Genomic DNA, 54,380 nt, shown 5'->3' with positions numbered 1-54,380 from the left:
GTATCCGCCGTTAAAACGACCCACTTGCCCTTAACTGTACTGCGCCACTTTTTTTGAAGTACGTTCCAGCTCAACATTCCAGGGCAGCAGTCGCTCCAGCTTTTCCAGGGTGTCAGCATCGGCGATGCGCTCCAGCACATGCCGGATGTACGCCGAGGGTTCCAGGTCGTTGGCTTTGGCCGTTTCGATCAGGGAGTAACAGGTGGCACTGGCGTGAGCGCCCTGCGGAGTATCCGCGAACAACCAGGCCTTGCGCCCCACGGCGAACGGGCGGATGGCATTCTCGGCCAGTACGTTGCTGATATGCAGGTCACCCCGCTTACAGTAGCCGATCAGGGTGGGCCACTGGTTCAGGGTGTATTCCATCGCTTTGCGAGTTAGCCCGCCTTTCATCACACGCCCCACGTTCGCATCCAGCCAAGACTTGAACACTTCCAGTTTGGGGAGGCTCAGCTCCTGACGGATCCGGTAGCGTTCGTTAGGGTTCAGGTCCTTGATCTGACGCTCGATGGCATACAGCTTGTTGATGTGGCCAAGTGCCACATCCGCTTTGGACAGCTTGGTCTGTTTGCCTTTACCCGCCGGCTTGGCCCCTTTGGTCGCTTCGATAAACTTACGGCGGGCGTGATCCCAGCAGCCGATACGGGTCAGCTCATTGGCTGAACAGATCGGCGCATAACCGGAGTAACCATCCGCCTGCAGCACACCCTTGAAGTCATCAAGCAGGCGCACGGGCACCGCTCCACTTCGAGAGGGATCATAGGCGAACAGGACGGAAGGTTGGCCCGGTGGTCCGCCACGGGTCACCCACATCCATTTATCGGATTGGGCGGCTTTGCCATCCTCTTTGAGTACCTGGATCCGGGTTTCGTCAGCCTGCAGGTAGGCCGCACTGTTCTGCGCTTCCCGCATCAGGTTGATCAGGGGTTTGAACACCTCATCCAGACGGATGATCCAGTGCGCCATGCGGGTGCGGCACAGCTCATGGCCCAGACGCTTGAACATCTGCTCTTGCCGATACAACGGCAGACCATCGGCATATTTGGAGGTGATCAGGTAGGCCAGCAGGGCCGGGGTGGCGATGCATTTGCCCAGCGGGTGTGTCGGGCGAGCCGCGGCCAGGATACGCTCGTCGCCGTTCTCCTCGAACACCGCTTTTTCCTGCCAGTATTCCAGTACTTTGAGCTGGGCGGGGATATAGTCCAGCTCTTCCTTGACCTTGGTGAAGAAGGTTTTGACCGCCCCGGCCTTCTCTTCATCACTCAGCTGCAGCTCGATACGCTCACGCAGCAGGTGATCGGAGAAGCCGCGCTGACGGCGCTTGGGTGCAGGCGTGACAGCAGGGGTATCACCTTCAGCGGCTTCAATATCGTCCGGGAGCTGATCCCGCAGCTGATCGATCTCGGCTTCCAGTTCGGACTCATCGAAGAGGTGGATCTGGTGGGCCGTTTTCTCACTGCTGGCCGCGAACCGCTGGATGCGTTGCAAGCGCAGCATCTCTTCCAGCAACAGGATGTATTGCTCGCGCTGCTGGAGTTGCCGGTCACGCGCTTTGACGGCCTGATCCCGCTGCTCAAGCACTTGGTTTTGCCGTTCAAGCTCATCCTCTTTCGAGGCCAGTTGCTGCTGCAGCCCGGCCACCATCGACAGCAAGTCAGCGGTCGATAAACTGCTGATATCAGGCGTCTTTGAGGTGGTTTCGGGCTGTGTTTTCATGGGCAAAATTATATCAAAAACAGCCAGTTGAAGCACCCAAAACCGGCTATCCAACGGCCTCATACTGCAAGGTTTTATGGCCTTGCAGCAGGCTGATATCATAGCCATCGAGCAGCCAGTTGATCTGCTCGCCGGTCAACGGCATGAGCTCATCAGCCGGGCTCGGCCACTTGAATTTCTCTTCGGCCAGCGCCTTGTAATAGAGGATAAAGCCGTTGTCCTCCCACATCAGGCACTTGATCTTGTTACGCTGTCGGTTGGTGAAGGCATACAGCGCACCGGTGAAGGGGTTCTGTCCCAACTCCTGTTCAATCAGCACCGCCAGACCATTGGCCTGCTTGCGAAAATCAATGGGCTCACGGTACAGATAGATCTCGGGCATGGACCGAGAGGGACGAAGATACCGCGGTTTCATCAGAGCTGCCTCAGGATCGCGCCGAGCAGGTCGACATTACCGGCATGCAGCCCTGTAATGGCCATGCCGCCGGGAAGCTTCAGGGTCAGATCATCCGATAGCGGTGAAGCGGCCACCTGGGTGACGCGAGCAAAGCCGGATGTTGGTGTACGCTCGGTATCGGTCGCATCATCTGTACCTTCGAGCTTGCGGCGCCAATAGACAAACTGGTGATAGGACAGTGACTGCTGTTTGCAGAAAGCAGCACCGGATAGCCCGGTATCACGCCAGTGTTCAATGTGCTGTTGCCAGTAGTGTGTGCGCTCGGCTGAGTTCATGCTGGATTCCTCGCGTAGGTGACGATGGAATCAGTGTGCGGCGGTCAGTGGCTGGAAAAAAGGTGCTGATTTAAGGGCGCTTACCAGTTTACCAGTATGCATAACACCTGGCGCTGGATTGTGGTGATACCTGTCGCCTTCAGTGCAAGCCTCTAAACCCGATGCACAATGCCGGGTCCATCCAGGTAGTTGCAGATCAACCCGGGGTGCAGCTCAATCAGTTCTCGCGTCAACTCTGACTGAACCACAAACATCTGGCCACCCGGCGAGCGGTCGGTTTTGGCAAGGACTTCGTACAGGCGTCCACGCGACAAGATTTTATGGGTGCCTGCAAACAGGTCGGCCTCAAGCTGGACAAGACTTCCAACCGGAATCGCCATCCATAGCTGGCGGGATTCCAATACGCTTTCTGCCCCGATGTCGACAGCGTCATCAGGGTCAATGACAGACATGAAATATTCCTGTGCACAGACCTTATTGCAGTATAGCCGATGCAAGCTGTCAGGCTTGAATGATGCCGTTACGCAGGGCCAGGCGGATGATCTCGGAGCCGTTACTCAGATTGAGTTTGCGCAGAATATTGGCACGATGAGCATGCACGGTTTTGGGGCTCAAAAAGACGGTGTCGGCAATGGTATTAACGCTGTGCCCTTCGGCCAGCAGGGTGAAAATTTCCAGCTCGCGACGTGTCAATTGAGAAATGGGAGAGCACTCTTCCCCGCTTTCGGCATCCTGTACGATCTGCGCACTGACCGAAGGTGAAAAGTACTTGCGGCCGGCATAGACTTCACGCACGGCATGGACCAGTTCGTTTTGAGCACAGCGTTTGGTGACGTAGCCTTTTACGCCCGCCTCCGCGACCCGCAAGGGATAGGGGCTGGCCTCCCAAATGGTCAGGACCAATATGTGTGCTTCGGGGTCGTGCAGCATGATGCGCTTGATCGCATCCATACCCGTGGTCGACGAGGCTTCGGATGTATCCTGATCAATAGGCATGGCCAAGTCCATGACAACTACATCCGGTTTGATGTTGCGATAGAGATCAACCGCCTGACTACCGTTTTCGGCTTCTGCAACAATTTCCATATCCGCCTCCTTGAGCAGCATGTGCTGAAAGCCGGCCCTCACGATGGAGTGGTCGTCTACCAGCAGGATACGGATTTTATTGCTCATATTGAGGCCTCTTGTGCTAGACAATAGAGAGGTTACCAGATTGACATGAACTCCTCATTCAGGCCACCTTAATCTTTGGTCTAGTCGTGTTGATATTCGGCGCCGCGATAAACGCCCGATGTATTCAGATCGACGGCTTCGGCTGACAGTCCGCTGCCATCATCAAGATGAGCCGGGATGGCCACGAGGTCGTCGCTGAAACCAACCAGATGTATCCCTTCCTTCTCGCAATGCGCCAAGACCTTTTCCAGCGCTTTAAGCACTGCTTCCTGGCGGTCATTGAACTGATCCGACGGGGTCGTATCACTGCGCCTGCGACTGGTCACGGAGCGCAGGACGTAGTCCGAGGTGTCCAACAGCTGAATGGTCAACCCTGGCAGCTTTTCACGTATCAGAACCGCCTTGGCGGCATCAAACAGCTGAGCATCAGTACAACTGATGACATCGCCGTCGCTGCAAGCTTTGAGGCGTTCTGTCACGTCCTTTATATTGGTATCATGCTCTATATAAAACTCCATAAAAACATAACCTTATAGAATAAAAGAGAAGTTTTACATTAAAATAATGTTACATTAGCCCTTGGCTTTGAGGAGCGCATTTTCCTTGCTCAGCAGGTCGTTTTGTCGCCTCAGTCGCTGCAATTCTTCTTCCTGTATGCGTACACGCACGCGCAGCTCGATCATGGCTTCATCATGTCCTTCCTGATGATTGCCAAGCACCTGCAACTGCTTAACCTCGTGCGCAGCACGATCGCGCTCGATACCCAAACGGATATTTTGTTCTTCAAGCTCCAGAATGCGTTTTTCCAGAACATGCTTTTCATCGCCCAGGCGCTCACAGCGCTCCAGAAGCCGAGCGTTTTGCTTCTGGGCGTCCAGCATGGCTGCCTCACCCCCGCTGCGTTGAGCCTCTACAGCTTGTTGCAGCTGGGCCTGCTGCTGCTCGATTTCAGCACGCTGTTGATTGAAACGATGCTCGGCATACGCCAATGCTCGATTCCATGTCTGGTTAGCCAGCTGCACAACCGGTTCAGGCAGCTCGGGGTGCTCGTTGCGCCGCTGTACACGCTCCGCGAGAGTATGCCACCAATCATTCAAAGCGCGATTGATGGTCGTCAGGCTACCGGTACCTAGTTGCTCTCGAACATTCTGTTGCGTAGGTCGGATGCCTTTTTCCAGCAGACTATCGGCGATCTCGATGGCACGGCTGTGTGTATCGCTCTTTTTGACCATACGGTACTCAATATGTATTAATGATATGTATTAAACGCCGTTATTGCTGCATTAAACGCTTGATTTTACTTTCACGCAAGCCATCTTCCCAGAAAGGCTTCCCTGAGATCCGTTTTCATCTAATATGACGGTAAAGTGGCAAAGGAGAATGCAGATGCCGATTAAAATCGCAATTAACGGTTATGGCCGTATCGGCCGCAATATTTTGCGCGCCCTGTTTGAAAGCGGGCGTCAGGATGAATTTGAGATTGTCGCCATTAACGACCTGGGCGATGGTGCTATTAGCGCCCACCTGACCCAGTTCGACTCGGTCCATGGACGCTTCATGTGGCCCGTGAGCACGGACGATGGCCACCTTTCTGTCGGCGACTACCGAATTCCGCTGTTACAGGAACCCGACCCTCACGCCCTGCCCTGGCGTGATCTCAATGTTGATATAGTGCTTGAGTGCACCGGTCGATTTACCACTCGTGAACAGGCCGCAGTCCATTTGCAGCAAGGCGCGCGCAAGGTTCTGGTTTCAGCCCCGGCAAAAGAGGCAGATGCCACTATTGTCTATGGCGTCAACGAAACCACGCTGACGGCAGAAGACCGGATTGTTTCAAACGCTTCTTGCACCACGAACTGCCTGGCACCCATGGCCAAGGTGCTGAATGACAGCATCGGCATTACACAAGGGCTGATGACAACGATTCACGCTTATACCAATGACCAGCACCTGACAGACGTTTATCATACGGATCTGTACCGCGCGCGAGCCGCTGCGCTTTCGATGATCCCAACCAAAACCGGAGCCGCCAAGGCGGTTGGCCTGGTACTGCCTGAACTGGACGGCCGTCTTTCTGGCCTGGCGGTGCGAGTACCTACAGCCAACGTCTCACTGGTCGATCTGACCTTTACTGCCGGACGAGAAACATCGGTCAACGAAGTGAATGAACTTGCGAAAGGTGCCGCTGAAGACCGAATGCGTAATATTATCGAATATAATGAAACGCCTCTGGTCTCCGTGGATTTCAATCACCACAGCGCTTCTTGCATATTCGACGGTCTGCAAACCCATGTAAATGGATCGATGGTCAAGGTCTTTGCCTGGTATGACAATGAATGGGGGTTTTCGAACAGAATGCTGGATACCGCGGCCTGCATGGCACGGTTGTAACTGACAAAAGCGCGCATTTTCCATTGACTTTCCGTTACCGAAAAGTCAGAATGCGCGCTTAACACATTGATTAAAAAGCTTACCTGCTTTTTATGAGCCCCCTTCCGCCCGGATGGTGAAATTGGTAGACACAAGGGATTTAAAATCCCTCGGCCTTTGGCTGTACCGGTTCGAGTCCGGTTCCGGGCACCAATATATATTCAACACAGATAACGCTATTTAGCCGGTAATGCTATAAGTGTTTTTGTATCTATCTTTATTGCCAATAACCTGCCACCAGGTTCACACACATGACCGATAGTGCTGATATCCATGCTTTCTTGATGAGCCTAGAACTCGAGCAATTAGAAAGCATCAAGCTCAAACTCGAAGCCCTTCTCAAGCAACAGCAGGAAGAACGGGAAAAACAGACACAGCAGCAAAAGACCCGCTCCAAACACCCTCCTTCCTACCACGATCTGGACGCACTCGCTGCCAATACAGGCCTCGACCTCAGCGGACTCATGAAAGATATCAAGCGCCGCACCTAAACTTTTTATCTATTGGTCAAAATGGCCTTTGCGACTATAATCCCGCCCTCGCAGGAGAGAGGATCATGACGTACCGGTCCCGCCGAAGGCGCAAACTCCCATAATCGCTCAGGCACATGTACTGCGAACTCAATCCATAAGCGTCGACTGGAGAGAGGTTGGCTAATGACCAACCCACCGAAGGGGCAAAGCGGCCTTGGCCGCACAAACTCTCAGGTAACCGGGACAGAGGGAGAGACGAAACCGACCCCGAAAGGGAGGTATCTTCGTGCTCACTTATATCTATATTATCGCCATCATTGCTGAAGGCATGTCTGGCGCCCTGGCCGCAGGGCGGCGCAACATGGACATTTTCGGCGTAGGTGTCATCGCGTTTATTACCGCACTTGGCGGTGGGACCATACGCGACATCCTGCTGGGCAATTTCCCCGTCTCCTGGACCCAACACCCCTCCTACATCTACCTCACTGTATCGGCCGGCTTGCTGACCATTGTGATCGCCCGCTTCATGCACCACCTGCACAAGTTGTTTCTGCTGCTTGATGCAATGGGCCTGATTGCCTTCACAATCATCGGCTGCAATGTTGCACTCGCACTTGAATACAATATCGCCGTTGTTGTCATGGCAGGCATGATCACCGGAATATTCGGTGGCATTCTCCGTGACATTCTCTGCCAGCGCGTTCCAGTCGTATTCAGACATGAGCTGTATGCCAGCGTTTCTCTGCTCGTGGCCTTGTTCTACCTGCAACTCAACTCCATGGGAGTCGACCAGGATCTTAATTTAATCGCATCCTTTGCTCTGGGGCTGAGCGTACGATTGGCTGCCATATACTGGCACTGGTCACTCCCCACCTTTCACTACGAGCCTGATCGCTGGAAATAGATATAAAACGCAACATGTGGAAAGGGGTGCTCAAGGGCGCCCTTTTTTGATGCTTCACAAAGATTGCTGGCGAGCATTGACATGGAATATCTTTATTGAGTTTAAAGATAGCCTGACAAAGCGGAATGAGGTTAAGCAAATAAGGGATGGGCACTTATGGAGTGAATGGAGGCTGGAGTCGGAATCGAACCGGCGTACACGGAGTTGCAGTCCGCTGCATGACCACTCTGCCATCCAGCCTCACAAATGTTGAGAATTGGAGCGGGAAACGAGACTCGAACTCGCGACCCCAACCTTGGCAAGGTTGTGCTCTACCAACTGAGCTATTCCCGCATCCTCAACAGTGGCGAGAATTATAATGATTTCACCAAGGGTGTCAATAAAAATATTGTGTTATCAAGCAGATAACCGAACCCTGTCCGCACAAACGGCAACATCTGATCCAAATGGATACCCATTAGATACACGATACGCATGCTTGAAGAGTGTAGATAGAGTTGGAAAATAACAAGAATACTTCAAGGAGTGAATGGAGGCTGGAGTCGGAATCGAACCGGCGTACACGGAGTTGCAGTCCGCTGCATGACCACTCTGCCATCCAGCCTCACAATTGTTGAGAATTGGAGCGGGAAACGAGACTCGAACTCGCGACCCCAACCTTGGCAAGGTTGTGCTCTACCAACTGAGCTATTCCCGCGTCCTCAACAATGAAGCGTATTATATAGAAGCAGCTCTGAGTGTCAATACTTTTTCAAATAAATAACCCATAAACTGCTTAAAAATTAACCACTTAGGCTAAATATCTTCGCTCAGATAGGGCCATGCCGCACGCAAATATAACAACATCGACCAGAGCGTGAGTATTGCTGCACCATACAAGGCCACGACGCCCGCCCAGGATAAAGCCGAATACAAGGGGGCCGCAATCAGGATCAGGATCGACAGCATCTGCAAAGCCGTTTTGATTTTACCGATGGATGAAACGGCCACGCTTGCACGTTTGCCCAGTTCGGCCATCCACTCCCTCAAGGCAGAAATCACGATTTCTCGCCCAATGATGATCACGGCCGGGACCGTTATCAGCGGCGAAGCAAACGCCTCGACCAGGAGCACCAAGGCTGCAGCAACCATCAACTTATCGGCTACCGGGTCCAGAAAAGCACCAAACGGAGAACTCTGATCCAGGCGGCGCGCCAGATACCCATCAAACCAGTCGGTAACAGCGGCCAAACCAAAGATCCCGGACGCCAACCAGGGCGCCCATTCATAGGGCAAGTAATACACCAGCAGGAAAACCGGTATCAGGATGATACGCAGCAGCGTAAGCAGATTGGGTATTTTGATTGTGTGCAAAAGAGGATCCCGTTACATCTTGGTCAACTTTCAGGATGGAGCGCTGCATATATTTCCTGCGCTAACGTCCGGCTTATACTAGAGACTTTGGCAATTTCTTCAATACTGGCACGTTCCACTTCAGCGAATCCGCCAAAGTGACGAAGCAGCTCTCGCCGGCGCTTGGGACCTACGCCAGGGATCTCCTCCAATTTCGACTTGCGCCGCGCCTTGCCTCGCTGGGCTCGATGCCCCGCAATCGCAAACCTGTGCGACTCATCTCGAATATGCTGCAACAGGTGCAAGGCCGGCGAATCCGAGGCAAGAATACTCTCCTCACCGGTATTGCCCATCACCAGCATCTCGAAGCCCGCCTTTCGGGTAGGCCCCTTGGCTACACCGATAACGGTTACTTCCGTGATTTGTAACTCCTCAAGCACCGCCAGCGCTTGGGCGACCTGCCCCTTACCACCATCGATAACCAACAGATCGGGCAGAGCACCCTCCCCTTTCTTGACCCTAGTATAACGCCGCGTCAGAGCTTGATGCATGGCTGCATAATCATCTCCCGGCGTAATACCCTCAATATTGAAGCGACGATAGTCTGACTTTTTAGGTCCTTCTCGATCAAATACAACACAGGAAGCAACGGTTGCTTCCCCTGAGCTGTGACTGATATCAAAACACTCCAGCCGTGCAGGGACATAGTCCAGAGAAAGCGCCTCCTGCAAGCTCAGGAAACGGTTATACACATTCTGCTTGCTGGCCAGATAGCTGCTGAGCTGCTGTTCGGCGTTACTCTGAGCCAGCCGCTGCCACCCCGCACGCTCGGCACGCACGCTGTGCTGAATCGCCACCTTCCGGCCTCGCTTGTGCTCCAGCGCCTCCCTGACACATTCAGCATCAGGGATTGCCACGGCGGTAATCACTACAGGCGGAATTTCCCTTGGGCCTGACAGGTAATACTGCGCGACAAAGGCAGCCAGCACCTCTTCCGCCGAGTCTTCAATGGAAACCCTGGGATGGTAAGCCTTGCTGCCAATGACACGCCCGTCACGTACAAAAAGCGCGTGCACTGAAACTCCGCCCGGCTGTACAGCACAGCCAAAGACATCCGCATCCCCCGCCTGGCCGGAGACGTACTGCTGCTCCTGCACCTGCCGCAGGACGCTGATCTGATCTCGCAATCTGGCCGCTCGTTCAAACTCCAGACGCTGCGAGGCATCATCCATCTCTGTTGCCAATGACTCCAGAATATCCCGACTCCGCCCCTCCAGAAACAGCATGGCGTTATTCACATCCTGGCGATATTCATGCTCCGGGATAAGATCGACACAAGGGGCTGTACAACGCTTGATCTGATACTGCAGACAGGGGCGTGAGCGGTTCCGGAAAAAGCTGTCTTCGCACTGGCGGATGCGGAAGATTTTCTGCAACAGATTAAGACTTTCACGCACCGCTCCCGAACTGGGGTAGGGGCCAAAATAGCGCCCTTTTTTACGCCCGGAACCGCGCAAAAAACGGATAGCCGGATAGTTGTCCCGATCGGAAACAAATATATAGGGGTAGGATTTGTCATCCCGCAGCAGAATATTGTACGGCGGGCGCTGCTGCTTGATCAGGTTTTGCTCCAGCAGCAAGGCTTCGGTTTCGCTGCCGGTCACCGTGACTTCTATGCGCCGAATCCGCGCGACCAAAGCCTGGGTTTTGGCGCTTAAGCCACTGGAGCGGAAATAACTGCTGACACGATTGCGCAGATTTTTGGCCTTCCCGACATACAAAATATCGTCGGCCTCGCCGTACATCTGATAAATGCCCGGACGGCGAGTCAGCCCCTGCAGGAATGCTTTACTATCGAATTCAGTCACAAAAGCAGCTTGGTTGCGCGGTTCAACCCACGGCATTCAGGGTCTTGTTGGCATCCATATGCAGGTGCGTAGCTTCCGTATGAATGCGCTGCAACTGCTCACGCGTGGCATCCAGAATCCCGGCGCCGCGGGACAAGGATACTTCCAGGTACACACCGATTTCCGCGTAATAATACAGCCTCGCATCAAATGACTGTGCACGCTTGAGCTTGCTCAACGAGATTTGGGCACCATTGACGAGAATGGTATTGATATCGTTATCCGACAGCAGAGGGTGGCGCTCCTTTTCAGCATATTGAGCGGCAGACCCCAGTCTGGATCGGCTATTCACTGTCATAACTACTCCTGAGCGCGATAGTACAAAATACATGCCGGAGCAGGCTCCGGCACGGGACACACTTACTTCTGCTCCGCCTTGGCGGCATCCTTGGCAATCTCACGCTTCATGAAACGCAGGCCGAAGAAACTGATTACGAGCATGGCAGCAACAATCAGGACGCTGGGAGCAAAAGAGATCATGCTGTACTTGTCGATATCAAACATAGAACTACCTCTGTTGTAATCATTCTAATCAGGATACACAAAAGGCAGCATTATCGGAGCTTTACCCCTCTTTCTCAAGCCTTTTCAAAAGACTGGAAGTATCCAGACGACCACCGCCTTCCGCTTGAACATCCGCGTAAAACTGATCCACCAGCGCGGTCACGGGCAACCGGGCACCATTGTTGCGCGCCTCGTTCAATGCGATTTGGAGATCCTTGCGCATCCAGTCAACCGCAAAGCCAAAGTCATACTTGTTTTCCAACATGGTTTGATGTCGATTGACCATCTGCCAGGAGCCTGCAGCACCATGCTGAATCACATCAAACACTGCCTCCCCGTCCAGGCCCGAACGCTGTACAAAATGAACCGCTTCAGCCAGACCCTGAACCAGCCCGGCAATAGCGATCTGATTGACCATTTTTGCCAGCTGGCCACTACCTGCAGGCCCGAGCAGCTTCTGCGACCGCGCATAAGCCTCAAGCACGGGGGCCGCTCGCTGGTAATCGACATCCGCACCACCAATCATGATGCTCAAAACACCGCCTTCAGCACCCGCCTGCCCTCCGGATACTGGCGCATCCAGAAAACCGATTCCCCGGTCACGGGACAAGCTGTCAAGCGTGCGTGCCACATCGGCAGAAGCCGTCGTATGATCAATCAGCAAACTCCCGCTTTTCATGCCGGCAAGCACACCCTGCGGACTGTTGGTTACTTCCAGTAAATCACCATCATTGCCGACACAGGTAAAGACGAAGTCGGCACCCTGAGCTGCGTCTGCAGGTGTTGCCGCCAAGGCCCCGGCATGCTCTTGCACCCAACGCTGCGCTTTTTCATGTGTACGGTTGTAAACACATACCTCATGTCCGGCACGTGCCAGATGTCCGGCCATTGGGAATCCCATAACCCCCAAACCGATAAATGCAACCTTAGCCATACGCAACCTCCTGCAAACCGACTTCTTATTATGCTTTATTTGGCACCGGCATATACGGCGGCAGCCGCTACCGCAGCGCGACCACTGGCAACATCAGCCCCCTGTTCAATCAAAGTATTTTCCAGCGCATCCAGGCATAGCATGACATGACGCCGCGTACAGGACGTTCCCATCAGGCCGATACGCCATACCTTGCCTGCCAGCGCGCCCAGACCGGCACCGATCTCCAGACCATAAGCATCCAGCAGATGACCGCGGACCTCCGCCTCACGCACGCCTTCAGGAATGCTGACCGAGTTCAACTGAGGGAGACGAATATCGGCCGCTACGGACATCTTCAGCCCCATGGCCTCCAAGCCGTCCCGCAGCGCTTGATGATGCAGCGCATGTCGCTGCCAGGCATTTTCGATACCCTCTTCCTGTAGCATGACCAGAGCCTCATGCAGGCCATAAAGCGCATTAACCGGAGCCGTATGATGATAGGCCCGCTGCTGCCCCTCTCCCCAGTAACCCATCACCAGTGTCTTATCCAGGAACCAGCTGGGAATCCGGTTGGTACGCTTGCCGACCTTGCTCAAGGCGCGCTCACTGAATGTAACCGGCGATATCCCCGGCGGGGCCGACAGGCACTTCTGGGTCCCGGAGTACAGCGCATCAATACCCCACTGATCCACTTCCAGCTGAATGCCGCCCAGAGACGTCACGGCATCCACGACTGTCAAGCAACCATAATCACGCGCCAAACGACACAGCGCCTGTGCATCCGAGCACACCCCCGTAGAGGTTTCGGCATGCACAAAAGCCAGTATCTTGATGTCATCATGCTGCTCCATCAAGGCTCTAACCTTGTCAACACTGACGGCCGTTCCCCAGACATCCTCAACCATCAAGGCAACGCCGCCAAAGCGTTCTACATTTTCTTTCATGCGACCGCCAAAAACGCCATTCTGACAGACGATGACCTTGTCGCCGGGCTCGACAAGATTCACAAAGCAAGCCTCCATGCCTGCCGACCCCGGTGCGGACACCGGCATTGTGAGCGGATTATCCGTGCGCAAGGCATACTGCAGAAGCTGTTTGATTTCATCCATCATCCCGATAAACGCCGGATCCAGATGACCGATTGTCGGCCGCGCCATGGCAGCAAGTACGCGGGGGTGCACGTCAGAAGGACCGGGGCCCATAAGCGTTCTTAGCGGAGGATGAAAAGACTTGATCATGTATACTTCCTGGTAAAACAATGAGTTGTAGAGTCTACTTAATGTTCTGAAATACGTTGAACAATGGCCATAACCATTTGTGCCGAGTGCTTCGCAGCAGTTTCCAGAAACTGCTGAAAGGACTGATTGGATTCCTTGCCGGCAATATCCGACAGCGCGCGAATCACAATAAAAGGCGTATTAAAGCGGTAGCAGGTCTGAGCAATAGCGGCTGCCTCCATTTCCACGGCCTGCATGGTCGGAAACAGCTCACGGGTGCGCGCCACTCGATCAGGGCAGTCCATGAAGCTGTCACCCGTTGCAATAAGCCCCCTTACCGTATGCGTATGCGGCAGCTGCGCTATACATTCCTCTGCCATCTCGGCCAGCAAAGGGTCTGCGATAAATGCCGGAGGCAGACCTGGCACCTGCCCATGCTCATAGCCAAACGCCGTGACATCAACATCGTGATGACGCACCTCATCGGAGATAACGACATCACCCACATTCAAATGACAATCAAAGCCACCGGCAGAACCCGTATTGATCACGCAGTCCGGTGCAAAAGTCTGCAGCAGCAAGGTTGTACTGATTGCGGCATTCACTTTACCGATACCGGACTTGAGCAGGACAATCTCGACACCATTCAGAGTGCCTGTGTAAAAATCAAAGCCGGAAAGCGTTTGTGTCTGCAGATTTTCCAGGCCGTTTTTCAGCAGCTCCACTTCCTGCTCCATGGCCCCTATCAAGGCAACGCGAGGCTGGCGATCCAGGTGTTTCAGTTGTTCAGTTAAGGAGGATATTCTTGTCATTAGTTATCGGTACTTTTGGCGTAATTGTATGCAAAAACGCATGCTACCACGGTCTGGTCAATTGGCAATTCTTTCACTAGAGCAAAGCCCTGATAAAGATGAAATGTATTAATAATACTCAATACATACCGCATACACTGCCCGTGAAATTCCTCGCGATAATGTTTGACTCCTCCTACTAACTCTATAGAATAGTCCCAGCTTTAAAGTAAGAAGATATTTACCAGCGTCCATTTCGAAGTCCCGCATAGCCGTTGACTCGTCCTGAGCCTTACAGAGTAGATAGCGCATCACTTTTAGAGCATTTTTCGGGCATCGCCCGGCAATTATTCAGATTTTAGGAAAGATAGCATGTCTACCACTACCGGCACTGTAAAATGGTTCAACGAAACCAAAGGCTTCGGCTTCATCGAACAGGAAAACGGCCCGGACGTTTTTGCTCACTTTAGCGCCATCCAGGGCAGCGGTTTCAAAACCCTGCAGGAAGGCCAGAAAGTACAGTTTACTGTTACTCAGGGCCAGAAAGGTCCTCAGGCTGAGAACATCGTTGCTCTGTAATACATGAGACACGATTTAAAAAAAGCGATCATATGATCGCTTTTTTTTCGCCTCTATGCCGGTATCAGCTTGTCTGAGACCCGGCACTCTGAGAACGCGCGCGCTGCTGACGCGGACGTGCAGCAGTTGGTGCCCGCTGACCATCCTTATGCTCTACCCGACCCGCCTTACGATTTTTAGGGCGAGATTTGCGGCGAGTCTTCACAACATCCTTGATCGGGTGTACTGGCTCAAACCCTTCGACAATACGTCGCTCAATAGTTTGACGTGTCAGTCGTTCAATCCCCGCCAGCAATTCGCTTTCATCAGCGCAGACAAGTGATACAGCCTGCCCGCTGGCTCCAGCACGACCGGTACGCCCTATACGATGGACATAGTCTTCTGCCACATTAGGTAACTCAAAGTTGACCACCTGGGGCAGCTGATCAATATCCAGCCCCCGTGCAGCAATATCGGTTGCAACCAGGACCCTGATTTCACCGCTTTTGAAGCCGGCCAGCGCCTTGGTACGAGCTCCCTGGCTTTTGTTGCCATGAATAGCGGCAGCACTGACTCCCGACTCATCCAGGGTGCGAGTCAGTCGGTTGGCGCCATGCTTGGTCTTGGTGAACACCAGGACCTGCTGCCAAGCCTGCTCCTCTATCAGCTTCAGCAACAGCTTGGACTTCCTGTTTTTATCAACCGGATAAATCAGCTGGGCTACCGTGGTAGCCGTACTGTTACTCGGCGTTACCGACACTTCCACTGGATCATGAATCAGCCCCTTGGCGAGCTTGCGAATCGGGTCCGAGAACGTAGCCGAGAACATCAGATTCTGACGTTTGGCCGGCAGCAGCTGAATGATTTTGCGAATGTCATGGATAAAGCCCATATCCAACATGCGATCGGCTTCATCCAAAACAAAGGTTTCCACGCGATCAAACCGTACTGCATTCTGCTGATACAGATCCAACAAACGCCCCGGCGTGGCAACCAGAACGTCCACACCACCTCTCAGCTTCATCATCTGCGGATTGATTTTGACGCCGCCAAAGACCACGGCAGATTTCAACTTCAGGTGTTTCCCGTACACACTGACACTTTCTGCAACCTGAGCCGCAAGCTCGCGTGTTGGTGTCAGAACCAGCGCTCGCACCTGATTACCCTTGGCAGGTGCCCCCTGACTCAATCGCTCCAGTATGGGCAATGTAAAGCCTGCTGTTTTCCCGGTCCCTGTCTGCGCTGCAGCCATTACATCCTGGCCGGACAAGACGGCCGGAATAGCTTGCTGCTGAATCGGAGATGGAGTTGTGTACTGCTGTTCGGCAACAGCCTTGAGCAATGGAGCGGACAGCCCCAGTGAGGCAAAACTCATTCAATGATCTCTTAATTATGAAAGGAAGAGCCCGCGTTGTGCAGGTCTTGGTCCGGCATGGTTGTCGTAGCTACCACCAAGCTTACAGCAGCAAGGCCCGGTTCGCTATTACACCCGGTATTTTTCATGGGCCCCAACAGCGTGCCGATACAACCACTTTAGCCCGAGCATACTGAATGCAGACTAACAAATACCCTCATTCCGACAGCCGGATGAATTTTTAATTCATTCCCCACTTCCTGTCACTTCAGATTTTTAACGCATTCCTGCCCAAACAGGTCATCAATACGTCATTTTCGATACCTAGACTCCTTTCCCGCCGATGCTTCGATTGTCGCAATAAAACAGCGAATAATCTGATCACCGATGCGCTTTTTGCCACGCTTTACGTGACAGAACATTTTCATCCCACCTGCTCCGGAGCACTACATGTCGACCTCTGTCCCCCATCACAGCGGGAGTCCAATGGGCTTTTCCAAGACCAGTCTTTTTTTTGCGGCCTTACTGATCGCCTCGGGTGCCTATTTTTTAATTTGGGCCCTGGGCTACACCAACCATAACCACGTATTCCTTCTGATTCTGGCCACCCTCTTTGGCCTGTTCATGGCATTCAACATCGGCGGCAATGATGTCGCCAACTCCTTTGGCACCAGCGTGGGCGCCGGAACACTGACAATCAAGCAGGCCTTGATCGTAGCCGCCATATTTGAAGTCAGCGGTGCCGTAATCGCCGGCGGCGAGGTTACCAAGACAATCCGCAAAGGCATCGTCGACCTCTCCGGCATGGCCGTGGAACCCATGCAATTTGTATACATCATGATGTCTGCATTGCTGGCTGCGGCTACCTGGCTACTGGTTGCCACCAAGCAGGGCTGGCCCGTCTCGACAACTCACTCCATCATCGGCGGCATCGTCGGCTCTTCTGTAGCGCTCGGCGCCATGGTCGGAGGCAGCGACATGGCATTATCCCTGGTGCAGTGGAACAAAATCGGGCAGATCGCCTTTTCCTGGATCCTTTCTCCAGTATTGGGCGGTGCACTCGCCTACGGCCTGTTCTGGGCAATCAAAAAGTATGTCCTGAATTATAATGAGCAGGCCGAACAGGAGCTGCACAAGATTCGCGAGGAGAAAATCCTGCACAAAAAGCGCCAGAAAGAAGCCTTCGAACGCCTGTCCGAGATCCAGCAGCTGGCCTATACCCACGCCTTGGCCCGAGACGCCCAGATTGCCAACGACGGCGATTTTGTACCCAAGGAATATGAATCTGACTACTACCGCAAACTCAACGAAATAGAGTCGCGCAAACAGAATGTATACGCGACTCGTGCACTGGAGAACTGGGTGCCGCTGATCGCATCACTGGGCTCCATGATCATCTCTGCCATGCTGCTGTTCAAAGGATTGAAGCACATGGAACTCGGCCTGACCTCGCTGCATAATTTCCTGATCATGGGCATGATCGGAGCCTGCGTCTGGATGGCCACCTTCATTTTTGCCAAAACCCTCAAGGGCTCCCAGCTGAGCCGGTCTACATTCCTGATGTTCAGCTGGATGCAGGTATTTACCGCTGCCGGTTTCGCCTTCAGTCACGGCGCCAACGATATCGCCAACGCGATCGGCCCTTTTGCCGCCATTCTTGATGTATTGAAAACCGGTGAAATTGGCGCTTCCGCTGCAACGCCTACCGTTGCAATGATTACCTTTGGCATTGCGCTGGTTGCAGGTCTCTGGTTTATCGGTAAAGAGGTCATTCAAACCGTTGGTCATAACCTGACACAGATGCACCCCTCCTCCGGCTTTTCGGCCGAACTGGGTGCGGCCGCCGTTGTCATGATGGCTTCTCTGCTAGGGCTTCCGGTTTCAAGCACGCACATCCTGATCGGTGCCGTACTGGGCGTTGGCATGGTAAACCACAACACCAATTGGGCACTGATGAAGCCCATCGCACTGGCCTGGATCATCACACTTCCAGCCGCCGGTGTCATATCTGCGCTGACCTTCTATATTTTGAGCAGTGTATTTTAAGGTTTTACCTGAACACCGAACCACCTCAAATACACGGGCCTGAACCATTGGGCCCGTGTTTACACTGCCCCCTTCCGGGTACGCCACCGAACGGAGCTGTTCGGACAATCTGGTGAACTCTTGGCGCACTTCTGCTAATGTCAGCGCCCCATAGCTACCGCCGCCATACCCGGCAAACCTTCAATACAGAAATCCGGTTAATCCTGGGTCTTAAGGGGTTTAATGGGGTGATCAAGTACCCCCTGAAAATTGAACTCCATTTTGGTCACAGTTATGGTAGCGGTAATAGTAGCAGCCATGCATCCGCAGCTGGCACGGAAGGTAACTTTTCACAACACTTAGTACGCCAAAAAACACTCGCAAGCGATTGATTTAAAGCACTTTGGCACGTTTTAAGACAACACAGAGGAACAACATGAACGTCGAATCTTTTAATTTCAACCATACCAAGGTTGTGGCCCCCTATGTTCGCCTGGTCGGCGTAACGGAAGGCTTGAAGGACCGGGTACACAAATACGATGTACGTTTCTGCCAGCCGAACCAGGCTCACATGCCGATGCCGGCACTGCACTCACTGGAACACATGATTGCCGAAATGATCCGCAATCACCTGGACTGCGTGCTGGACTTCGGGCCGATGGGTTGTCAGACCGGTTTTTACCTCTCGGTTCTTAATCACGACAACTACACTGAAATTCTGGATGTATTTGCACGCACTCTGGAAGACGTACTGGCTGCCACCGCCGTACCGGCGTGCAACGAACTGCAGTGCGGGTGGGCCGCCAGCCACGATCTGGAAGGCGCCAAGGCGATTGCTCAGGATATGCTCAACCGCCGTGATGAGTGGCCACAGGTATTTGCCGACGAAAACGACCCGGATAACTGGTTGTCCTGATGAACACCGGTTACTGCTGATCTGCTCCGGCAGTAACCGGATATCCCTCATCCCAGCCAAGCCGGTGAAATAACTGCTCGACCTCAGCCCCAACCCCCGCCTGGAGATGCATTTTGCGCTCTGTGACCGGATGCACAAACTCGATGTGCGTGGCCATCAGGAGCATACGATGCAGGTCCAGATGCTCTCTGAACAAGCGATTATGACGCCCCTCACCATACTTGGTATCTCCCACAATCGGATGCAGGATATGCTTCATATGACGGCGAATCTGGTGTTTGCGCCCTGTCGTCGGCTTGACTTCGACCAATGAGTAACGGGCTTCGGGGTAGCGTCCAACGGGAATCGGCAGACTAACGGTCCCCACACGACGGTAGGCCGACACGGCATCCTTGGGTTCCTTATCCGGATTGGCCCGCGGGTCCTCGCGCTTGTCATGAATCGGTTTCAGTGGATAGTCAATCAACCCGGCTTCATCAGTCCAGCCGCGCACGACACACAAATAGGTCTTGTTGACCACCCGGTCAATAAACTGCTGCTGCAGATGCTGACCGACCTGTTTCTGACGTGCAAAGACAATCACACCGGATGTTGCCCGATCCAGACGATGCACCGTATGCACCGTTTCTCCGGGATAACGCTGTTTCAGCAACGAAACCAGATTCGGCGTACGGGCAGGTGCAATCCAGCTGGGGTGCACCAGAAGCCCCGCAGGCTTATTGAGGGCAACGAGGTATTCGTCCTCGTACACAATATCGAGATCGGGCAGTATGGATTCGGACACGGGGAACTCGTACAGAGGAGGATGGTCTCAAGAATAGATGGCGGAGGGGCAGGGATTCGAACCCTGGGAGCCTCTCGACTCGTCGGTTTTCAAGACCGGTGCTTTCGACCACTCAGCCACCCCTCCGTACAGCAGAAAGAGATTCTACCGAGAATCTTTTTGAAGTCAAACCATCAAATAATGTTGAAAAAACGGTATAAACCCTCATCATTGCGGATAGATGGAAATAATTGAAGAGGTTCATGATGGATAACGCGCGTTCTATAGAAGCCCGGTCGTCGCAATCGATACTGGAAACCAACAAAGTCATTCGCAACACCTACATGCTTTTGGCCATGACACTGGTATTCAGTGCGGCTACAGCGGGGATTTCAATGGCGATCAACCCCCCGTTCATGGTGTATCTGGGGAGTGTTCTGCTCAGTTTTGTCCTGCTGTTTGTGATCAACCGCAAGCAGAACAGCGCGGCGGCCCTGCCACTGACATTTGCCTTCACCGGCCTGATGGGCTTCGGACTTGGCCCCCTGTTGAACCATTACCTGGCGCTGCCGAATGGTGGTGAAATCGTGATGACCGCCATGGGCATGACCGCCATCACGTTCCTGGGCCTCTCTGCCTACGTGCTGACCTCCCGCAAGGACTTCAGCTTCATGGGTGGTTTCCTGGCGGCAGGCTCCATTATTCTGATCGTGGCCATGGTTGCGCTGTTCGTACTACCGCTGTTCGGAGTCGACATCTCCGGCATGCAGCTGGCGTTCTCCGGCGCGGTTGTGCTGCTCATGTCCGGTTTTATCCTGTATGACACCAGCAACATCGTTAACGGCCGTTACACCAACTATGTCATCGCCACTGTTGGCCTGTACCTGAGCATCTACAACCTGCTGGTTCATCTGCTGAGCCTGGTCGGCGCTTTCAGCGACGACTAACCAGCTACCGGCGTAATCACCCGAGCCCCGCAAATCTGGTAAGATTGCGGGGCTTTTTTATTCAGGGTTCAAGGCCGTATGATTTATACCCTTATCATTCATAACGCACCTTACCAGTCAGCAACGGCGGGTACGGCACTGCGTTTCGCCAAAGCCACGCTGGCTGCAGGCCACTCCATTCATCGTGTTTTCTTCTACCGCGACGGTGTCTACACCGCCAATACGCTGACCGCTCCACCACGTGACGAGCAGAATATTCCCGCTCTATGGCAACAACTGGCGCAGGAGCATCAGCTTGACATGGTGGTGTGCATCGCAGCTGCCGTGCGCCGAGGCGTACTGGATGAGCACGAAGCCAAACGCTATGAGAAAACGGCTCATAACCTGGCCGAGGGTTTCGAGCTATCCGGCCTTGGCCAGCTGGTTGAAGCCAGTATCGTATCCGATCGAGTCGTAACCTTTGGAGGCCCGCAATGAGCCAGAAGTCACTCCTGGTTATCTGTCGCAAGCCTCCCTACGGCTCTTCAGCGGCACGGGATGCCCTGGATATCGCGCTCAGTGGTGCCGTTTTTGACCTGTCGGTCTCACTGTTACTATTGGATGATGGCATCTTGCAGCTGCTACCTGACCAGAACAGCGGAAAAATAGGCGAAAAAAATCTGAACGCCATGCTGGGGGCTCTCCCCCTGTATGATATCGAACAGATTTATACCAGCCTGTACAGCCTGAGCCTGCATGGTCTGGAGGCCGAGCGCCTGGAGCCCGCCCCTACGGTTTTAAGCGCTACAGAGCTGCAGGCACTGATCAACCGACATGATGTGGTACTCACGGTATGACCCTGCATATACTCAACACGTCTCCCAGTGACCGCACAACCTTCCTGAGCTGCCGTCAGGCTCTGTCCGATGAAGATACATTATTGCTGATCGAAGACGGCACCTACTGGGCTCTTCCCCTGCACCGCAGAGAACTCTCGCACCTGTCCGCTCGCGTGGTTGTATTAGCACCGGATTGTCAGGCACGCGGGATTGGTACTGACAGCCTGAATGAGGTTGATGATGCCGGATTCGTCGCATTGACGGTACAGCACACACGCATTGTAAGCTGGTTTTGATATGGAACTGATCGTAAACGGACATGCCATCGCGCTGGATGAAGAGGGATATCTCTACGACCTCCATGCATGGACACCGGCTGTCGCCGAGCATCTTGCACACGAAGAGGGGCTGGAGCTGACCGACGCACACTGGGAGATCATCTACCTTCTGCGTGACTTTTATCAGGATTATCAGCTTTCCCCTGCCATGCGCCCCTTGACCAAGGCCGTGGCCACTAAGCTGGGACAGGATAAGGGACGCAGCATTTATCTGATGAAACTCTTTCCCGGCAGCCCTGCCAAGCGCATAGCGCGACTGGCCGGATTACCCAAACCGGACAACTGCCTTTAAGATGAGCACGTTAAAATTTGCAGCCAACCTGAGCCTCCTGTTTACGGAACGCCCTCTGATCGAACGCTTTGCGGCCGCCCGCACAGCGGGCTTTAATGCCGTTGAAATCCAGTTTCCTTATGATCTGACGCTAGAACAGATCAAACAGGCACTCGATACTCAGCAACAGACACTGGTGCTGATCAATATCCCCGCCGGTGACTGGGCCGCAGGTGAACGGGGCCTGGCCTGTATACCGGGGCGCGAAGACGACTTTTCGGCAGCCGTGGACCAGGCCATTGACTGGGCACGTGCCCTAAGCGTCCCGCGCCTGAACTGCCTGACCGGTATTCCCCCGGCCAGCGCTCCTGAAAAGCAGGTTGAACGCACCCTGATACATAACCTTAAGCTGGCGGCGACACGTTGCGCTCAAGCCGGTATTGAGTTAATGCTCGAAGCCATCAATACTCAGGACATGCCCGGCTTTTACCTTAACGGAAGCGCTCAGACCATCGAGCTTATCCAACGGCTCGAGCTACCTGCAACTCGGCTGCAGTATGATGTTTATCACATGCAGATCATGGAGGGGAATCTGATCTCGACTTTGCAGCAAAATGCAGACAAAATCGGGCATATACAGATCGCCGACGTACCCGGTCGCCACGAACCGGGCACCGGAGAAATCAATTTTACAAATCTGTTCAAGGCGCTTGAGCATTTGGGGTATTCGGGGCATGTCAGCCTGGAGTACATCCCGAAAGGGCAAACAGAAGATGGCCTGGGATGGTTGAAAACTTGGATGACACAGGACTAACGCAATGAGCTTGAATGCAGCGGCTGAATTACTGAAAACATTGCAGGATGGGCAACGTGCCGAATCGGAGCATGCCCGGCGCACACAGCAAGAAGAAATCGCCTATCATCAATGGGCAACCTTTCGGGTCGACAATGAGCTGTACGGCATTGATGTCATGCAAGTCAAAGAAGTACTGCGCTTCAGCGAAATAACGCCGGTTCCGGGAGCTGACAGCTCTATTCTCGGCATTATCAACCTGCGCGGCAATGTGGTGACCGTGATCGATACCCGGCAGACATTTGGTTTGCCACTGGCCCCTTACGATGATGATACTCGCGTCATTGTGGTCGAGTTCAATGAGCAGGAAGTTATCGGTCTGGTCGTAGACAGTGTCGACGAGGTGATTAACCTGCCGCAAAAAGATGTCGATCGTGCGCCCAGTATCTCCGGGGATGACTCAAGCAAGCGCTTTGTACAAGGCGTGTGTTACCACAACAATATTCTGATTATTTTGCTGGATTTGGGCAAAATGCTGCTCAGCATCACCCCTTTGAACGACGACGATGTGACTGCCGCTCCCTGAAGCGGCGCACCTTCATCCGGGCAGCGACCGCTCGGATGAAGGCAGCCAACTCCCTTCCATGATCAACTACCCCTGGTACAGGGCGATGTCATGCCGGGCGGCATAGTCGATGGCGGCATCGATTTCGGCCAGCATCTTCGTTTTATCCTTGCCTAGCACACCCTTCAAAATCAGCCGATTGGACACGTGATCACTGCGGAAAATTGTCTGGTCGAGTTCCGTGGCGCCAATCAAAGTCTGCATTTCTCGAAACAGCCCTTCAGGGCCCAGAGGCTGGAACAGACCTTTGTAACCGGCTCTGACTCGTGCCTCGGTATCTCGTCGAAAGAACAGTACCAGTGTTGCCAGATATTCCGGCTGAGTCAGATTCACCAACCGTGCGGACTCCAGCGCGTGCTGTTCGGAATAATATTGCCCGCCTGCCCCGTTGATCAGCATTACCGAACGCTTGATACCGGCTTCCCGGGCCTTCAATAAGGCTTCGGCGGTGGAGTCGAAGGTTTCATTTTTATCAAACGCCTGCAATACGTCGTTGCAGCCACTTTCGGCTCCCATATAGATCAGTGTCAGCCCCAACTGACGCAAGCGCACCAGGTCGTCCACGCTCTTGCGTTTCAGATTGGCGGGCAGGCAGTAAGCCGAGACTCGCCCGACCTGTGGCAGGTGGGTGCGGATTGCTTGCAGAATCGCCTCCAGACGCCGGATCGACAGCGCCATGGCGTCACCATCCGCCAGAAAAACTCGGCGCACCCAAGGCATCGCCCGGCCACAGCGTTCGATTTCTGCCAACACCTCCATCTCCGGTCGGGGACGGAATTTTTTCTGCGCATCCGTATACATGTCGCAAAACGTGCAGCGATTCCAGCTGCAACCATTACTCACTTGCAGAATAAGCGAATCCGCCTCGCTGGGCGGACGAAACACAGGTTCGATATAGTCAATCGGGGGCTGATAATACATGGTATTCACTAAACGCGGGTGCGCTTGAACAACTGGCGAAAGTTGGCGCTGGTGTGTTCCGCGACGGTGTCTAACGAAACTCCTTTCAGCTCTGCAACACAGGCAGCGACTTCGGCCACGTAGGCAGGCTGGTTCTGTTTACCACGATAAGGTACCGGTGCCAGGTAGGGAGAGTCGGTTTCCACCAGCATACGATCCAGCGGCACCGCCTTCACCACCTCACGCAGCTCGGCCGCGTTACGGAAGCTGATAATCCCGGAGAAAGAGATCATATAACCCAGATCCAACGCAGCCTTGGCCATGTCCAGACTTTCCGTAAAGCAGTGCAACACCCCGGCAGAATCCGGATTACCATGCTCTCGAATCAACCGAATAGTATCTTCTCTCGCGTCACGCGTATGAACAATCACGGGCAAATCCAGCTCACCTGCCAGCGCCAAATGACCGGCAAAGCTCGCCTGCTGTGCTTCCAGTGTGTCAGTCGAATAGTAATAATCCAGTCCGGTTTCTCCCAGGGCAACCACCCGTGGGTCAGCTGCCAGAGCGGCCAGATGGTCGCGATCAAAGGCGCTTTTATCCATGTGAAGCGGATGGATGCCGGCCGAAAACCAGACATTGTCAAAACGTTCGGCGGCCTGGCGCATGCCGTCATATGCTTTCAGATCAACGCATACGCACAGCATCTCGTTAACCTGTTTGTCATGTGCCGCCGCCATTACGTTATCCAGCGAGTTCTCATGTCTGGACAGATCCAGCATGTCGAGATGGCAGTGCGAGTCTATTAACATCGGTTCTCTAGTACTTATAAGGTATTAGTGCGGCGGCCTGCAGCCATGCCCGCCAAATACGTTTCAATCTTGCGCACAAGTGTCGAGTCATCGGCCGACAACTGAATGCCGATACCGGGTGTACGTCCACCCTGTGCAGCTTTCGGCGTTACCCAGATCACCTTACCAGTGACCGGCACCTTGTCCGGTTCGTCCATAAGCATCAACAGCATGAAGACCTCTTCTCCCAGTTGATACGTTCGTGTCGTGGGGATAAACAGACCACCGTTGGTGATGTAGGGCATATAGGCCCTGTACAGGCTTTCCTTATTGTCTATTGTCAGCGACAGGATACCGTGACTGATACGCGGTATGATGGACATGGACTCAACACTCCTATGTTTATCGTGCCAGATCAGACCATTGCAGCAACAGTCGCTCCAGCAACAGCTGCCGATTCGGATTCTGCCGCATCATCAGGCTAACGCGCTCTTCCTGAATGCGATCGGCCAATGCAAATATTTTAGCGCTACCGGCCTGTCTGGCAACCGCCTGCAGCATGCGCGTCATGTCCGTATTCACAACCGGCTCAGACACTCCGGCCAGTTGTATGCGTATGATGTCGCTGAGCAGGCTATTTAACCAATCAAGGCATTGTAGCAGGTCAAACTTGCCAAACTGTAGCGCCAGATCAGTAACAGCTGCACGCCCTCGCAACAAATCCGCCAGTCCCGTTAACAGCTTTTTGCGCTGTTCAAGTACATCGCCCTCATACAGGCGCTGAGCTCGCAGTGGTGCGCCATGCGACAGACGCAACAATTGCTCGGCCCTGTCGGACTCAAGCGCCAGGGTATCAACCAGCCAGGCCACGGCTTGCTCCACCCCCGGCGTGGTAAAATCGATACGCTGACAGCGACTGCGAATCGTGGGCATCAATTGGCCCGGCTGGTGACACACCAGAATCAACAGGGTGTTTTGACCAGGCTCTTCCAGAATCTTCAACAATGCGTTGGCCGAAGACGTATTCAACGCTTCTGCCGGCTCCATGATAACCACTCGGTACCCCCCCTGCTGGGCGGTACTGTGTAAATGATCAATCAGCAGGCGCACCTGATCCACTTTGATCGGCTTGCCTTCAGCCTCCGGCGATATTCTTACCAGGTCGGGATGGTGTCCGGCAATACGCAGTTCACAACTGTGGCAATGCCCACAAGGGCCTGCTGCAGTAGGCTCATGGCATAGCAGAAGATTGGCAAGTGCCTGGGCAAAGCGCCCCTTCCCTACCCCGGCAGGCCCCGACAGCAACAAGGCATGCGGCAGGCGATCGGCCTGGTGCTGCGCGCACAGGCGCTGCCATTGGGTCAGAAACCAGGGGAGCAACAAATCAGACATCAGTCGTCACATCCAGACGCGTCAGCGCCGTAAGGATCTGCGCTTGCACATCAGCCAGTACAGGCTCGGCATCGATCACCGCAAAACGTTCCGGTTCTCGAGCGGCACGCGCCAGATAGTGAGTACGCACGGCATCGAAGAAGTGTATTTTTTCGGCCTCGAAACGATCCGGCGTACTCCGGGCACGAGCACGAGCCAGTCCGGTTTCAACCGGCAAATCCAGCAGCAGCGTAAGATCAGGACGCAAATCCCCCTGCGCCAACTGTTCCAGTGCCGCAATCTGCGCGATATCCATGCCACGTCCGCCCCCCTGATAGGCATAAGTGGCATCGGTGAAACGGTCACATAAAACCCACTGCCCCGCATTCAGTGCCGGCAGGATCACCTGCTGCAGATGCTGTGCGCGAGCGGCAAACATCAGCAACAACTCGGTCAGGCTCGCAACCGGCTCTTCGCGAGGTGCCAGCAGAAGCGCTCGAATATCCTCGGCCAGCGGTGTTCCACCTGGTTCGCGAGTACGTACAACCCTGACTCCCTGCGCTTCAAGATGACGCTGAATGAAGTCCAGATTGGTCGTCTTGCCGACGCCTTCCGTCCCCTCTACGGTAACAAAGTATCCTCGGGTCATCGATCTCAATTCTCCGGTGAAGAGCGGTAATCGGCGCGGCGCCGAAGCTGGTATTGACGTACGGCGCGGTTGTGCGCCTCCAGCGAGTTTGAAAACTGGTGAGAGCCATCACCCTTGGCAACAAAGTACAAAGCCTTGCCATCATCCGGCGTCAGCGCTGCTTTAATTGCCTCACGCCCCACCAACGCAATAGGGGTAGGAGGCAATCCCTCAATCACATAGGTATTCCAGGGAGTGGGCCTCCGGAGGTCGGCACGGGTGATCTTGCCTTGATAACGCTCGCCCATGCCATAGATAACCGTCGGATCGGTCTGCAACCGCATGCCTCGCTCCAGGCGGCGTACAAAAACGCCCGCAATCCGACTGCGCTCAGAGGCCACGCCTGTTTCCTTCTCAATAATCGAGGCCATGATCAGCACTTCATAGGGGGAAGCATAGGGCAACCCTTTCGCCCGCTCGGCCCAGGCATTGTCCAGTACTCGATTCAGATCCTCATGGGCACGCTTGAGCAGTTCCAGGTCGCTCATGCCTTTTTTGAAGTGATAGGTCTCGGCCAGGAACAACCCTTCCAGTGAGGCAGCGTCACTGCCCAGCGCACGTAGTAGCTCATCATCTGTCAGCTCACCCGTCTCATGCGTCAGGCGTTCGTTGGCCTGCAAGGATTGACGCAACTGCTTGACGGTCATCCCCTCTATCAGAGTAAAGGTGTAATCAATGGTTTCGCCCGCCACGACCTTGTCCAACAATTGCTGTAGAGTCATACCCGGCTCAAGCCGGTAATCTCCAGCCTTGATGGCCGTGACAGCCGGGTCCAGCTGTGCGGCAAAACGCAGCCACAGATGAGAGTCAACCAGTCCTTCCGATTCCAACTGCATAGCAAACTTGCGGAACCAGGTCCCCTGATCAACCACCATTTCACGTTCCTCACTGACCGGCAGCGGGGCAGCAAGGGTTCGTTGCAGTTGCTGATGTAGCCAGAAGGTTGCCCCAGCGGCGACAGCGGCCAAGAGGAAAAAGAATAGAATCAATCGTTTCAGCATTGCACCATCCGTTGATTGAACGCCGCCTGCAGCTGGCGTGTATATCGCCCCCAAGCGTAACTCCGGCCGCCCAGCTCAATGACGGGCCAAATACCGATCAGGCTGTTACAGACAAACACCTCATCTGCCGCTTCGACATCTTGCGGTCTATAATGACCGATTTCCACCCCCAGCCCCGATGATTCTGCCAGTATCAGCACCTGATTACGCACGATGCCTTCGACACCACATTGATCAAGCGCCGGCGTGTACAATCGGTTGCCACGAATAAAGCAGAGATTGCTCATGGTGCCTTCGATAACATAGCCTCGACTATCACATACCAAACCTTCACGCACACTGGGGTCTTGCCACTCATTACGTGCCAGAACCTGTTCCAGGCGATTCAGATGTTTGATTCCACTCAACAGGGGCTGGCAAGCCAGGCGTGTTTGACACCAGCGGACTCGGATCCCCTGATGAGGCTGGTCAGGATAGACTGGCATGGCCGAGAGCATGAAAATACGTGTAGGTGATGCCGGGTTCGGCGTCAAATAGCCGCGACCGCCCGAACCACAAGTCAGTATCAGCTTGAGTACAGAGTACCCTTCCGGAAACGACAACAGCTGCAGATCGTGCCGCAGCTGCTCCGCCAAGCCCTGTGTCGGTATGCCCAAACGCTCACAACCGGACAACAGACGATTCAGGTGCTCGGCATAAAATATCGGCACACCGTTGATGACCAGAAACGTCTCGAACAGACCATGTCCGTAGGCCACGCCTCGATCGATGGCATCGACATGCTCACCAGGATGGCCATTGACCAGCATTTGCGGTTGCACTGTATACGGGGAGAGCCGAAGCTCTCCACTCCTCACAGACGATTGAAGATCAGCGTGCCGTTGGTGCCGCCAAACCCAAACGAGTTGGACATGGTCGCGTCCAGCGTGCATTCCTGCGCGGCATTGGCAACATAGTTCAAGTCACACCCTTCCGAAGGGTTGTCCAGGTTGATGGTAGGCGGTGCCACCTGGTCACGCAGTGCCAGCACACAGAAAGCGGCTTCAACCGCACCCGCAGCCCCCAACAAATGACCGATCATGGACTTGGTTGAACTCATGCGCACCTGCTCCGCCGCACTGCCCAACACACGCTTGGCCGCATTGGACTCGGCGATATCACCCGCCGGCGTTGAGGTACCATGCGCATTGATGTAATGAATACGCTCCGCAGCAATGGCCGCATCACTGATTGCATTCTGCATCGACAGGGCCGCACCGGCACCATCTTCAGGCGGCGCCGTCATGTGGAAGGCATCATCCGACATGCCGAAACCCGACAGCTCACAGTAAATATGCGCGCCTCGCGCCTTGGCATGTTCGTACTCTTCAAGGATCAGTACACCGGCGCCATCTCCCAGTACAAACCCGTCACGATCTCGATCCCAGGGGCGACTGGCTTCCTGAGGCGCATCATTGCGTGTAGAGAGAGCACGCGCTGCAGAGAAACCGGCGACACCCAGCGGGGTAGTGGCCATTTCCGCACCGCCAGCCACCATCACATCTGCATCGCCATACTGAATCATACGCATGGCATGGCCAATATTATGCGTGCCACTGGTACAAGCGGTAGTAATAGCGATATTGGGGCCACGGAAGCCATACTTGATCGCTACGTTACCGGAAATCATATTAATGATACTGCCCGGCACAAAAAACGGGGAAACACGTCGTGCGCCGCCCGCCTTAAGTGTGTCGTGCGTTTTCTCGATCATCGGCAAGCCGCCAATGCCGGAGCCGATTGCACACCCGATACGGTGTGCGTTGCCCTCATGGGCCTCAATACCGGAATCCTCGATGGCCTGGGTTGCAGCGACCATTCCGTACTGAATGAACAGATCCATTTTGCGTGCTTCTTTCGCACTCATGTAAAGATCCAGGGGAACGTCCTTTACGGATGCAGAGAAACGAGTTGCGAATTGAGATGCGTCAAAATGCTCAATTGGTGCCGCCCCGCTTTTACCGGCCAGGATATTATCCCAGGTCTCCTTGACGGTATTCCCAACGGGTGTCAGCAAACCGATACCGGTCACAACAACTTTTCTGCGAGACATCCTACTCCTCCAGCCCTACACGGCCTTACAAAAGAAAAGCCGCACTATATTCGCATATAGATGCGGCTTTTCGGCTAATTCTTTCGGGATTGATTACTGATGAGCGTTGATGTAATCGATCGCCAGCTGAACAGTCGTGATCTTTTCAGCTTCTTCGTCAGGAATTTCAGTTTCGAATTCCTCTTCCAGAGCCATAACCAGCTCAACAGTGTCCAGGGAGTCAGCGCCCAGGTCTTCGACGAAGGAAGCAGAGTTGACAACTTCTTCTTCTTTAACGCCCAGCTGTTCAGCAATGATTTTCTTTACGCGCTCTTCAATGTTACTCATATCTCTTCCTATTTTTTCTCAATACCATCACATCGCAGGATGTGATTCGGAATTCCAGAAAACCCATTACGCTCTGGCAACAAGCGTGACGGTGTGAATTTCTTACTCCGCCAACTGACGGCCAATTATCAACAAATCCGCGAAAAACACAAATCTTTATGTATTCGCATTTGTCCCTTATCAGGACATGTACATCCCACCATTGACGTGGATAGTATCACCGGTCACATAAGCACCGCCATTTCCGGCCAGAAATCCGACCACAGCAGCAACTTCTTCCGGCTGTCCCAGGCGACTCATCGGGATCTGCGCCTGCAGGCTTTGCTTATGCTCATCCGCAAGACCGGCAGTCATGTCCGTATCGATAAAGCCCGGCGCAACACAGTTTACCGTAATATTACGTGAACCGACTTCACGTGCCAGAGCACGCGTAAAACCTTCCATACCGGACTTGGCCGCTGCATAGTTTGTCTGTCCGGCATTTCCCATGGACGCCACAACAGAACTTACGCTGATAATACGTCCCCAGCGCGCCTTCGTCATGCCTCTCAGACAACCTTTCACCAGACGATAGACTGAATTGAGGTTCGTATTGATCACCCCATCCCATTCGTCATCTTTCATCCGCATCAGGATGTTATCTTTGGTAATGCCGGCATTATTGACCAAAATCTCGATCACACCGAAATCGGCCTGTATCTGCTTCAAAACGGCCTCAACTGATACAGAATCGGACACATCCAACACCAGGCCTGAACCCTGAAAACCAGCTTCTGCCAGGTAGGCCGAAATGGTTTCAGCCCCTTTTTCACTGGTTGCAGTACCGATCACCACCGCGCCCTGAGCCGCCAGATTAATCGCGATAGCTTTACCAATGCCACGCGTCGCGCCGGTTACCAGTGCGACTTTACCTTCAATGCTCATGTTCCTGTTCCTAATGTCCGTTAATGCTCAGCCCAGTGCTTTTTCAAAGCCGGCAAGGTCGCTGATGGATACACCCGCCAAAGCACGGTCAATTTTTTTATTCAGGCCGGTCAGGACCTTGCCCGGACCACACTCTACAAACGTATCCGCACCCTCGGACGCCATGCACTGCACCGATGCCGTCCACAGAACCGGACTGTACAACTGCGCCAACAAGTTGCTGTGCAATGCTTCCAGATCAGCTGCCACACTTGCCGTGACATTCTGCACAACCGGAATTTCGGGCATACTCAGATTAACTTCGGCCAAAACACCCGCCAACTGTTCGGCAGCCGGTTTCATCAGGGCACAATGAGAAGGCACACTGACCGGTAAAGGTACGGCACGTTTGGCTCCGGCCGCCTTACACGCTTCGATGCCACGTTCAACAGCCGCTTTTTCACCCGCAATCACAACCTGCCCGGGGCAGTTGTAATTCACCGGAGCCACTACCGCACCTTGCGCCGCCTCTGCACACGCATCGGCAATAGCTTCATCACCAAGCCCCAGAATCGCAGCCATGGCCCCTGCACCTGCCGGCACAGCCTGTTGCATGTACTCGCCGCGCATTTTCACCAGACGAACACCGTCAGCCAGAGACATGGCACCGGCACATACCAGCGCGGTATATTCTCCCAGACTATGCCCCGCCATCACGGTCGGCTTGTCACCTCCACGCTCAAGCCAGAGACGCCAAAGCGCCACACCCGCGGTCAACAGGGCCGGCTGAGTATTTTCAGTGCTGTTCAAAGCCTCTTCCGGGCCTTCCTGAGTCAGCTGCCAGAGATCAAATCCCAGCGCCTCGGAGGCTTCGGCAAAAACCTGTTGAATGACCGGGTATTCTGCTGCCAGCTCGGAGAGCATTCCCAGCTGCTGTGAGCCCTGGCCAGGAAAAACGAAAGCAAGCGTTTGCGACATGGTTTCCCCATATTTTGTACAAGTGACATCTATGCCGCGCCCTGGGTGCAGACACACGGCTTTTTCAGGCCGTTAGTGTACAACATTCGGGGGTAATTAGAATGCCCGGGCTTATTCCGACGCAGACGAACGCTGCAGATAGCGCTCTAGCTGTTCACTGATGCGTTCAGGCACATTCATCTCCACTTCAGAGACGGCCTGGTCGATCGCATGGGAAAAGCAGTCACGATTTGCACTGCCGTGGCTTTTTACAACGATGCCCTGCAGCCCCAAAAGACTGGCGCCATTACGACGACCAGGATCAAGCTGCTGCTGAAGCTCCTTGATAACCGGCAGCGCCAAGAGCGCCAGCAGGCGACGGTACAGATTTCGCGTAAAACTGGTACGCACCTTGCGACTGATCAAACGCGCCAGCCCTTCACTGCTTTTAAGCGCAATATTGCCGACAAATCCGTCACATACCACCAGGTCGGCCTTGCCCGCAAATACCGCGTCACCTTCCACAAAACCGATATAGTTCAGATCAGATTGCTCGGACAACAAGCGGGAGGCCAGCTTGACCTGCTCGTTACCTTTGATCTCTTCCGCTCCGATATTCAACAGACCCACCCTGGGAAGGGCGATTTGCTCTACTGCCTTCAGCATCACGGAGCCCATGATCGCAAACTGCAGCAGATGCTCCGCCGAGCAATCCACATTGGCCCCCAGATCCAGCATATAACTGTGTCCATGCAGCGTCGGAACGGCCGAGGTAATGGCGGGACGATCAATGCCCGGCAACATTTGCAAGATACCGCGCCCCATGACCATCAGTGCTCCGGTATTACCGGCACTGACACAGGCCTGACAGCGCCCATCAGCAACCGACTGCAAAGCAAGGTACATGGAAGAGTCCTTACGACGTCGCAGAGCCAGAGCAGGACGCTCATCCATGGCAACGACGGACTCGGAATGGAGGAGTTCCAACCGGGGGTGATCAAGTTGATTGTGGCGCTTGAGTATCAGCTGCAACTGCTGCTGCTGACCGACCAGCAAAATCTTCAGGAAGGGGTGACGCTTCAAGGCATCCAGTGCGGCGGGAATGGTAACGCGGGGACCGAAATCCCCGCCCATTGCATCAATGGCGATGCAATATTGTGCTGTCAAGTTTACTCGTCGCCTTTGGCAACCACCTGACGGCCACGGTAAAAACCGTCAGCGCTGACGTGGTGACGACGGTGGGTTTCACCGGTAGTTGCGTCAACAGACAGAGTCGGGTTGCTCAGCGCATCGTGAGAACGGCGCATATCACGCTTTGAACGAGACTTTTTGTTCTGCTGTACTGCCATGGTATCTAGCTCCTGGTTTAACTCTTATCGGCCTTGGCTTTAAGCTGGGCCAATACACTGAAAGGGTTGGGTTTTTCTTCCTGCGTCCGGGCCGTTTCCACGTCACCGAACGAGGTCTGAATACTGCAGTCATCGTGATACGGGACAAGCGGCAGACTCAACATCAGCTCATCCTCGATAACTGGCAGCAGTTCAATCTCGTCCGCTTCCATGATCAAGGGATCATAGTAGCGGGGCAAATTTTGTGCCTGCTCTTCCGTCAGTGCAACTGCCAGATTGAGAGTAGCCTCAATCTCGACACTGACCGGCTCCAAGCAGCGCTGACACGTCATACTGACAGTGCCGGACATCGTGCCACTCAGAACCCGCAGGCCCTGTTCATCCTTGGCAAACGCGACTTCGGCATCAATAGTACCGTTATCATCGACCAAGAAGGATGCAAGACGAGGCATATCAGCAATAGCTGCTGGGCCTTTGAATACCGCTTCCCGCTCGGCAAGTTTGCGAGGGTCAACTTTTTTCGGTAATGGACCGTACGACATAAGCGCGCAATTCTATGATTAGAACCCCCTGCTGTCAAAGAAAATAGGGATTCAAGCGATTAAAATTAGGTTTAATATAATAACAGAAAATTTTGTAACCCGTGGCATCAAATAAGGAAATATCATGCTTCCGACTCTGGTACTCGCCTCTAGCTCTCCCTGGCGACGGGAAATTCTGGACAAATTGGGCCTGCCCTACCGGACCAAGCACCCAGAGATTGACGAAACACCTCTGCCAAACGAAAGCGCCTCAGCACTGGTTGCACGCCTCGCGGAGGAAAAGGCTCGCGCCGTCGCCCCTTATTACAAAAATGCGCTCGTTATCGGTTCAGACCAGGCCGCCGTTCTGAACGGACAGATCATCGGCAAACCCGGCACTCACAAACGTGCCGTCGAACAGCTTCAAGCCGCTTCCGGCCAGTCCGTCACCTTTCTGACCGGACTGTGCCTGCTCAACACCCGCACCGGGCGCACTCAAGTAGAGACCGTTCCTTTCCACGTGCATTTCAGACAGTTAACCGATGCCATGATTGAGGCTTACCTGGAGCATGAGCAACCTTACAACTGTGCCGGCAGCTTTCGCTCGGAAGGTGCCGGCATCGTACTTTTTGAACGCCTTGAGGGGGATGACCCCAATACCCTGATCGGCCTCCCCCTGATACGCCTGATTCGCATGCTGGAAGCAGAAGGGGTTGCCCCCTTCTGATACAACCCGGGCTCAGCGCAGTGAATAATCGCTGCGCAGCCCCATCTGCAGTGCCAGCTCTTTAGCCACACCGACACCAAGCCGCTCGATCAATCGATCCAGTGGCTGCGGTCGTGCCGTGTAATCCACCAGTTTTTCGGCACCTATTACCTCACGTGCCACCATCGAGCTGCTGCCCAGACCGTCAACCAACCCCAGCTCCAAAGCCTGCTCACCACTCCAGACAAGACCGGTGAACAGCTCATCACCTCCCTTCAGGCGATCACCTCGCCCCTTCCTGACCTGTTCAATAAACTGTTGATGCGTCGTATTCAGCACTGTCTGCCAAAATTCACGATCTCTCTCTTTCAAGGGGGAGAACGGATCCAGGAAGGCCTTGTTTTCACCGGCCGTCAACGTGCGACGTTCAACCCCAAGCTTTTCAATCAGGTCAACAAAGCCAAAACTGGATGAAATCACGCCGATAGAGCCCACTAGGCTGGCCTTGTCAGCATAAATCTCGTCTGCCGCCGCCGCAATGTAGTAGGCTCCTGAAGCACCGATATCGGTAATAACGGCATAGACTTTTTTCTCGGGATTCAGCTCGCGCAGGCGTTTGATTTCATCATAAACATAACCGGACTGCACCGGACTGCCACCAGGACTGTTGATCCTTAGAACAACCGCTTTGCTGTGCTCAGCTTCGAAGGCATCCCGCAATGCGGCAATGATTGTATCGGCACTGGCATCTTCGCCATCCATGATCGGCCCCTTGACCTCCACGATAGCCGTATGATCCGCCGCAACAACCTTGCTTCCCCCCAAGTCCTTGCCGATGAAAAACATACCCAGCAACGAGAACAGGTAAACAAACGTTAACAACTTGAAAAAAATACCCCAGCGGCGAGACCGCCTCTGCTCAACTTGCAGACTGCCAAGCATTTTTTCAATCAGCCGCCACTCTTTCTGAGTGCTCGGACGGGTATCGGCAGACGACTCGGACTGCCCCCAATGGTTTTCACTCACAATAGTCCCTCATTCAAACAGTTCAGGCTGACAGACCATCCAGCCACAATTCCAGTTCCGTAAAATGATGTATTTCCCTTACCGGGCGCAGCACCCGCAGCCGATCCAAGTGATGAGCGCCATAGCTCACGGCCACCGTATCCATCCCCGCACGCTGACCCATTTCAAGATCATACTCGGTATCACCGATCATCACGGCTTGCTGCCGCTGCACGCCGGTTTCTTCCAGCAGTTCATGCAGCATGTGCGGATCAGGCTTGGAAGTCGTTTCATCCGCGCAACGACTGGTTTCAAACAGACTCCCCAACCCTGTTTCGGCAAATACATGCTCAAGCCCCGCTCGACTCTTACCGGTAGCGACGGCAAGGCGATAGCCCTTGTCCTTCAGGCTCTCCAGTGTTCGCTGTACCCCCGGAAACAATTCAACCGGTGTTTCGTCCGCATCCATATAATAGTAGGCATAGCGCTCACGCAGCGGATTAATGATCGCATCCCCTTCATTGGGAAACAGTGTCCTGATTGCTTCCGGCAACCCCAGACCAATAATGTCCCGCGCCGCTTCCCAGGTTGGCACCGGCAAATCCAGCTCCCGAGCCGAAGCACGAAGGCTCGATGCAATGCGTTGAGTGGAGTCGATAATGGTGCCATCCCAATCGAATATCAGTAGCTTGTACAAGTTTAGCTCCTTATTACAGGATCGTGCGCTCAGTTTTCCTGCCGAGCAGGCCAAATCAACAACTCACCAACATCCACATGCACAGGCTGCTCCAGAGCATATACAATCGCATTGGCAATATCCTCAGGCTTGAGCATATTGGCCTCATCACCGTACATATTGCTTTTTACGATGCCACGAATCTTGTCATGCCCGATGCTGTCAGGCAGCTCTGTATCGACCGAGCCCGGCTGAATATCAGTAACACGCACACCAAAGCGGATCGCTTCTTTGCGCAGAGTCTCGGAAATGGCTCGCACAGCATGCTTTGTGCCCGCATAAACACCGGCACTTGGATAAGTTGTACGAGCCGCGATAGAGCTGATATTTACAATATGTCCGCGCTTGCGTTCCGCCATGCCTGAATACACTGCGTGGATCGCATACAACACGCCTTTGATGTTGACATCAATCATCTGATCCCATTCATCCACACGCCCGTTAATGATTGGACTGATCGGCATGGTGCCCGCGTTATTGATCAGGATATCGATGCCACCCAGTGCCGTCAGGCGCTCACCAACCGCCGCCATGGCTGCACGATCAGCCACATCAACAGGCTCGACATGAATCTGAGCACCCGCTGCCTTCAGCTCATCAGCCAGCGCCTCCAAGCGCTCCGCCCGACGTGCGGACAGCACAACCTCTGCACCCTCCGCTGCCAGCGTACGCGCAACCGCCTGACCAATACCCGAGCTTGCACCTGTTACCCAGGCGCGTTTTCCCTTGAATTTCATTGTGATACCCAACCAATTAAACCCATTACTCAATATCAACGATGGCGCATATTCTGACCCATGGCCCGGAAGGCGTCCACCGCAACAAAAAAACCGCTGACGCGAACGCCAGCGGTTTCAGGAGACTCAAAACCCGATCGAATCAGCGATGCTTGAACTCGGGCTTGCGCTTCTCGGCAAAGGCATTCATGCCTTCCGCACAGTCTTCAAATGCGAAGGTTGACTGGAATGCATGACGCTCATGACGCAGACCGTCCGCCAGATGCACATCGACTGCCATGTTGACCGCCTGCTTGATCATGCTGACCGCAGGTGCCGAATTGGCAGCAATCTTGCGCGCCGTCTTGAAGGCAGATTCCAGCAACTCTTCCGCCGGGACAATACGAGATACCAAGCCACTGCGCTCGGCTTCTTCAGCATCCATCATGCGCCCGGTCAGACACATTTCCATCGCCTTGGCCTTGCCAACGGCCTTGGTCAGGCGCTGGGTGCCACCGGCACCCGGCATGGTGCCGATACCGATTTCCGGCTGACCAAAGCGCGCCGTTTCGGCGGCGATGATAAAGTCGCAGGCCATCGCCATCTCGCAACCGCCACCCAGCGCAAAGCCGGCAACCGCTGCAACTACAGGCGTGCGCGCTTCATCAATGGCGCGCCAGCAGTCGCGCTTCACATAGGGGAAATTCAGCGCATACAGAGACGCGAAGTCATGCGCCTTCATTTCCTTGATGTCGGCGCCCGCTGCAAAGACCTGCTCACCACCGGTCAGCAGGATGCAGCGCACGTTCTCATCCGCTTCCAGCGCATCGATTGCCTGCCCCAGCTCGGATGTGAGCTGAAGGTTCAGGGCATTCATCGCCTTGGGGCGGTTGAGCGTGACAACACCTACGCCATCACGGATCTCGACCAATACAGTTTCAAATTCCATCAGCAACTCCTCGCTCACTTGGGGTGACGACGGCTCTGTACGAAACGGAAGCGGTTGGCTACGAACGCGTGATCAGCCAGAGATGCGTTCGCCGCCGGGTTGCCACCGGTGCCGTGGAAGTCACTGAATGCTGCACTCTGGTTGACGAATACGCCACCGGTCAGATTGATACTCAGCGCGACACAGGCATCCAGTGCCGCCTCTTCAATCTTGTCCAGCTGCACATCATCACTGCTGTAGCACCCCATAGTGATGGCACCGTGTTTCTTGACCACATCGCGTGCCAGCTCGATGCTGTGATCACGACTCTCGGTCCGCACAATGAAACTGATCGGCCCGAACAGCTCTTGCCCCCAGATATCTTCCTTGTCCGCATCGATGGTCATGATCAGCGGACTGCGTACACGTGCGTTTTCAAATTGGGGATGTGTCAGCTTTTCGGAATCCCGCACAACAGTCCCCAGGCCACGACTGTCTTCGATACGCTGAGCCGTCGCTTCGGACTGAATCGCGCCCAGCACCATGGCAGCTCGATCGGGATCAGACAGGAATTTGCTGACGCCGGTCGCGATGGCTTCTACCACCTCATCAAAGCTCTTATGCCCCAGATCCGTTTCTATACCGTCTTTGGGTACGAAAATATCCTGAGTCGTGGTGCACATCTGTCCGGAATAGAGACTCAGCGTAAAGGCCAGGTTACGCACCATGCCTTTAAAGTCATCCGTCGAATCGATCACGATCGTGTTGGCGCCGGCCTTTTCGGTATACACCAGTGCTTGCGGGCAATTCTGCTCCAGCCAATCACCAAACGCGGTATTGCCGGTAAAGTCGACCAGCTTGACTTCCGGACGCTGAGCCAAGGCCATGGTTTCAGGCTGGGACGGATCCGCATCGACAAACAGCGATACAATATGCGGCGGCAGCCCCTGCTCTTTCAGAACATCCTGCGCAACCTGAACAGTGATAGCTGCCGGCAGAACCGCAGCCGGGTGCGCTTTTACCAATACGGGGTTACCCGTTACCAGAGAAGCAAACAGACCCGGATAGGTATTCCAGGTCGGAAAGGTCGAACAGCCAATAACCAGGCCCACACCACGTCCACAGGCCGTGAATTTTTTCTCCATTACCAGCGGATCATGCTTGCCCTGCGGCTTGGTCCAGGTCGCCTGTGCCGGTACGCTGGCCATGGTTTCATACCCATAAACAACCGCTTCCAGGGCACGATCCTGTGCGTGTGGCCCACCAGCCTGAAACGCCATCATGAACCCCTGGCCAGAGGTATGCATGACCGCATGCGCAATTTCAAAGCTGCGCTTGTTCAGGCGATCCAGGATTTCCAGACAAATACCGGTACGTCCTTCAACACCCTGATCACGCCAGGCTTTACGTGCGTCGTCCATTGCCGGCAGCAGCTTATCCATGTCCACCGTCGGATACTGCACGTTCAACTCAATGCCGTAGGGAGACACTTCACCACCAACACGGCCACTGATACCCGGCATATCCAAATCGAACGGCTTGTTCAGATGAGCCTGGAACGCCGCTTCGCCGTCTGCTGCGGCAGTCTCACCATAAGCACGAGGGCTGGGATTTTCTGACCAGGGGCTGAAATAGTCACGACTGTGAATCGCGGCCAGCGCACCATCAAGTGTCGCTTTATGCTTGGCAAAAAGGTTCTCGCTCATCAGGGATCTCCCATTGTGCTTGGCGTCGACGTGATACGACGCTGACTTGTTCTGTTTATTGGGTCCTCGGGATCACCAGCCGGCGCACGCAAATTGGCGTCAGGCAGTTCGGTCTGATCCCGACTATAGTAGTCATGATCGTGAGCCACACGATACATCAATCATTATGATACGAAAAGAACAATGTGTTCTCGAAATATTGTATCTCTTTTCGCTTTTGGGGTAATCTTGCGAAAACTGTAAGTGTAGTATGGCCTTTCAACCATAGCGGATCCAGGGGTTGCTGCATCCCGCGAATACAGTGCCTGCGACACCCAAAGCGTCCGGCTCGGATTCAGCCGATCATGCCGGGCCAAACAAAAAAACACAGATGACGGTATTTCTATGCAACACGAGTATCAGGACATTATTGTCTCTGAGGTTTCCGACGGCGTGCTGACCATCACTCTCAACCGCCCCGAAGCCTACAACGCCCTGCGCACACAACTCCTCAGCGAAATGGCCAGTGTACTGCAGTGGGCAACATTGAATGATGACATTCGCGCCGTTGTTGTCACCGGTAACGAGAAGGTCTTTGCCGCCGGTGCCGATATCAAGGAGATGGCGGCGCTGGATGCCGTCGGTGTATTGAATGATCCCCGCGTTCTGCATTGGCGCACCATCGCTCAGTTCCCCAAGCCCCTTGTCGCCGCCGTGAACGGTTTTGCCCTGGGTGGCGGCTGTGAGCTGGTGATGCATGCGGATATCGTGATCGCCGGTGACAACGCTCAATTTGGACAACCGGAAATCAATCTGGGCATCATCCCCGGCGCTGGTGGAACCCAGCGTCTGCTGCGCACGGTCGGTAAGTCCATGGCCATGCAGCTGGTGTTGTCCGGTGAATTCATCTCCGCAGCCCAGGCCCGTGATTTCGGTCTGATCAGCGAAGTGACCATTCCCGAACGCTCACTGGAGCGCGCTACCGAACTGGCGCGCAAGATCGCGACCAAGCCTCCCATTGCGGTACGCCAGGCCAAGGAAGTTCTGCTCAAGGCATATGAAACCACTCTCGATAGCGGTCTGAGCCTGGAGCGCAAGGCATTTACACTGCTGGCCGCTACCGAAGATCGCAACGAGGGCATTGCCGCTTTCATGGAAAAACGTAAACCGAACTTCACAGGAAAATAAAATATGGCTTACGAAACGATTGAATTCGAGATTACTGACGGGGTTGCGGTACTGACCCTGAACCGTCCGGACCGGATGAACAGTTTCAACACCCAGATGCACGCTGAAGTTCGTGATGTGATCAAACAGGTCAAGAAGAGCGAAGACGTACGCTGTCTGCTGATTACCGGCAATGGCCGCGGATTCTGTGCCGGACAGGATCTGAGTGACCGTAACGTTGACCCCAATGCCGAAATGCCCAACCTGGGCGAATCAATTGAAAAGAACTACAACCCGCTGCTGCGCAGTCTGCAGAAACTGGAAATGCCCGTTATCTGCGCAGTCAATGGCGTAGCCGCCGGTGCCGGTGCCAACATCGCCTTTGCCTGCGACATCGTGCTGGCTGCCCGCTCGGCTTCCTTTATTCAGGCATTCTGCAAGATTGGTTTGGTACCGGACTCCGGTGGCACCTGGACCCTGCCACGCCTGGTGGGGCACGCCCGCGCCATGGCACTGTCCATGTTGGGTGACAAAATCAGCGCCGAGCAAGCGGCCAGCTGGGGCATGATCTGGCAGTGCGTTGATGATGAAGCTCTGAAAGATGAAGCCCTGAGCCTGGCCAAGCGCTTGGCAACTCAGCCGACCAAAGGACTGGCCCTGATCAAACGTGCCATCCAGTCCAGCTGGGACAACAGCTTCGACGAGCAACTGGATCTGGAGCGCGACCTGCAAACGCTGGCAGGCCGCACCGAAGATTACCGTGAGGGCGTGGCTGCTTTCATGGAAAAACGTCAGCCCAACTTCAAAGGCAAGTGATCATGAGCATGTTTTCCACTGAGTCCGTCATCGGTGTTATCGGTGCCGGCACCATGGGTGCCGGTATTGCGCAAGTCGCGGCCAAGGCCGGCCACCCCGTGCTGCTGTTCGATGCAGCCGAAGGTGCAGCGGCACGGGGTCGCGAAGGTGTCGAAAAAGGACTGCAGAAGCTGGTGACACGCGGCAAAATGACCGCCGAAGACGTTACCGCCCTGGTGAATCGCATCCAGGTGATCACCTCTCTGGAAGAAATGGCACCTGCTGCATTGGTACTGGAAGCGATTGTCGAACGCCTGGATGTAAAACAGAGCGTATTTGGTCAACTGGAAGAGATCTGCTCCGAGCAGACCGTTCTGGCCACCAACACCTCATCCATCTCGGTGACCGCTATCGGCAGCACGCTGAAGCGTCCGCAGAACCTGGTAGGCATGCATTTCTTCAACCCCGCGCCAATCATGAAGCTGGTTGAAGTCATCAGTGGCCTGGACACCAAGCCGGAAATCGCCGATGCAATTTTCGACCTGTCTGCCAGCTGGGGCAAGAAACCGGTACACGCCAAGTCCACGCCGGGCTTTATCGTTAACCGTGTTGCCCGCCCCTTCTATGCCGAAGGCTTCCGTATCTGCCAGGAAGGCGGTGCCGACACTGCGACCATTGATGCAGTGATTCGTGAAGCGGGCGGCTTCCGCATGGGACCATTCGAACTGACCGACCTGATCGGCCACGACGTAAACTACGCGGTCACTTCTTCCGTATTTGCCGCTTATTACAATGACCAGCGTTTTCTGCCGTCCCTGATTCAGCTGGAACTGGTCAATGCCGGGCATTTCGGCCGCAAGACCGGCAAGGGCTTCTACAATTACGCTGAAGGTGCCGAGAAACCCGACCCGCAAACCGCTGCCCTCGTCACCAAACCGACCAGTGTTACCGTCGAAGGCGAGCTGGGTGTAGCTGAATCTCTGGTTGCTCAGTTCGAAGCCGCCGGCATCGAAGTGGTTCGCACCGATGGTGACGGGCGCATCCAGGTCGGTGATGCCACACTGATGCTGACCAACGGGCAGTTCACAACCGTGCGAGCCACGGAGATCAGCAACCGCAACCTCATCCATTTTGACCTGGCGCTGGACTATGCTCAGGCGAGCCGAGTTGCGCTGGCACCGGCCGACAAGGCAGATGCCAAAGCGATCGAACAAGCGGTTGGCCTGTTCCAGGCTGCCGGCAAGTCAGTCAGCGTCATTGACGATATTCCAGGCATGATTGTCATGCGCACTCTGGCCATGCTGGCCAACGAAGGCTTCGATGCCGTCAACCAGCAGGTATGCAACGAAGAAGCGGTTGATATCGCCATGCAGGGTGGCGTCAACTATCCGCGCGGCCCAATCAGCTGGGCCAACGCCGTTGGCCTGGCACGCATCCTGAATGTACTGCGCAACCTGGGGGCCAGCTACGGTGAAGATCGCTATCGTCCGTCTCCGCTGTTACTGCGCAAGGTAGCAGGAGGACGTCAGTCATGAATGCAAGCGAGATGACACCGGAGCAAATGGCGACCGCCTGCAGCGCCGCCATGCATGAAACCGATTATGCCGCCCAGGGACTGGGGATCGATGTTGCAGAAACCCGCCCGGGCTACGCCCGCCTGACCATGACCATCCGCAAGGACATGCTCAATGGCCACGGCATGTGCCATGGCGGTTTCATTTTTGCTCTGTCGGATACGGCATTTGCCCACGCATGTAACAGTTACAACAAGGTAACCGTTGCCAGCGGCTGCAGCATTGAATATGTCGCCCCCGGCTTTCTGGACGATACTCTGACTGCCGTTGCCCAGGAGCGTCAGCGCAAGGGCCGAACCGGTGTCTATGACATCACTGTTTACAATCAGAACAATGAAGAGCTGGCCTTTTTCCGTGGCAAGTCCTACCAAATCAAGGGGACTTTGCTGCCGGAAAACGAGACCAACGCCTGAGGAGAAACCCAATGAAAGATGCCTTTATCTGTGACGCGATCCGTACTCCGATCGGTCGTTATGCAGGCACCCTGGCCAGCGTCCGCGCCGACGATCTGGGTGCCATTCCGATGAAAGCGCTGATGGATCGTAATCCGGACGTAGACTGGAGTCAGGTAGATGACGTGATCTACGGCTGCGCCAACCAGGCCGGTGAAGACAACCGTAACGTGGCACGTATGTCTTCTCTGCTGGCGGGTCTGCCAACCAGTGTTCCGGGTACGACCGTTAACCGCCTGTGCGGTTCTGGCATGGATGCCGTAGGACTGGCGGCACGTTCCATCAAGTCCGGTGATACCGAGCTGATGATTGCCGGTGGCGTTGAATCCATGTCACGTGCGCCGTTTGTGATGGGCAAGGCGGAGTCCGCCTTCTCCCGCAACCCGAACGGGCTGTACGACACGACTATCGGCTGGCGCTTCATTAACCCGCTGATGAAATCAGAGTACGGCGTGGACACCATGCCGGAGACCGCTGAAAACGTGGCGGCCGATTTCAACATCAGCCGCGAAGATCAGGACGCCTTCGCTGTACGCAGTCAGCAGCGTACCGCTGAAGCACAGAAAAATGGCAACCTGGCCGCAGAAATCATCCCGGTCACCATTCCTCAGCGCAAGGCTGATCCGATCATTTTTGATACCGACGAGCACCCGCGCGCCAGCACCACACTGGAAGCACTGGCGAAGCTGAAGACCCCCTTCCGTGAAGGCGGCTCCGTGACTGCCGGCAATGCCTCTGGCGTCAATGACGGTGCCTGCGCCCTGCTGATCGCATCAGCCGAAGCCGCCAAGGCACATGGACTGGTGCCCAAGGCCCGCATCGTCGCCATGGCAACAGCCGGTGTCGAACCCCGTATCATGGGCTTCGGTCCCGCACCCGCTGCGCGCAAGGTACTGGAAAAAGCCGGTCTGACAATTGACGACATGGACGTAATCGAGCTGAATGAGGCGTTTGCCGCTCAGGCACTGGCTGTTACCCGCGACCTGGGGCTGGCTGACGATGCAGCACACGTAAACCCCAACGGCGGTGCCATTTCCCTGGGCCACCCGCTGGGCATGAGCGGTGCACGCCTGATCACCACCGCCATGTATGAACTGCATCGCACCGGCGGCCGTTACGCACTGTGCATGATGTGCATCGGTGTTGGCCAGGGTATCGCCACTATCATCGAACGCGTCTGATCCCCAATCAGGTGCCAGAACCAATAACATAATTATTACAGACAACGGGATAAGAATAAGCATGACTCATCAACAGACACTGTTGCGCGGATCCCTGGAAGAAATCGAAACTGCAAGCATCGACGAGCTGCGCGCCCTGCAGCTGCGTCGACTGCGCTGGAGTCTCGCACACAGCTATAACAATGTTCCCCATTTCAAGAAGAAGTGTGACGAGAAAGGGGTACACCCCTTCGAACTCAAAACGCTGGAAGACCTGAAACACTTCCCGTTTACAACCAAACAGGATCTGCGCGAGAACTACCCGTACGGCATGTTTGCCATCCCCATGGATGAGGTGGTACGTATCCATGCGTCTTCAGGTACCACCGGCAAACCCACGGTTGTCGGCTACTCCCAGAATGACATCAACACCTGGGCGGATGTCGTTGCACGCTCCATCCGTGCAGCCGGTGGCCACCGCGGTGACAAGGTTCATGTATCCTACGGCTACGGCCTGTTTACCGGCGGTCTGGGCGCACACTATGGTGCCGAGCGCCTGGGATGCACCGTCATTCCCATGTCCGGCGGACAGACAGAGAAGCAGGTTCAGCTGATTCAGGACTTTAAGCCCGACATCATCATGGTAACCCCCTCCTACTTCCTGAATATTCTGGATGAGATGGAACGCCAGGGCGTTGACCCGCGTGAGCTTCCGCTGCGTACCGGTATTTTCGGCGCCGAGCCCTGGACTGACGAAATGCGCAAGAATATCGAGCAGCGTGCCGGTATCAGCGCCGTCGATATCTACGGCCTGTCTGAAGTCATGGGACCGGGCGTTGCCATGGAATGCATCGAAACCAAAGACGGTCCCACCATCTGGGAAGACCACTTCTACCCTGAAATCATTGACCCGAATACCGGTGAAGTCCTGCCGGACGGCGAATACGGCGAACTGGTCTTCACCTCTCTGACCAAGGAAGCCATGCCGGCCATTCGCTATCGCACACGAGACCTTACGCGCCTGCTGCCGGGTACCGCACGTCCAATGCGCCGCATCGACAAAATCACTGGTCGTTCCGATGACATGCTGATTATCCGTGGCGTTAACGTGTTCCCGACGCAGATTGAGGAACAGATTCTGAAAGTAACGGCATTGGCCCCACACTACGAGATTCTGGTCACCAAGAGCGGCAACCTGGATATGGTCGAAGTGAAGGTTGAGCTGGCACCCGGTGCAGAAGGCGCCGACGAAGCGGCTGTTATCAAGGAACTGCAACACCACGTCAAGTCCTACATCGGCATCAGCACCCGCATCACGATCATGCCGACTGGCAGCATTCCTCGCTCCGAAGGCAAGGCCAAACGCGTCTTCGACCAGCGCTGAGACGTCTGCAAAACAAAAAAGGCCGGGAATCCCCGGCCTTTTCTATTCAAAACGGTCAGTCCTGCTCTCAGGCATGACTTACGTCAATAATACGAACATGGCTGTGTTTGCCATCCGGCAACCGCCAGTCAATAGTCTGGCCGACTTCCAGCCCCAGCAATGCCGAACCGATCGGAGCAACGATCGATAAAGCATTCTCCTTGCCGGCCATTTGATGCGGGTAATAGAGTGTGCGGTGGAAGCGCTGACCACTTTCTTCCACTTCAAATGTTACCGTGGAGTTCATCCGTACAACATCATCCGGCAGGTCGCTCAACGCTACAACATCGGCACGATCCAACTCGGCACGCAACCCGTCCAATGACGGATTATCACGATATTCCTTGCGCTCCAGCATGGACTCGAGTTGATCGATATCTTTTTCAGATACCTTGATACCGGGCATATCAGCCATTTTCTACTCCATTAATATACAAAATCATCCCTCCGCTTTCACAACGGAAGGAAACAGGTTATGTCGAGGAAGTACCCGTTGGCCTGCACCGAGTCTGATGCAGGCTGATCAGATTCAGAGGCGGGCGAACGGGCCTGCGACACTGCAGGCCTGGTACGTTTTCAATCTGAACGGGCTGTAATACATGGTGGCTCTAAAGTATGAAAAAGGCGTCGGAAAAACGCCTGATGATCTATTAGAATATACTGCTATTGATAGCTCTTTCGAGCAAAAAAGGCAAGTTTACCGGCCTTTTTTACACGCTCTTTTAACCCTGAACAAAGATTATAATTCATGTTCCACTGTAAAACCCTTGAAAAATGATGCATAAACCGAGAGACCTTCGATGCAACTGAATCGCTTTACCGATTATTCGCTGCGTGTACTGTTCTATGTAGCAATGCACCCTGAGCAACTGACGACCCTGAGTGAGATTGCCCGCTTTTACGACATTTCACTGGAGCACCTGCGCAAGGTTGTCCATGCATTGGGCAAAAGCGGGCACTTGCAGACGTTCAGAGGCAAAAACGGCGGTTTCAGGCTGGCTCAACCCCCTGAAGCCATCAACCTCGGAGAATTAATTATGCAAACGGAGGGCGCTACGCCTCTGATCGATTGCCACCGCTCACACTGCCGACTCGCCGCCAGCTGCACCCTACAGGACGCCCTGGCCGAAGCACAACAGGCCTTCTTCGATAGTTTGTCTCGCCATACGCTGGCAGATTTGCTCGTCAGCCGGGCCATGCGCAAACAGTTAATCGCCTCCCAATAATCAGACCGCTGTACCCTCATTTCATCGATATGAATAAATTTGATATTCTGGCTGTTTTGGTGAGCGCAAAACATGCTGAATGATCGACACCCCGTGTTGGTCGCCGCGTTGTGGATGACCGGCGCACTCTTTTCTTTTATGGCAATGGCGGTTTCCGGCCGGGAGCTGTCTCAAGACCTGACAACCTTCCAGATCTTGTTTTTTCGCAGCCTGATCGGCGTTCTGCTGATTGCGGCACTACTGGCAAGAAGCCATCACGGATTCGCTCAACTGCGAACCCGGCGCACAGGTGGGCACGTGTTGCGCAACATTGCACACTTCGGCGGTCAGTACGGCTGGTTTTACGGATTAGCCTTTATTCCCCTGGCCGAAGTAATCGCCATCGAGTTCACAACACCGATCTGGACAGCACTGCTGGCCTGTACCCTGCTCGGCGAACGCCTCACATTGCCGCGTCTGAGTGCCCTGGTATTGGGTATCGCCGGCTTGTTGCTGATCCTGCGCCCCGGCATGGGCAGTCTTCATCCGGCATCTTTGGCCGTCCTTGTCGGCGCAGTCGGATACGCCCTGTCCTATATTCAGACCAAGTCCCTGGCAGCAACCGAGACCCCACTGTGTATTCTGTTTTACATGACCATGATTCAGTTGCCATTCGGTCTGATTCCCTCAATGGTCGAATGGCAAACACCCCCACTGCACACTCTGCCCTGGATTATTCTGGTGTCGGTCACCGCTATGAGTGCTCACTATTGCATGGCACGTGCCTTTAAACTGGCTGATGCTACTGTTGTAGTTCCCATGGATTTCATGCGCTTGCCGCTGATTGCTGTAGTCGGCTTCCTGTTCTACGATGAAATCATAGACCTCCCGGTCGCACTAGGGGCAGGATTAATGCTGGCAGGCAACCTGATCAACATTCGTGCCGAGCAGCGCAAAGCACCGTCGCGAGCGACAGCGACTCAAACAACGGAATCGCCGCAATGAATTCATTGTGGCCTTTCAGAACAGGCGGGCTGTCACGTAGTGGTCAATCGCATGCAACGCTGTCTCATCCGTCGAGATGATATGCAAGCCCAGGCCAATATTGTCATGTGCGTTGCGGCGTTTGTAGATAATACGGCAGTGGCAGCGCAAGGTGTTAGCCTCAAGGCCAAAATGCAGCCACACTTCTGCCGCACCCACGCCTTCCGGCGGCTGCAACCCTGACAACTCATCATCACCCACCACATATAGACCGCTGCAACTGATGCTGGTAATCCGCACATCGAGTAACCCGCCATCCGTGGTTTCCAGTTCAGCATCCACATCACAGTGGATACGAGGAAAGATCCGTCGTTCTTGAAGCATTCTCCGTACTCTTGATACTACAACTCTGCAATGATAACAGGGCCTGTCGGGACAGCAATGCCCACACCCACCTTAGGTCGATGCAATAACCTTACACCCTACAAGCTCAACTGCTACTTAAGTACCGAATGTTTGCCGCCAACGTAGCATTCAGCCCCGCTCAGGCCCAAGGTGTAATAGGTCAATCGGAGAAATGCTTATGTACTCGACCTCACGGCAACTGACCATACTACTCCTGTCCAGCCTTCTCATTGGGCCCGGCTTCGCTGACAGCGACAGCCGACAGGATGACGTTGACCCCCTGTTCTCGTGGGAAGGATTCAGGATAGCACGCTATCGCAGCCCGACGCCCGATCAGGCTGAAGGCGGCCAGCGAATCAACACGGCGGCCCTGCAATCCCTTCAGCAGCAGAGTCCTCGGCCGGCCTTGATCGATGTACAACCGGTGCGCTGGCAACAGGGTGTTTTCCTGACCAGCCAACCACGCTTCAATCTACCTGGCAGCTTGTGGCTACCCAATGTAGGATTGGGTGAGCTTGATTCCGACTGGACCGAGTATTTCCACCGCGGACTTGAGCAGGTTGCTAATGGCAGTAAAAGCTACCCCTTGGTATTTTATTGCACCGCCGACTGCTGGATGTCCTGGAACGCGGTCAAACGCGCATCCGAATGGGGTTACAACCGGATCTATTGGTATGCCGAAGGGACTGACGGTTGGCAAGAAGCCGACTTGGCACTGGAAAAGGCGGAGCCGCTCCCCTTTTCACTTCAGCCCTGACACCCTGAGCTGGAATTGACACGGATGGTCTCCAGGTGCCTGTATAATAACGATAAACGGGGAGCAACAACGTGTACAAAATTCTCATCGCTGACGATCATCCGCTGTTTCGAGAAGCAATCACCAATGTGATTGAAAGCGGTTTTCCCGACACCCGGACGCTCGAGACAGAAGATCTCGAAACGGCCTTGTCTCTGGCCCAAGAGCACGACGACCTTGACCTGGTATTACTGGACCTGAACATGCCCGGCATGCACGGTCTCAATGGTTTGATTTCTCTGCGTAATGAGGCACCGACCGTACCGGTGGTAATTGTTTCGGCCGAAGATGACAAACAAGTCGTGCTACAGGCAATCACCTGCGGCGCGGTCGGATTTATTTCCAAATCCTCACCACGTGCGCAAATGACCGAGGCGCTGCAACAAATACTGGATGGCAATGTCTATTTGCCTTCAGACATTATTCGCCAAGGCAACCAGGAAAACAGTCGCCGCAACCGTCGCAGCAACGACCACCCGCAAATCGCACCCGAACTGCTCTCGTCCCTGACCCGTCGCCAACTACTGGTTTTGGAGCGCATGGCCAAGGGAGAATCCAACAAGCAGATCGCCTATAATCTGCATATTGCCGAAACAACCGTCAAAGCACATGTTTCGGCCATCCTGCGCAAACTGGGTGTACACAACCGCGTGCAGGCTATCCTGTCCGCCAGCGATATCGACTTCACTCAATACCTGCGTCGCTGATAACCCTGCAAGGCCGGTCAATTCCGGCCTTGCAGCAGGTGTGCCAGGGTCGCCTTCAGTTTTAACGGCCTGATGGGCTTATTCATCAGCAAATACCCCTGCTCCCTGACTTCCTGCTTCAGCTCATTGCTGTAGTTGGCCGTAATCATCAACACCGGCGGCGCATCCGTGCGTTGTTGCAGCACATCGCGCACCAGATCCATGCCCGTTGCACCATTATCCAGATGATAATCCGCAATCAGCAGGTCCAGCGAGTCACTGCCAATGGTACGCCGCTGCTGCAAATCCTCAAGCCCGAAGGCCGTCACCACCTCGCAACCCCAACCTCCCAACAAGGTTTCCATACCTGAACAAATGGCTGCGTCATTATCGACCATCCAGATTTTCGCGCCCTGTAGCTGGTTATCGATACCAGGCTCTCTGAACTGAGGGGTAAAGGATTGCGGATTCAGGCGTCCGGTCGGCAACTCAACCGAGAATACCGAGCCAACCCCCTCGCAAGAGCGAACCCGCACTGGATGCTCAAGCATCCGACTGATTTTATCAACGATAGCCAGCCCCAAACCCAGCCCTTTGTCTTGCTGATGACTGGCGTTGGGAATGCGACGAAATTCCTGAAAAATTTCGGTCAGCTTGTCTGCCGGGATACCGGCCCCCGTATCACGTACTTCGATCAACAGCTTGTCGCCTCGACGACGGCACCCCAGCAGAATATCCCCTCCTGAAGGCGTATAACGTAAGGCGTTAGTCAGAAAATTACGCAGAATACGCGCCAGTAAGGTCGCATCACTGACCACAACTGCATCACTGCCCCGAAAGCGAAACTTGAGCCCTTCGGAGGCCGCCAGTTGGGTATACTCGGCAGCCAACGTATCCAACAATTCGTTAAGTCTGAACGGCCCTATATCAGGCTTGATAACCCCGGCATCCAGCTTTGAAATGTCCACCAATGTGCCCAGCAGCATTTCAACATCCTGCAAAGAATTACTGACAGAGCCGATCAAGGACCCTATACGTTCAGGCATCGGCTGTTCCTGCAGGGCACCCGTAAACAGACGCGCTGCATTCAAGGGCTGCAGTAGATCGTGACTGACCGCCGCAAGAAACTTGGTCTTGGACAGGTTCGCCTGTTCCGCGTCCTGCTTGGCTTCCAGGAGACGTACTTCAATCTCGCGCCGATCCTCTATTTCCTGCCGCAACTGCTGATTGACCTCGGTCAGCTCCGACGTCCGCTCACGCACTCTTTGTTCGAGGTTCTGATAGGCCTGCTCCAGCGCCATGGCCGTGCGCTTGCGCTCGGTAATATCACGAATCAGCACGAAAAAGCCGACCGCCCTTCCCCCCGAGTCCAGATTAGGTACATACGACTTGAGCATGTGGCGGGTCTCCCCCGCCGCATTGTACTCATCGATCTCGAAGGTCGTGTTCTCGCCACTGAGCGCCCGCTGAATATAAGGCTCCAGCTGCCCATGCAACCAAATACCGTGCACCTGCCGAATACTTTGACCAATAAGGCTACCACGCGGCCAACCATACCAGTCATCGTAGACCTGGTTGGTGAACTGAAAACACCCATCGTCGCCGACATATGCAATCAGTGCCGGTACATGGTCAGTAATCAACCGCAGCCAATGCTCATTGGTTCTCAGGGTTTCAGCATACTGATGCCGATCGGTAATGTCCGTATAGGTATTTACAAAACCGCCCGAAGGCATGGGATGAGTTCGAATTTCAAGCACCCGACCGTCAGCAAGGCGCTGCTCCAATTCATGCAGTCGCTTGCCGGACCGATCCTTCACTTCGGGCGTCAGCAGTGTCACCTCGGATGTCTCCATCAGCTGAGCAAAAGGCACGCCATCCGTGATCATCTGCACAGCCGTCAACTCGAGAAAGCGATCATTCCAGACTTCCAGACAACCTTCCGCGTTAACCAGTGCTATCCCTTGCGACAGATTATCGACCGTACTTTGCAACAGCCGGCTTTTCTGCGCCAGAGCCTGCTCGCGCTGGGCCGCTTCACTGGCCTTCAAATCGGTAATATCGGTGTAGAGGATAACCAGCCCCCCTTCACCGGTATGACGCTCGCTGACCTGCACCCAACGCCCGTCCGACAGGCGATAGACCGTTGCTTCATCCCCTTGCCCAACGTGTTCTTCAAGAATGACGCCACGCTCCGTTGCCAGCCGATTCACATCCTGAATGGTGGCACCATGCTCAATTTCAGTCCCTGTACCTTCCCAGTATTCTCGAAACCGGCTATTAAACAGTAAAATGCGGCGCTGCTCGTCAAACAGCACAAACGCGTCCGAAATACTCTCGATGGCGTCAATCAGACGCTGATGTGCAGTTGCGGCTTCATGGTTTGCCTGCTTGAGTGCATAGTTGCTGCGCTTAAGTTCAGCCAGCGCCGTATTAAGTGCTTCCGTACGCTCCCGCACCTGTTCGGCCAATACAACCGAGTGCTCAAATGCAGCGTAAGGTGCCGTACGCACGGTACTGCTGGACTCGACCCGCTCGATGAGCGCATCCTTCATCCGCGTCAGCTTGTCGTTTTCCTGCTCAAGCTCGGCGATACGTGCCAGCAGCTGATCACGCGAAGCTTCAGACACCATGGGCGGCCCTGCCGATTACGACCCCTGTAAAGGTCTGATTGAGATGCATGCCATCAAACTGTTCACCATAGGTATTAAAGCCAACCACATTGTGTTCAACCAGAAAATCGGAGGTTTCACGCGTACGCCCCGTATATTCGGCTTCCAGCCGACGCAGGAAGCAGTCACATCCAATGGTGATCAAGGGCTCTCCCAGTGTCTGCTCAATGCTTTCAAAACGCCTGGCAAGATTGGGCAGCATCGCATCCGGCTGCATCGCCGTCAGAACAATCCCGTTTTCGACTGCACAGTAAAACGTCAGGCTCAGGTCGGCATTGACCTTCTGGATCGAACGCACGTAATAATCCTGACCGATGCGAACGGCCATGGGGTTGAGCGCAAAAACACGATAATCCAGCTTGTCGGGTGCCACTCCCAATTGACGTGCGTATTCCAGCGCGGCCGGTTCGGCATTCAGTTCATACACTGTACGCGTGCTCGGGTCTGCTCGCGTTACTACCAGTTTTTGCTCCAGGCTACGCATATGGTGGGTGGTAAACACTTCAAAATCCAGAGGCGTATTAATCATGATGACCACTGCCGCGCGCGTCCGAAACTGGCCCTGGTAGTACACATGAGTCCCGGTCAGGTGGATATCGTCACCGGCCGAACCGCCGAAGTGTGGAATACTGCCCAACACCGAGTCCAGTGTCAGCAGCACCAGCTCTTCCTGGCTGGACAAGCCATCCAGCAGGGTTAAGGCAAAGGTATGCCCCTTGATGGGTGCCACACGTTGCTCTCGACAGCCGACAAGCAACCTGTCGACCAGCAATTGAGCCTCCGTCAGAGAAAAACTGTCCAGCGCTTCAACCAGCCCCACTTCAATCGAGAAGAGGTTGCGATCGAACCCGATAGCAGTCACTGTCCCCTGGTCATATCCGCGGG

63 protein-coding genes, 6 tRNA genes and 2 riboswitches (1 of these 71 cut by a window edge) are annotated in these 54,380 nt (G+C 54.5%); of the genes, 25 read left to right on the top strand and 44 right to left on the bottom strand.

Annotation, left to right across the window (positions count from 1 at the left end; all coding sequences use genetic code 11):
• Positions 1–30: 30 nt before the first annotated feature.
• The 7 genes from tnpC to H1S06_RS07945 form a co-directional block, all read right to left on the bottom strand.
• Positions 31–1,716, bottom strand: coding sequence for an IS66 family transposase (tnpC, locus tag H1S06_RS07975; protein ID WP_181736332.1), 1,686 nt, complete (start codon positions 1,714–1,716; stop codon positions 31–33).
• A gap of 46 nt (positions 1,717–1,762) precedes the next feature.
• Positions 1,763–2,131 (bottom strand): IS66 family insertion sequence element accessory protein TnpB, encoded by a 369-nt coding sequence (gene tnpB, locus H1S06_RS07970; RefSeq protein ID WP_181736331.1) that lies wholly within the window; start codon positions 2,129–2,131, stop codon positions 1,763–1,765.
• Positions 2,131–2,448 carry an IS66 family insertion sequence element accessory protein TnpA gene (gene tnpA / locus H1S06_RS07965; protein ID WP_181736330.1) on the bottom strand — a complete coding sequence of 106 codons (318 nt, stop codon included), beginning with the start codon at positions 2,446–2,448 and terminating at the stop codon, positions 2,131–2,133. Before tnpA ends, tnpB begins: the two co-directional genes overlap by 1 nt.
• A 152-nt stretch (positions 2,449–2,600) precedes the next feature.
• Positions 2,601–2,900 (bottom strand): hypothetical protein, encoded by a 300-nt coding sequence (locus H1S06_RS07960; protein WP_181738964.1) that lies wholly within the window; start codon positions 2,898–2,900, stop codon positions 2,601–2,603.
• 49 nt (positions 2,901–2,949) lie between these two features.
• A complete protein-coding gene (locus tag H1S06_RS07955; RefSeq protein ID WP_181738962.1) occupies positions 2,950–3,621 on the bottom strand; it encodes a response regulator in 672 nt (223 codons plus the stop codon).
• An 80-nt stretch (positions 3,622–3,701) separates the two neighbouring features.
• Complete coding sequence (locus H1S06_RS07950) at positions 3,702–4,139, bottom strand: response regulator (protein ID WP_181738960.1); 438 nt, start codon at positions 4,137–4,139, stop codon at positions 3,702–3,704.
• Positions 4,140–4,193: 54 nt separating this feature from the next.
• Positions 4,194–4,853 (bottom strand): DNA-binding protein, encoded by a 660-nt coding sequence (locus H1S06_RS07945; protein ID WP_181738958.1) that lies wholly within the window; start codon positions 4,851–4,853, stop codon positions 4,194–4,196.
• Positions 4,854–5,007: 154 nt separating this feature from the next.
• Between H1S06_RS07945 and gap the strand changes: the two genes are divergently transcribed.
• From gap to H1S06_RS15730, 4 genes are all read left to right on the top strand, one after another.
• Entirely contained in the window at positions 5,008–6,012 is a 1,005-nt protein-coding gene (gene gap, locus H1S06_RS07940) for a type I glyceraldehyde-3-phosphate dehydrogenase (RefSeq protein ID WP_181738956.1), read from the top strand.
• 106 nt (positions 6,013–6,118) lie between these two features.
• Positions 6,119–6,204: transfer RNA gene (locus H1S06_RS07935), tRNA-Leu, on the top strand.
• Between the two features lie 98 nt (positions 6,205–6,302).
• The gene (locus H1S06_RS07930) at positions 6,303–6,542 is read left to right on the top strand and encodes an H-NS family histone-like protein (protein ID WP_181738954.1); all 240 of its coding nucleotides are present in this window, start codon (positions 6,303–6,305) and stop codon (positions 6,540–6,542) included.
• 41 nt (positions 6,543–6,583) lie between these two features.
• Positions 6,584–6,676: riboswitch (glycine riboswitch) on the top strand.
• 3 nt (positions 6,677–6,679) lie between these two features.
• A riboswitch (glycine riboswitch) is annotated at positions 6,680–6,781 on the top strand.
• 29 nt (positions 6,782–6,810) lie between these two features.
• Positions 6,811–7,428, top strand: a complete 618-nt coding sequence (locus tag H1S06_RS15730; protein WP_181738952.1) for a trimeric intracellular cation channel family protein — start codon at positions 6,811–6,813, stop codon at positions 7,426–7,428.
• Between the two features lie 166 nt (positions 7,429–7,594).
• Here H1S06_RS15730 and H1S06_RS07920 read toward each other — a convergent pair.
• The 11 genes from H1S06_RS07920 to mtnN form a co-directional block, all read right to left on the bottom strand.
• Positions 7,595–7,668, bottom strand: a tRNA-Cys gene (locus H1S06_RS07920).
• Positions 7,669–7,685: 17 nt separating this feature from the next.
• Positions 7,686–7,761, bottom strand: a tRNA-Gly gene (locus H1S06_RS07915).
• Between the two features lie 197 nt (positions 7,762–7,958).
• Positions 7,959–8,032 (bottom strand) — tRNA-Cys (locus H1S06_RS07910).
• A 17-nt stretch (positions 8,033–8,049) separates the two neighbouring features.
• Positions 8,050–8,125: transfer RNA gene (locus H1S06_RS07905), tRNA-Gly, on the bottom strand.
• Positions 8,126–8,223: 98 nt separating this feature from the next.
• Positions 8,224–8,772: a CDP-diacylglycerol--glycerol-3-phosphate 3-phosphatidyltransferase gene (gene pgsA / locus H1S06_RS07900; protein ID WP_181738976.1), complete on the bottom strand. Its 549-nt coding sequence runs from the start codon at positions 8,770–8,772 to the stop codon at positions 8,224–8,226.
• A gap of 32 nt (positions 8,773–8,804) precedes the next feature.
• Positions 8,805–10,664, bottom strand: a complete 1,860-nt coding sequence (gene uvrC / locus H1S06_RS07895; protein ID WP_181738950.1) for an excinuclease ABC subunit UvrC — start codon at positions 10,662–10,664, stop codon at positions 8,805–8,807.
• A complete protein-coding gene (locus tag H1S06_RS07890; protein ID WP_181738948.1) occupies positions 10,651–10,965 on the bottom strand; it encodes an excinuclease ABC subunit C in 315 nt (104 codons plus the stop codon). Before H1S06_RS07890 ends, uvrC begins: the two co-directional genes overlap by 14 nt.
• 62 nt (positions 10,966–11,027) lie before the next feature.
• Positions 11,028–11,171, bottom strand: coding sequence for a hypothetical protein (locus H1S06_RS07885; protein WP_181738946.1), 144 nt, complete (start codon positions 11,169–11,171; stop codon positions 11,028–11,030).
• A 61-nt stretch (positions 11,172–11,232) separates the two neighbouring features.
• A complete protein-coding gene (locus H1S06_RS07880) occupies positions 11,233–12,144 on the bottom strand; it encodes an NAD(P)-dependent oxidoreductase (protein WP_328515323.1) in 912 nt (303 codons plus the stop codon).
• Complete coding sequence (locus H1S06_RS07875) at positions 12,141–13,325, bottom strand: pyridoxal-phosphate-dependent aminotransferase family protein (RefSeq protein WP_181738942.1); 1,185 nt, start codon at positions 13,323–13,325, stop codon at positions 12,141–12,143. Before H1S06_RS07875 ends, H1S06_RS07880 begins: the two co-directional genes overlap by 4 nt.
• Before the next feature lie 38 nt (positions 13,326–13,363).
• A complete protein-coding gene (mtnN, locus tag H1S06_RS07870; protein ID WP_181738940.1) occupies positions 13,364–14,116 on the bottom strand; it encodes a 5'-methylthioadenosine/S-adenosylhomocysteine nucleosidase in 753 nt (250 codons plus the stop codon).
• Positions 14,117–14,467: 351 nt separating this feature from the next.
• Here mtnN and cspE point away from each other — a divergent pair, with 351 nt between their 5' ends.
• Positions 14,468–14,674 carry a transcription antiterminator/RNA stability regulator CspE gene (cspE, locus tag H1S06_RS07865; protein ID WP_181738938.1) on the top strand — a complete coding sequence of 69 codons (207 nt, stop codon included), beginning with the start codon at positions 14,468–14,470 and terminating at the stop codon, positions 14,672–14,674.
• Between the two features lie 64 nt (positions 14,675–14,738).
• On the opposite strand, the gene H1S06_RS07860 is transcribed toward cspE, so the two are convergent.
• On the bottom strand, positions 14,739–16,028 hold the full coding sequence (locus tag H1S06_RS07860) for a DEAD/DEAH box helicase (RefSeq protein WP_181738936.1): 1,290 nt from the start codon (positions 16,026–16,028) through the stop codon (positions 14,739–14,741).
• A 429-nt stretch (positions 16,029–16,457) separates the two neighbouring features.
• On the opposite strand from H1S06_RS07860, the gene H1S06_RS07855 reads away from it, so the two are divergent.
• Together H1S06_RS07855 and H1S06_RS07850 are read left to right on the top strand one after the other, a co-directional pair.
• Positions 16,458–18,053: an inorganic phosphate transporter gene (locus tag H1S06_RS07855; protein ID WP_181738934.1), complete on the top strand. Its 1,596-nt coding sequence runs from the start codon at positions 16,458–16,460 to the stop codon at positions 18,051–18,053.
• 415 nt (positions 18,054–18,468) lie between these two features.
• Positions 18,469–18,948, top strand: a complete 480-nt coding sequence (locus H1S06_RS07850; RefSeq protein ID WP_181738932.1) for an S-ribosylhomocysteine lyase — start codon at positions 18,469–18,471, stop codon at positions 18,946–18,948.
• A gap of 10 nt (positions 18,949–18,958) precedes the next feature.
• On the opposite strand, the gene H1S06_RS07845 is transcribed toward H1S06_RS07850, so the two are convergent.
• A complete protein-coding gene (locus H1S06_RS07845; protein ID WP_328515322.1) occupies positions 18,959–19,732 on the bottom strand; it encodes a pseudouridine synthase in 774 nt (257 codons plus the stop codon).
• A gap of 38 nt (positions 19,733–19,770) precedes the next feature.
• Positions 19,771–19,858, bottom strand: a tRNA-Ser gene (locus tag H1S06_RS07840).
• A 119-nt stretch (positions 19,859–19,977) separates the two neighbouring features.
• On the opposite strand from H1S06_RS07840, the gene H1S06_RS07835 reads away from it, so the two are divergent.
• The 7 genes from H1S06_RS07835 (at position 19,978) to H1S06_RS07805 (ending at position 23,464) form a co-directional block, all read left to right on the top strand.
• Positions 19,978–20,658 (top strand): Bax inhibitor-1/YccA family protein, encoded by a 681-nt coding sequence (locus H1S06_RS07835; protein ID WP_181738972.1) that lies wholly within the window; start codon positions 19,978–19,980, stop codon positions 20,656–20,658.
• Positions 20,659–20,736: 78 nt separating this feature from the next.
• Positions 20,737–21,135: a sulfurtransferase complex subunit TusD gene (gene tusD / locus H1S06_RS07830; RefSeq protein WP_181738930.1), complete on the top strand. Its 399-nt coding sequence runs from the start codon at positions 20,737–20,739 to the stop codon at positions 21,133–21,135.
• Positions 21,132–21,494: a sulfurtransferase complex subunit TusC gene (gene tusC, locus H1S06_RS07825; protein ID WP_181738928.1), complete on the top strand. Its 363-nt coding sequence runs from the start codon at positions 21,132–21,134 to the stop codon at positions 21,492–21,494. The genes tusD and tusC overlap by 4 nt, the downstream gene beginning before the upstream one ends.
• A complete protein-coding gene (gene tusB / locus H1S06_RS07820) occupies positions 21,491–21,772 on the top strand; it encodes a sulfurtransferase complex subunit TusB (RefSeq protein WP_181738926.1) in 282 nt (93 codons plus the stop codon). The genes tusC and tusB overlap by 4 nt, the downstream gene beginning before the upstream one ends.
• Position 21,773: 1 nt before the next feature.
• Positions 21,774–22,106, top strand: coding sequence for a TusE/DsrC/DsvC family sulfur relay protein (locus H1S06_RS07815; protein ID WP_181738924.1), 333 nt, complete (start codon positions 21,774–21,776; stop codon positions 22,104–22,106).
• Position 22,107: 1 nt separating this feature from the next.
• A complete protein-coding gene (gene hyi, locus H1S06_RS07810; RefSeq protein WP_181738922.1) occupies positions 22,108–22,899 on the top strand; it encodes a hydroxypyruvate isomerase in 792 nt (263 codons plus the stop codon).
• 4 nt (positions 22,900–22,903) lie between these two features.
• Positions 22,904–23,464: a chemotaxis protein CheW gene (locus H1S06_RS07805; RefSeq protein ID WP_181738920.1), complete on the top strand. Its 561-nt coding sequence runs from the start codon at positions 22,904–22,906 to the stop codon at positions 23,462–23,464.
• 66 nt (positions 23,465–23,530) lie between these two features.
• Here the strand turns inward: H1S06_RS07805 and H1S06_RS07800 are convergent, their stop codons facing one another.
• The 14 genes from H1S06_RS07800 to H1S06_RS07735 all read right to left on the bottom strand — a co-directional run bounded on the left by H1S06_RS07800 (position 23,531) and on the right by H1S06_RS07735 (position 34,331).
• Positions 23,531–24,424, bottom strand: coding sequence for a radical SAM protein (locus H1S06_RS07800; RefSeq protein WP_181738918.1), 894 nt, complete (start codon positions 24,422–24,424; stop codon positions 23,531–23,533).
• An 8-nt stretch (positions 24,425–24,432) separates the two neighbouring features.
• Positions 24,433–25,212 (bottom strand): TatD family hydrolase, encoded by a 780-nt coding sequence (locus tag H1S06_RS07795; protein ID WP_181738916.1) that lies wholly within the window; start codon positions 25,210–25,212, stop codon positions 24,433–24,435.
• A gap of 14 nt (positions 25,213–25,226) precedes the next feature.
• Positions 25,227–25,574: a PilZ domain-containing protein gene (locus H1S06_RS07790; protein WP_181738914.1), complete on the bottom strand. Its 348-nt coding sequence runs from the start codon at positions 25,572–25,574 to the stop codon at positions 25,227–25,229.
• A 19-nt stretch (positions 25,575–25,593) separates the two neighbouring features.
• Positions 25,594–26,583 (bottom strand): DNA polymerase III subunit delta', encoded by a 990-nt coding sequence (locus tag H1S06_RS07785; RefSeq protein WP_181738912.1) that lies wholly within the window; start codon positions 26,581–26,583, stop codon positions 25,594–25,596.
• A complete protein-coding gene (gene tmk, locus H1S06_RS07780) occupies positions 26,576–27,211 on the bottom strand; it encodes a dTMP kinase (RefSeq protein ID WP_181738910.1) in 636 nt (211 codons plus the stop codon). Before tmk ends, H1S06_RS07785 begins: the two co-directional genes overlap by 8 nt.
• 5 nt (positions 27,212–27,216) lie before the next feature.
• A complete protein-coding gene (gene mltG, locus H1S06_RS07775) occupies positions 27,217–28,251 on the bottom strand; it encodes an endolytic transglycosylase MltG (RefSeq protein WP_181738909.1) in 1,035 nt (344 codons plus the stop codon).
• Positions 28,245–29,060 (bottom strand): aminodeoxychorismate lyase, encoded by an 816-nt coding sequence (gene pabC / locus H1S06_RS07770; RefSeq protein ID WP_181738907.1) that lies wholly within the window; start codon positions 29,058–29,060, stop codon positions 28,245–28,247. The genes mltG and pabC overlap by 7 nt, the downstream gene beginning before the upstream one ends.
• 44 nt (positions 29,061–29,104) lie before the next feature.
• Positions 29,105–30,343: a beta-ketoacyl-ACP synthase II gene (fabF, locus tag H1S06_RS07765; RefSeq protein ID WP_181738904.1), complete on the bottom strand. Its 1,239-nt coding sequence runs from the start codon at positions 30,341–30,343 to the stop codon at positions 29,105–29,107.
• Between the two features lie 93 nt (positions 30,344–30,436).
• Positions 30,437–30,670, bottom strand: a complete 234-nt coding sequence (gene acpP, locus H1S06_RS07760) for an acyl carrier protein (RefSeq protein ID WP_010323864.1) — start codon at positions 30,668–30,670, stop codon at positions 30,437–30,439.
• Positions 30,671–30,850: 180 nt separating this feature from the next.
• The gene (gene fabG, locus H1S06_RS07755; protein WP_181738902.1) at positions 30,851–31,594 is read right to left on the bottom strand and encodes a 3-oxoacyl-ACP reductase FabG; all 744 of its coding nucleotides are present in this window, start codon (positions 31,592–31,594) and stop codon (positions 30,851–30,853) included.
• A 27-nt stretch (positions 31,595–31,621) separates the two neighbouring features.
• Entirely contained in the window at positions 31,622–32,551 is a 930-nt protein-coding gene (gene fabD, locus H1S06_RS07750; protein ID WP_181738900.1) for an ACP S-malonyltransferase, read from the bottom strand.
• A 111-nt stretch (positions 32,552–32,662) separates the two neighbouring features.
• Positions 32,663–33,697 carry a phosphate acyltransferase PlsX gene (gene plsX, locus H1S06_RS07745; RefSeq protein WP_181738898.1) on the bottom strand — a complete coding sequence of 345 codons (1,035 nt, stop codon included), beginning with the start codon at positions 33,695–33,697 and terminating at the stop codon, positions 32,663–32,665.
• Between the two features lie 2 nt (positions 33,698–33,699).
• Complete coding sequence (gene rpmF, locus H1S06_RS07740; RefSeq protein ID WP_181738896.1) at positions 33,700–33,879, bottom strand: 50S ribosomal protein L32; 180 nt, start codon at positions 33,877–33,879, stop codon at positions 33,700–33,702.
• A 17-nt stretch (positions 33,880–33,896) separates the two neighbouring features.
• Positions 33,897–34,331: a YceD family protein gene (locus H1S06_RS07735; protein ID WP_255482940.1), complete on the bottom strand. Its 435-nt coding sequence runs from the start codon at positions 34,329–34,331 to the stop codon at positions 33,897–33,899.
• Between the two features lie 214 nt (positions 34,332–34,545).
• Between H1S06_RS07735 and H1S06_RS07730 the strand changes: the two genes are divergently transcribed.
• Positions 34,546–35,127: a Maf family protein gene (locus H1S06_RS07730; protein ID WP_181738891.1), complete on the top strand. Its 582-nt coding sequence runs from the start codon at positions 34,546–34,548 to the stop codon at positions 35,125–35,127.
• A 12-nt stretch (positions 35,128–35,139) separates the two neighbouring features.
• Here the strand turns inward: H1S06_RS07730 and sppA are convergent, their stop codons facing one another.
• The 5 genes from sppA to paaN all read right to left on the bottom strand — a co-directional run bounded on the left by sppA (position 35,140) and on the right by paaN (position 40,197).
• Positions 35,140–36,132 carry a signal peptide peptidase SppA gene (gene sppA / locus H1S06_RS07725; RefSeq protein WP_407658773.1) on the bottom strand — a complete coding sequence of 331 codons (993 nt, stop codon included), beginning with the start codon at positions 36,130–36,132 and terminating at the stop codon, positions 35,140–35,142.
• Positions 36,133–36,154: 22 nt separating this feature from the next.
• Entirely contained in the window at positions 36,155–36,808 is a 654-nt protein-coding gene (locus H1S06_RS07720; RefSeq protein ID WP_181738889.1) for an HAD family hydrolase, read from the bottom strand.
• A gap of 29 nt (positions 36,809–36,837) precedes the next feature.
• Positions 36,838–37,584 (bottom strand): SDR family oxidoreductase, encoded by a 747-nt coding sequence (locus H1S06_RS07715; protein ID WP_181738887.1) that lies wholly within the window; start codon positions 37,582–37,584, stop codon positions 36,838–36,840.
• Between the two features lie 142 nt (positions 37,585–37,726).
• Positions 37,727–38,512, bottom strand: a complete 786-nt coding sequence (locus H1S06_RS07710; protein WP_181738884.1) for an enoyl-CoA hydratase-related protein — start codon at positions 38,510–38,512, stop codon at positions 37,727–37,729.
• Between the two features lie 14 nt (positions 38,513–38,526).
• Positions 38,527–40,197, bottom strand: coding sequence for a phenylacetic acid degradation protein PaaN (paaN, locus tag H1S06_RS07705; RefSeq protein WP_181738881.1), 1,671 nt, complete (start codon positions 40,195–40,197; stop codon positions 38,527–38,529).
• Between the two features lie 384 nt (positions 40,198–40,581).
• On the opposite strand from paaN, the gene paaF reads away from it, so the two are divergent.
• The 6 genes from paaF to paaK all read left to right on the top strand — a co-directional run bounded on the left by paaF (position 40,582) and on the right by paaK (position 46,708).
• Positions 40,582–41,364: a 2,3-dehydroadipyl-CoA hydratase PaaF gene (gene paaF / locus H1S06_RS07700; protein ID WP_181738879.1), complete on the top strand. Its 783-nt coding sequence runs from the start codon at positions 40,582–40,584 to the stop codon at positions 41,362–41,364.
• Between the two features lie 3 nt (positions 41,365–41,367).
• Positions 41,368–42,159 (top strand): 2-(1,2-epoxy-1,2-dihydrophenyl)acetyl-CoA isomerase PaaG, encoded by a 792-nt coding sequence (gene paaG, locus H1S06_RS07695; RefSeq protein ID WP_181738878.1) that lies wholly within the window; start codon positions 41,368–41,370, stop codon positions 42,157–42,159.
• 2 nt (positions 42,160–42,161) lie between these two features.
• Positions 42,162–43,673, top strand: a complete 1,512-nt coding sequence (gene paaH / locus H1S06_RS07690) for a 3-hydroxyacyl-CoA dehydrogenase PaaH (RefSeq protein ID WP_181738876.1) — start codon at positions 42,162–42,164, stop codon at positions 43,671–43,673.
• On the top strand, positions 43,670–44,125 hold the full coding sequence (paaI, locus tag H1S06_RS07685; protein WP_181738874.1) for a hydroxyphenylacetyl-CoA thioesterase PaaI: 456 nt from the start codon (positions 43,670–43,672) through the stop codon (positions 44,123–44,125). The genes paaH and paaI overlap by 4 nt, the downstream gene beginning before the upstream one ends.
• A gap of 11 nt (positions 44,126–44,136) precedes the next feature.
• Positions 44,137–45,345, top strand: coding sequence for a 3-oxoadipyl-CoA thiolase (pcaF, locus tag H1S06_RS07680; protein ID WP_181738872.1), 1,209 nt, complete (start codon positions 44,137–44,139; stop codon positions 45,343–45,345).
• Between the two features lie 61 nt (positions 45,346–45,406).
• Positions 45,407–46,708, top strand: coding sequence for a phenylacetate--CoA ligase PaaK (gene paaK / locus H1S06_RS07675; protein WP_181738870.1), 1,302 nt, complete (start codon positions 45,407–45,409; stop codon positions 46,706–46,708).
• A 67-nt stretch (positions 46,709–46,775) separates the two neighbouring features.
• Here the strand turns inward: paaK and rnk are convergent, their stop codons facing one another.
• On the bottom strand, positions 46,776–47,162 hold the full coding sequence (rnk, locus tag H1S06_RS07670) for a nucleoside diphosphate kinase regulator (protein WP_181738868.1): 387 nt from the start codon (positions 47,160–47,162) through the stop codon (positions 46,776–46,778).
• Positions 47,163–47,547: 385 nt separating this feature from the next.
• Here rnk and H1S06_RS07665 point away from each other — a divergent pair, with 385 nt between their 5' ends.
• A complete protein-coding gene (locus tag H1S06_RS07665; protein WP_181738864.1) occupies positions 47,548–47,973 on the top strand; it encodes an RrF2 family transcriptional regulator in 426 nt (141 codons plus the stop codon).
• A gap of 72 nt (positions 47,974–48,045) precedes the next feature.
• A complete protein-coding gene (locus tag H1S06_RS07660) occupies positions 48,046–48,957 on the top strand; it encodes a DMT family transporter (protein ID WP_181738862.1) in 912 nt (303 codons plus the stop codon).
• Between the two features lie 15 nt (positions 48,958–48,972).
• Here the strand turns inward: H1S06_RS07660 and H1S06_RS07655 are convergent, their stop codons facing one another.
• Positions 48,973–49,320, bottom strand: a complete 348-nt coding sequence (locus H1S06_RS07655; RefSeq protein WP_181738860.1) for a PilZ domain-containing protein — start codon at positions 49,318–49,320, stop codon at positions 48,973–48,975.
• A 199-nt stretch (positions 49,321–49,519) separates the two neighbouring features.
• Here H1S06_RS07655 and H1S06_RS07650 point away from each other — a divergent pair, with 199 nt between their 5' ends.
• Together H1S06_RS07650 and H1S06_RS07645 are read left to right on the top strand one after the other, a co-directional pair.
• Entirely contained in the window at positions 49,520–50,098 is a 579-nt protein-coding gene (locus tag H1S06_RS07650; protein WP_255482939.1) for a rhodanese-like domain-containing protein, read from the top strand.
• Between the two features lie 71 nt (positions 50,099–50,169).
• Positions 50,170–50,844, top strand: a complete 675-nt coding sequence (locus tag H1S06_RS07645) for a response regulator (RefSeq protein WP_181738857.1) — start codon at positions 50,170–50,172, stop codon at positions 50,842–50,844.
• A 17-nt stretch (positions 50,845–50,861) separates the two neighbouring features.
• Here H1S06_RS07645 and H1S06_RS07640 read toward each other — a convergent pair whose 3' ends face one another.
• Positions 50,862–53,456 carry a hybrid sensor histidine kinase/response regulator gene (locus tag H1S06_RS07640; RefSeq protein WP_181738855.1) on the bottom strand — a complete coding sequence of 865 codons (2,595 nt, stop codon included), beginning with the start codon at positions 53,454–53,456 and terminating at the stop codon, positions 50,862–50,864.
• Positions 53,446–54,380 carry the 3' portion of a nitric oxide-sensing protein NosP gene (gene nosP / locus H1S06_RS07635; protein WP_181738853.1) on the bottom strand. 226 nt of this gene lie beyond the right edge of the window, so 935 of the gene's 1,161 nt are visible here — the last part of the coding sequence; the start codon falls outside the window, past its right edge; the stop codon is at positions 53,446–53,448. The genes H1S06_RS07640 and nosP overlap by 11 nt, the downstream gene beginning before the upstream one ends.

The organism is Marinobacterium marinum (assembly GCF_013868415.1).
In the GTDB taxonomy this organism is placed as follows: domain Bacteria; phylum Pseudomonadota; class Gammaproteobacteria; order Pseudomonadales; family Balneatricaceae; genus Marinobacterium; species Marinobacterium marinum.
Note: the sequence above shows the minus strand (reverse complement) of the source record. Positions and strands in the feature narration are given on the sequence as shown.

What these genes read in the sequence shown, in the direction of transcription:
- tnpC (WP_181736332.1), bottom strand. Translation starts at nt 1,716, where the DNA reads ATGAAAACACAGCCCGAAACCACCTCAAAGACGCCTGATATCAGCAGT.
- tnpB (WP_181736331.1), bottom strand. Translation starts at nt 2,131, where the DNA reads ATGAAACCGCGGTATCTTCGTCCCTCTCGGTCCATGCCCGAGATCTAT.
- tnpA (WP_181736330.1), bottom strand. Translation starts at nt 2,448, where the DNA reads ATGAACTCAGCCGAGCGCACACACTACTGGCAACAGCACATTGAACAC.
- H1S06_RS07960 (WP_181738964.1), bottom strand. Translation starts at nt 2,900, where the DNA reads ATGTCTGTCATTGACCCTGATGACGCTGTCGACATCGGGGCAGAAAGC.
- H1S06_RS07955 (WP_181738962.1), bottom strand. Translation starts at nt 3,621, where the DNA reads ATGAGCAATAAAATCCGTATCCTGCTGGTAGACGACCACTCCATCGTG.
- H1S06_RS07950 (WP_181738960.1), bottom strand. Translation starts at nt 4,139, where the DNA reads ATGGAGTTTTATATAGAGCATGATACCAATATAAAGGACGTGACAGAA.
- H1S06_RS07945 (WP_181738958.1), bottom strand. Translation starts at nt 4,853, where the DNA reads ATGGTCAAAAAGAGCGATACACACAGCCGTGCCATCGAGATCGCCGAT.
- gap (WP_181738956.1), top strand. Translation starts at nt 5,008, where the DNA reads ATGCCGATTAAAATCGCAATTAACGGTTATGGCCGTATCGGCCGCAAT.
- H1S06_RS07930 (WP_181738954.1), top strand. Translation starts at nt 6,303, where the DNA reads ATGACCGATAGTGCTGATATCCATGCTTTCTTGATGAGCCTAGAACTC.
- uvrC (WP_181738950.1), bottom strand. Translation starts at nt 10,664, where the DNA reads ATGCCGTGGGTTGAACCGCGCAACCAAGCTGCTTTTGTGACTGAATTC.
- H1S06_RS07890 (WP_181738948.1), bottom strand. Translation starts at nt 10,965, where the DNA reads ATGACAGTGAATAGCCGATCCAGACTGGGGTCTGCCGCTCAATATGCT.
- H1S06_RS07885 (WP_181738946.1), bottom strand. Translation starts at nt 11,171, where the DNA reads ATGTTTGATATCGACAAGTACAGCATGATCTCTTTTGCTCCCAGCGTC.
- H1S06_RS07875 (WP_181738942.1), bottom strand. Translation starts at nt 13,325, where the DNA reads ATGATCAAGTCTTTTCATCCTCCGCTAAGAACGCTTATGGGCCCCGGT.
- mtnN (WP_181738940.1), bottom strand. Translation starts at nt 14,116, where the DNA reads ATGACAAGAATATCCTCCTTAACTGAACAACTGAAACACCTGGATCGC.
- cspE (WP_181738938.1), top strand. Translation starts at nt 14,468, where the DNA reads ATGTCTACCACTACCGGCACTGTAAAATGGTTCAACGAAACCAAAGGC.
- H1S06_RS07860 (WP_181738936.1), bottom strand. Translation starts at nt 16,028, where the DNA reads ATGAGTTTTGCCTCACTGGGGCTGTCCGCTCCATTGCTCAAGGCTGTT.
- H1S06_RS07855 (WP_181738934.1), top strand. Translation starts at nt 16,458, where the DNA reads ATGTCGACCTCTGTCCCCCATCACAGCGGGAGTCCAATGGGCTTTTCC.
- H1S06_RS07850 (WP_181738932.1), top strand. Translation starts at nt 18,469, where the DNA reads ATGAACGTCGAATCTTTTAATTTCAACCATACCAAGGTTGTGGCCCCC.
- H1S06_RS07835 (WP_181738972.1), top strand. Translation starts at nt 19,978, where the DNA reads ATGGATAACGCGCGTTCTATAGAAGCCCGGTCGTCGCAATCGATACTG.
- tusD (WP_181738930.1), top strand. Translation starts at nt 20,737, where the DNA reads ATGATTTATACCCTTATCATTCATAACGCACCTTACCAGTCAGCAACG.
- tusC (WP_181738928.1), top strand. Translation starts at nt 21,132, where the DNA reads ATGAGCCAGAAGTCACTCCTGGTTATCTGTCGCAAGCCTCCCTACGGC.
- tusB (WP_181738926.1), top strand. Translation starts at nt 21,491, where the DNA reads ATGACCCTGCATATACTCAACACGTCTCCCAGTGACCGCACAACCTTC.
- H1S06_RS07815 (WP_181738924.1), top strand. Translation starts at nt 21,774, where the DNA reads ATGGAACTGATCGTAAACGGACATGCCATCGCGCTGGATGAAGAGGGA.
- hyi (WP_181738922.1), top strand. Translation starts at nt 22,108, where the DNA reads ATGAGCACGTTAAAATTTGCAGCCAACCTGAGCCTCCTGTTTACGGAA.
- H1S06_RS07805 (WP_181738920.1), top strand. Translation starts at nt 22,904, where the DNA reads ATGAGCTTGAATGCAGCGGCTGAATTACTGAAAACATTGCAGGATGGG.
- H1S06_RS07800 (WP_181738918.1), bottom strand. Translation starts at nt 24,424, where the DNA reads ATGTATTATCAGCCCCCGATTGACTATATCGAACCTGTGTTTCGTCCG.
- H1S06_RS07795 (WP_181738916.1), bottom strand. Translation starts at nt 25,212, where the DNA reads ATGTTAATAGACTCGCACTGCCATCTCGACATGCTGGATCTGTCCAGA.
- H1S06_RS07790 (WP_181738914.1), bottom strand. Translation starts at nt 25,574, where the DNA reads ATGTCCATCATACCGCGTATCAGTCACGGTATCCTGTCGCTGACAATA.
- H1S06_RS07785 (WP_181738912.1), bottom strand. Translation starts at nt 26,583, where the DNA reads ATGTCTGATTTGTTGCTCCCCTGGTTTCTGACCCAATGGCAGCGCCTG.
- tmk (WP_181738910.1), bottom strand. Translation starts at nt 27,211, where the DNA reads ATGACCCGAGGATACTTTGTTACCGTAGAGGGGACGGAAGGCGTCGGC.
- mltG (WP_181738909.1), bottom strand. Translation starts at nt 28,251, where the DNA reads ATGCTGAAACGATTGATTCTATTCTTTTTCCTCTTGGCCGCTGTCGCC.
- pabC (WP_181738907.1), bottom strand. Translation starts at nt 29,060, where the DNA reads ATGCTGGTCAATGGCCATCCTGGTGAGCATGTCGATGCCATCGATCGA.
- fabF (WP_181738904.1), bottom strand. Translation starts at nt 30,343, where the DNA reads ATGTCTCGCAGAAAAGTTGTTGTGACCGGTATCGGTTTGCTGACACCC.
- acpP (WP_010323864.1), bottom strand. Translation starts at nt 30,670, where the DNA reads ATGAGTAACATTGAAGAGCGCGTAAAGAAAATCATTGCTGAACAGCTG.
- fabG (WP_181738902.1), bottom strand. Translation starts at nt 31,594, where the DNA reads ATGAGCATTGAAGGTAAAGTCGCACTGGTAACCGGCGCGACGCGTGGC.
- fabD (WP_181738900.1), bottom strand. Translation starts at nt 32,551, where the DNA reads ATGTCGCAAACGCTTGCTTTCGTTTTTCCTGGCCAGGGCTCACAGCAG.
- rpmF (WP_181738896.1), bottom strand. Translation starts at nt 33,879, where the DNA reads ATGGCAGTACAGCAGAACAAAAAGTCTCGTTCAAAGCGTGATATGCGC.
- H1S06_RS07735 (WP_255482940.1), bottom strand. Translation starts at nt 34,331, where the DNA reads ATGCCTCGTCTTGCATCCTTCTTGGTCGATGATAACGGTACTATTGAT.
- H1S06_RS07730 (WP_181738891.1), top strand. Translation starts at nt 34,546, where the DNA reads ATGCTTCCGACTCTGGTACTCGCCTCTAGCTCTCCCTGGCGACGGGAA.
- H1S06_RS07715 (WP_181738887.1), bottom strand. Translation starts at nt 37,584, where the DNA reads ATGAAATTCAAGGGAAAACGCGCCTGGGTAACAGGTGCAAGCTCGGGT.
- H1S06_RS07710 (WP_181738884.1), bottom strand. Translation starts at nt 38,512, where the DNA reads ATGGAATTTGAAACTGTATTGGTCGAGATCCGTGATGGCGTAGGTGTT.
- paaN (WP_181738881.1), bottom strand. Translation starts at nt 40,197, where the DNA reads ATGAGCGAGAACCTTTTTGCCAAGCATAAAGCGACACTTGATGGTGCG.
- paaF (WP_181738879.1), top strand. Translation starts at nt 40,582, where the DNA reads ATGCAACACGAGTATCAGGACATTATTGTCTCTGAGGTTTCCGACGGC.
- paaG (WP_181738878.1), top strand. Translation starts at nt 41,368, where the DNA reads ATGGCTTACGAAACGATTGAATTCGAGATTACTGACGGGGTTGCGGTA.
- paaH (WP_181738876.1), top strand. Translation starts at nt 42,162, where the DNA reads ATGAGCATGTTTTCCACTGAGTCCGTCATCGGTGTTATCGGTGCCGGC.
- paaI (WP_181738874.1), top strand. Translation starts at nt 43,670, where the DNA reads ATGAATGCAAGCGAGATGACACCGGAGCAAATGGCGACCGCCTGCAGC.
- pcaF (WP_181738872.1), top strand. Translation starts at nt 44,137, where the DNA reads ATGAAAGATGCCTTTATCTGTGACGCGATCCGTACTCCGATCGGTCGT.
- paaK (WP_181738870.1), top strand. Translation starts at nt 45,407, where the DNA reads ATGACTCATCAACAGACACTGTTGCGCGGATCCCTGGAAGAAATCGAA.
- rnk (WP_181738868.1), bottom strand. Translation starts at nt 47,162, where the DNA reads ATGGCTGATATGCCCGGTATCAAGGTATCTGAAAAAGATATCGATCAA.
- H1S06_RS07665 (WP_181738864.1), top strand. Translation starts at nt 47,548, where the DNA reads ATGCAACTGAATCGCTTTACCGATTATTCGCTGCGTGTACTGTTCTAT.
- H1S06_RS07660 (WP_181738862.1), top strand. Translation starts at nt 48,046, where the DNA reads ATGCTGAATGATCGACACCCCGTGTTGGTCGCCGCGTTGTGGATGACC.
- H1S06_RS07655 (WP_181738860.1), bottom strand. Translation starts at nt 49,320, where the DNA reads ATGCTTCAAGAACGACGGATCTTTCCTCGTATCCACTGTGATGTGGAT.
- H1S06_RS07650 (WP_255482939.1), top strand. Translation starts at nt 49,520, where the DNA reads ATGTACTCGACCTCACGGCAACTGACCATACTACTCCTGTCCAGCCTT.
- H1S06_RS07640 (WP_181738855.1), bottom strand. Translation starts at nt 53,456, where the DNA reads ATGGTGTCTGAAGCTTCGCGTGATCAGCTGCTGGCACGTATCGCCGAG.